The sequence below is a fragment of the Frankia umida genome (genome assembly GCF_023242945.1).
GTDB lineage: Bacteria > Actinomycetota > Actinomycetes > Frankiales > Frankiaceae > Frankia > Frankia umida.
Genome location: NZ_JALKFT010000025.1, coordinates 1 through 57671, shown reverse-complemented (window position 1 = coordinate 57671; position 57671 = coordinate 1). Strand labels below are relative to the sequence as shown.

Annotated in this window: 40 protein-coding genes and 3 pseudogenes (1 of these 43 running past the window's edge); 23 read left to right on the top strand and 20 right to left on the bottom strand. The window is 71.0% G+C overall.

Annotation, left to right across the window (positions count from 1 at the left end; genetic code table 11):
• Window positions 1–13710, top strand: partial view of a type I polyketide synthase gene (locus MXD59_RS20095; protein WP_248826192.1) — the 3' portion only. It extends 6189 nt beyond the left edge of the window; 13710 of the gene's 19899 nt are visible here — the last part of the coding sequence; its start codon lies beyond the left edge, outside the window; its stop codon occupies window positions 13708–13710.
• Between the two features lie 63 nt (window positions 13711–13773).
• Here MXD59_RS20095 and MXD59_RS20090 read toward each other — a convergent pair whose 3' ends face one another.
• From MXD59_RS20090 to MXD59_RS20080, 3 genes and pseudogenes are all read right to left on the bottom strand, one after another.
• Window positions 13774–14439: a TetR/AcrR family transcriptional regulator gene (locus tag MXD59_RS20090; protein WP_248815888.1), complete on the bottom strand. Its 666-nt coding sequence runs from the start codon at window positions 14437–14439 to the stop codon at window positions 13774–13776.
• A gap of 178 nt (window positions 14440–14617) precedes the next feature.
• A pseudogene (locus MXD59_RS27440) lies at window positions 14618–15597 on the bottom strand (alpha/beta hydrolase).
• Between the two features lie 200 nt (window positions 15598–15797).
• On the bottom strand, window positions 15798–16475 hold the full coding sequence (locus tag MXD59_RS20080; protein WP_248815890.1) for a TetR/AcrR family transcriptional regulator: 678 nt from the start codon (window positions 16473–16475) through the stop codon (window positions 15798–15800).
• A gap of 140 nt (window positions 16476–16615) precedes the next feature.
• Here MXD59_RS20080 and MXD59_RS20075 point away from each other — a divergent pair, with 140 nt between their 5' ends.
• Window positions 16616–17725, top strand: a complete 1110-nt coding sequence (locus MXD59_RS20075; RefSeq protein WP_248815891.1) for an MsnO8 family LLM class oxidoreductase — start codon at window positions 16616–16618, stop codon at window positions 17723–17725.
• Window positions 17726–17967: 242 nt separating this feature from the next.
• Here MXD59_RS20075 and MXD59_RS20070 read toward each other — a convergent pair whose 3' ends face one another.
• Entirely contained in the window at window positions 17968–18840 is an 873-nt protein-coding gene (locus MXD59_RS20070; protein ID WP_248815892.1) for a YihY/virulence factor BrkB family protein, read from the bottom strand.
• Window positions 18825–19070: an alpha/beta hydrolase gene (locus MXD59_RS20065; protein WP_248826191.1), complete on the bottom strand. Its 246-nt coding sequence runs from the start codon at window positions 19068–19070 to the stop codon at window positions 18825–18827. Before MXD59_RS20065 ends, MXD59_RS20070 begins: the two co-directional genes overlap by 16 nt.
• Window positions 19071–19083: 13 nt before the next feature.
• Between MXD59_RS20065 and MXD59_RS20060 the strand changes: the two genes are divergently transcribed.
• On the top strand, window positions 19084–20076 hold the full coding sequence (locus tag MXD59_RS20060; protein ID WP_248826190.1) for an LLM class flavin-dependent oxidoreductase: 993 nt from the start codon (window positions 19084–19086) through the stop codon (window positions 20074–20076).
• 12 nt (window positions 20077–20088) lie between these two features.
• Here the strand turns inward: MXD59_RS20060 and MXD59_RS20055 are convergent, their stop codons facing one another.
• The gene (locus tag MXD59_RS20055) at window positions 20089–20808 is read right to left on the bottom strand and encodes a TetR/AcrR family transcriptional regulator (protein WP_248826189.1); all 720 of its coding nucleotides are present in this window, start codon (window positions 20806–20808) and stop codon (window positions 20089–20091) included.
• Between the two features lie 151 nt (window positions 20809–20959).
• Between MXD59_RS20055 and MXD59_RS20050 the strand changes: the two genes are divergently transcribed.
• Both MXD59_RS20050 and MXD59_RS20045 read left to right on the top strand, forming a co-directional pair.
• Entirely contained in the window at window positions 20960–22450 is a 1491-nt protein-coding gene (locus tag MXD59_RS20050) for an MFS transporter (RefSeq protein WP_248826188.1), read from the top strand.
• 44 nt (window positions 22451–22494) lie between these two features.
• Complete coding sequence (locus MXD59_RS20045) at window positions 22495–23109, top strand: TetR/AcrR family transcriptional regulator (RefSeq protein ID WP_248826187.1); 615 nt, start codon at window positions 22495–22497, stop codon at window positions 23107–23109.
• A gap of 29 nt (window positions 23110–23138) precedes the next feature.
• On the opposite strand, the gene MXD59_RS20040 is transcribed toward MXD59_RS20045, so the two are convergent.
• On the bottom strand, window positions 23139–24380 hold the full coding sequence (locus MXD59_RS20040; protein WP_248826186.1) for a GAF domain-containing protein: 1242 nt from the start codon (window positions 24378–24380) through the stop codon (window positions 23139–23141).
• Window positions 24381–24974: 594 nt separating this feature from the next.
• Here MXD59_RS20040 and MXD59_RS20035 point away from each other — a divergent pair.
• On the top strand, window positions 24975–26150 hold the full coding sequence (locus MXD59_RS20035) for an ATP-binding protein (protein ID WP_248826185.1): 1176 nt from the start codon (window positions 24975–24977) through the stop codon (window positions 26148–26150).
• 31 nt (window positions 26151–26181) lie between these two features.
• On the opposite strand, the gene MXD59_RS20030 is transcribed toward MXD59_RS20035, so the two are convergent.
• The gene (locus tag MXD59_RS20030) at window positions 26182–27489 is read right to left on the bottom strand and encodes an MFS transporter (protein ID WP_248826184.1); all 1308 of its coding nucleotides are present in this window, start codon (window positions 27487–27489) and stop codon (window positions 26182–26184) included.
• A gap of 158 nt (window positions 27490–27647) precedes the next feature.
• On the opposite strand from MXD59_RS20030, the gene MXD59_RS20025 reads away from it, so the two are divergent.
• Window positions 27648–29753, top strand: a complete 2106-nt coding sequence (locus MXD59_RS20025) for a prolyl oligopeptidase family serine peptidase (protein WP_248826183.1) — start codon at window positions 27648–27650, stop codon at window positions 29751–29753.
• Window positions 29754–29786: 33 nt separating this feature from the next.
• Here the strand turns inward: MXD59_RS20025 and MXD59_RS20020 are convergent, their stop codons facing one another.
• Complete coding sequence (locus tag MXD59_RS20020) at window positions 29787–30326, bottom strand: PaaI family thioesterase (protein ID WP_248826182.1); 540 nt, start codon at window positions 30324–30326, stop codon at window positions 29787–29789.
• Between the two features lie 202 nt (window positions 30327–30528).
• On the opposite strand from MXD59_RS20020, the gene MXD59_RS20015 reads away from it, so the two are divergent.
• Both MXD59_RS20015 and MXD59_RS26615 read left to right on the top strand, forming a co-directional pair.
• Window positions 30529–30972, top strand: coding sequence for a hypothetical protein (locus MXD59_RS20015; protein ID WP_248826181.1), 444 nt, complete (start codon window positions 30529–30531; stop codon window positions 30970–30972).
• 14 nt (window positions 30973–30986) lie between these two features.
• Entirely contained in the window at window positions 30987–31112 is a 126-nt protein-coding gene (locus MXD59_RS26615) for a hypothetical protein (protein ID WP_283097206.1), read from the top strand.
• 638 nt (window positions 31113–31750) lie between these two features.
• Here MXD59_RS26615 and MXD59_RS20010 read toward each other — a convergent pair.
• Together MXD59_RS20010 and MXD59_RS20005 are read right to left on the bottom strand one after the other, a co-directional pair.
• Window positions 31751–32119 (bottom strand): DUF5615 family PIN-like protein, encoded by a 369-nt coding sequence (locus MXD59_RS20010; RefSeq protein WP_248826180.1) that lies wholly within the window; start codon window positions 32117–32119, stop codon window positions 31751–31753.
• Entirely contained in the window at window positions 32116–32343 is a 228-nt protein-coding gene (locus tag MXD59_RS20005) for a DUF433 domain-containing protein (RefSeq protein ID WP_035953249.1), read from the bottom strand. Before MXD59_RS20005 ends, MXD59_RS20010 begins: the two co-directional genes overlap by 4 nt.
• 123 nt (window positions 32344–32466) lie before the next feature.
• Here MXD59_RS20005 and MXD59_RS27435 point away from each other — a divergent pair.
• The 4 genes and pseudogenes from MXD59_RS27435 to MXD59_RS19985 all read left to right on the top strand — a co-directional run.
• Window positions 32467–32779 (top strand): annotated as a pseudogene (locus MXD59_RS27435) (hypothetical protein); the annotation flags it as partial.
• A 147-nt stretch (window positions 32780–32926) separates the two neighbouring features.
• Window positions 32927–33373: pseudogene (locus tag MXD59_RS19995) on the top strand (transposase); the annotation flags it as partial.
• A gap of 51 nt (window positions 33374–33424) precedes the next feature.
• Window positions 33425–33697: a hypothetical protein gene (locus MXD59_RS19990; RefSeq protein ID WP_248826179.1), complete on the top strand. Its 273-nt coding sequence runs from the start codon at window positions 33425–33427 to the stop codon at window positions 33695–33697.
• Between the two features lie 42 nt (window positions 33698–33739).
• Window positions 33740–34102: an MmcQ/YjbR family DNA-binding protein gene (locus tag MXD59_RS19985; protein WP_248826178.1), complete on the top strand. Its 363-nt coding sequence runs from the start codon at window positions 33740–33742 to the stop codon at window positions 34100–34102.
• A 29-nt stretch (window positions 34103–34131) separates the two neighbouring features.
• Here MXD59_RS19985 and MXD59_RS19980 read toward each other — a convergent pair whose 3' ends face one another.
• Both MXD59_RS19980 and MXD59_RS19975 read right to left on the bottom strand, forming a co-directional pair.
• Window positions 34132–34992, bottom strand: a complete 861-nt coding sequence (locus MXD59_RS19980) for an SHOCT domain-containing protein (RefSeq protein ID WP_248826177.1) — start codon at window positions 34990–34992, stop codon at window positions 34132–34134.
• Between the two features lie 86 nt (window positions 34993–35078).
• The gene (locus MXD59_RS19975) at window positions 35079–35228 is read right to left on the bottom strand and encodes a hypothetical protein (protein ID WP_248826176.1); all 150 of its coding nucleotides are present in this window, start codon (window positions 35226–35228) and stop codon (window positions 35079–35081) included.
• 533 nt (window positions 35229–35761) lie between these two features.
• Between MXD59_RS19975 and ctaD the strand changes: the two genes are divergently transcribed.
• Window positions 35762–37477: an aa3-type cytochrome oxidase subunit I gene (gene ctaD / locus MXD59_RS19970; protein ID WP_248826175.1), complete on the top strand. Its 1716-nt coding sequence runs from the start codon at window positions 35762–35764 to the stop codon at window positions 37475–37477.
• Between the two features lie 268 nt (window positions 37478–37745).
• On the opposite strand, the gene MXD59_RS19965 is transcribed toward ctaD, so the two are convergent.
• Window positions 37746–40010, bottom strand: a complete 2265-nt coding sequence (locus MXD59_RS19965) for an MMPL family transporter (RefSeq protein WP_248826174.1) — start codon at window positions 40008–40010, stop codon at window positions 37746–37748.
• A 1507-nt stretch (window positions 40011–41517) separates the two neighbouring features.
• Here MXD59_RS19965 and MXD59_RS19960 point away from each other — a divergent pair.
• A complete protein-coding gene (locus MXD59_RS19960) occupies window positions 41518–42717 on the top strand; it encodes an ABC transporter substrate-binding protein (RefSeq protein WP_248826173.1) in 1200 nt (399 codons plus the stop codon).
• 12 nt (window positions 42718–42729) lie between these two features.
• Here the strand turns inward: MXD59_RS19960 and MXD59_RS19955 are convergent, their stop codons facing one another.
• Both MXD59_RS19955 and MXD59_RS19950 read right to left on the bottom strand, forming a co-directional pair.
• A complete protein-coding gene (locus MXD59_RS19955; protein ID WP_248815923.1) occupies window positions 42730–43167 on the bottom strand; it encodes a PPOX class F420-dependent oxidoreductase in 438 nt (145 codons plus the stop codon).
• A gap of 47 nt (window positions 43168–43214) precedes the next feature.
• Window positions 43215–44828 carry an MFS transporter gene (locus MXD59_RS19950; RefSeq protein ID WP_248815924.1) on the bottom strand — a complete coding sequence of 538 codons (1614 nt, stop codon included), beginning with the start codon at window positions 44826–44828 and terminating at the stop codon, window positions 43215–43217.
• A 596-nt stretch (window positions 44829–45424) separates the two neighbouring features.
• Here MXD59_RS19950 and MXD59_RS19945 point away from each other — a divergent pair.
• The 8 genes from MXD59_RS19945 (at window position 45425) to MXD59_RS19910 (ending at window position 55420) form a co-directional block, all read left to right on the top strand.
• Entirely contained in the window at window positions 45425–46363 is a 939-nt protein-coding gene (locus MXD59_RS19945; protein WP_308301746.1) for an oxidoreductase, read from the top strand.
• A gap of 160 nt (window positions 46364–46523) precedes the next feature.
• Window positions 46524–47768, top strand: coding sequence for a toxic anion resistance protein (locus MXD59_RS19940; RefSeq protein WP_248815926.1), 1245 nt, complete (start codon window positions 46524–46526; stop codon window positions 47766–47768).
• Between the two features lie 14 nt (window positions 47769–47782).
• On the top strand, window positions 47783–48298 hold the full coding sequence (locus MXD59_RS19935) for a hypothetical protein (protein WP_372512146.1): 516 nt from the start codon (window positions 47783–47785) through the stop codon (window positions 48296–48298).
• Window positions 48298–50145: a TerD family protein gene (locus MXD59_RS19930; RefSeq protein WP_248826171.1), complete on the top strand. Its 1848-nt coding sequence runs from the start codon at window positions 48298–48300 to the stop codon at window positions 50143–50145. The genes MXD59_RS19935 and MXD59_RS19930 overlap by 1 nt, the downstream gene beginning before the upstream one ends.
• A gap of 129 nt (window positions 50146–50274) precedes the next feature.
• A complete protein-coding gene (locus MXD59_RS19925; protein ID WP_504858361.1) occupies window positions 50275–51459 on the top strand; it encodes a YihY/virulence factor BrkB family protein in 1185 nt (394 codons plus the stop codon).
• Window positions 51460–51785: 326 nt separating this feature from the next.
• A complete protein-coding gene (locus MXD59_RS19920) occupies window positions 51786–52925 on the top strand; it encodes a transporter substrate-binding domain-containing protein (protein WP_248826170.1) in 1140 nt (379 codons plus the stop codon).
• Window positions 52926–53088: 163 nt separating this feature from the next.
• Window positions 53089–54294 carry a cytochrome P450 gene (locus MXD59_RS19915; protein WP_248826169.1) on the top strand — a complete coding sequence of 402 codons (1206 nt, stop codon included), beginning with the start codon at window positions 53089–53091 and terminating at the stop codon, window positions 54292–54294.
• A gap of 112 nt (window positions 54295–54406) precedes the next feature.
• Window positions 54407–55420, top strand: a complete 1014-nt coding sequence (locus MXD59_RS19910; RefSeq protein ID WP_248826168.1) for an amidohydrolase family protein — start codon at window positions 54407–54409, stop codon at window positions 55418–55420.
• Here MXD59_RS19910 and MXD59_RS19905 read toward each other — a convergent pair.
• The 4 genes from MXD59_RS19905 to MXD59_RS19890 form a co-directional block, all read right to left on the bottom strand.
• Window positions 55381–55851, bottom strand: a complete 471-nt coding sequence (locus tag MXD59_RS19905; protein ID WP_248826167.1) for a glycosyltransferase — start codon at window positions 55849–55851, stop codon at window positions 55381–55383. The two genes, MXD59_RS19910 and MXD59_RS19905, sit on opposite strands and share 40 nt — an antisense overlap.
• Entirely contained in the window at window positions 55848–56111 is a 264-nt protein-coding gene (locus tag MXD59_RS19900; protein WP_248826166.1) for a glycosyltransferase, read from the bottom strand. The genes MXD59_RS19905 and MXD59_RS19900 overlap by 4 nt, the downstream gene beginning before the upstream one ends.
• A gap of 128 nt (window positions 56112–56239) precedes the next feature.
• Entirely contained in the window at window positions 56240–56686 is a 447-nt protein-coding gene (locus tag MXD59_RS19895) for a VOC family protein (RefSeq protein ID WP_248811173.1), read from the bottom strand.
• Window positions 56687–56696: 10 nt separating this feature from the next.
• A complete protein-coding gene (locus MXD59_RS19890; RefSeq protein WP_248826165.1) occupies window positions 56697–57302 on the bottom strand; it encodes a TetR/AcrR family transcriptional regulator in 606 nt (201 codons plus the stop codon).
• Window positions 57303–57671 lie beyond the last annotated feature (369 nt).

Genomic DNA, 57671 nt, shown 5'->3' with positions numbered 1-57671 from the left:
CTGGAACTGGCGGTCACTGCTGGTAGCCAGGTCGGCACGCCACATCTCGCGGAACTGACACTCACGTCTGCGCTGTCCGTGCCCCGAACGGGCTCGGTACAGATACAGGTCGTCGTGGGTGGCCCGGACGAGTCCGGGCAGCGGGCGCTGACCGTTCATGCCCGAGCGGACGACCCGGGTTCAGGCGACGCGGCGACCGACGGCGCGGCCCCAGGCTGGACGAAACACGCCTCGGGCACCCTGGCCGCCGACCCGTTCGATGCTGCCACGCGTCCGGCCGGCCCGGATCCGGCGGAGTGGCCGCCGCGTGGCGCCGAACCGGTCGAGCTCACCGACGCCTACCGGCAGCTCGCCGCACTCGGTTACGAGTACGGGCCAGCCCTGCACGGCCTGTACCGGCTCTGGCACGACGAAGACCGACTGCACATCGAGACCCGCCTGCCCGACCTGCCGACGCTGAGCTCCGGCGGGTTCGCCCTGCATCCGGCTCTGCTGGACGCCGTGCTGCATCCACTGGTCCAGGCCGTCGCCCCGGCGGCGGTGGCAGCGCACCGGATCAGCCTGCCCTTCATGTGGACCGGGGTGTCGCTGCGCCCGACGGGCTCCAGCCCGGCCACGGCGCACCCCACCGCGCCGACGACTCTGCGCGTGACCGCCACCCGGGTGGGACCGGACACCTTCGCGCTGCTGCTGGCCGACGAGGACGGTGCGTGGCTCGGCTCGATCGACTCGCTCGTCCTGCGACCGGTCGACAGACGCAGAATCGGCCACCTCGGCGACGTCACCGCGGCGCTGCACACCCTGGCCTGGGCCCCAGCGGGGACGCAGCAGGCGCGGGCGGCCACACCACGTGTCGCTGTCCTGACCGAACACCTGCCCGTCGACGGTTTGCCGTCCACGGTCACCGAGGCCGACGTGGTCGTCGTCCCACCGTTGTCCGAGCCGGCCCCGCTGGCACCCGGTCCGGACGCGTCGGCGGACCTGCCGGGCCAGACCAGGCGCGCCGCGCGACGGGCCCTGCGACTGGTGCAGGACTGGCTCGCCGCCAACCTGGGCACCGATCGCCGGCTGGTCTTCCTGACCCGCGGTGCGGTGGCCGCCCGCCCCGGCGAGGGCGTGCTCGACCTGGTGAACGCGCCGGTGTGGGGCCTGGTCCGGGTCGCGCAGTCCGAACATCCCGGCCAGTTCGTCCTCGTCGACGTGGGCGAGGCCGACATCGCTACCTCCCACCCGGACGAGTCAGCGCAGACCGCAGAGCTGGCAGGGCTGGCAGGGCTGGCAGGGCTGGCAGGGCTGGCAGGGCGTGCGCTCGGCGACGAGCCCCAGCTCGCGCTGCGGGACGGCCAGTGGCTGGTGCCGCGTCTGGTCCGGGCGGACCCGGCGTCGGGGGCGTCCCGGCCACCGACCGGCTGGGATCCGGACGGCACGGTCCTGATCACCGGGGGGACCAGCGGTCTCGGCGCGCTGCTCGCCCGGCATGTGGTCGCCACCCGCGGTGTCCGCCGGCTGCTGTTGGCCAGCCGGCGCGGGCCGCACACCCCGGGCGTGGACGATCTGGTCGCCGAGCTCGCCGGGCAGGGTGCGCAGATCACCGTCGCCGCCGTCGACGCGGCCGACCGCCAGCAGCTCGCAGCCCTGCTCGCCACGGTTCCCGCGGACCGTCCGCTCACCGCGGTGATCCATGCCGCCGGGGTTCTCGACGACGCCACCCTCACCGCGCTGCGTCCCGCCCAGCTTGACGCCGTGCTGCGCCCCAAGCTTGACGCCGCCTGGAACCTGCACGAACTCACCCGTGGGTATCCGCTCGCCGACCTCGTCCTGTTCTCCTCGATCTCGGGGCTCATCGGGACCGCCGGCCAGGCGAACTACGCCGCGGCCAACACCTTCCTGGACGCACTCGCGGCCCATCGGCGCGCGGCGGCGCAACCCGCGGTCGCGCTGGCCTGGGGCCTGTGGGACAGCGCCGCCGGGGGCATGGCCACCGGTCTCACCGCCGCCGACGTGGCGCGGTGGCGACGGGCTGGCGTCGCACCGATCCCGGGCGAACTGGGCACCGAGCTGTTCGACGCGGCGCTGGCGCACGGCGACGCGCTGGTCGTGCCAGCCCGGCTCACACCAGGGGTGATCGACGGCGAACCGGCCGCCGTCCTGCGCGGCCTCGTGACGGCCGCCGCTCCCCGTCCCCGGGCGACACACACCACGGACACCCCCACGGCCGGCCTCGCCGGCATTCTCGCCCGACCCGCGCACGAACGAACCCGGGCCTTCCTGGATCTTGTCATCACCACCGCGGCCGTGGTGCTGGGGCATGCGCCGGATGCCGCGCTCGATCCCGACGCGTCCTTCCGCGATCTCGGGTTCGACTCTCTCGCCGGCGTCGAGCTGCGCAACCGCCTGGCCCGGGTGACCGGTCTGCCGGTACCGGCGACCGCGGTGTTCGACCACCCGTCCGCCAGCACCCTGGCCGACTATCTGCACACCCTGCTCCCGAACGCGGCCGGGGCAACCCGCCAGCGGGCACCGGGTGGCGCGCGCACCGCCCGAGCGCGGACCGGGGCGGACGACCCGATCGCGATCGTCGCGCTGGCCTGCCGGTACCCGGGTGACGTCCGCTCCCCCGATGACCTGTGGCGCCTGGTCGCCACGGGTACCGATGCCGTCAGCGGCTTTCCGACCAACCGGGGCTGGGATCTGGCGGCCCTCTACCATCCCGATCCCGACCATCCCGGCACCAGCTACACCCGGTACGGCGGCTTCCTGCACGACGCCGACCAGTTCGACCGCGAGTTCTTCGGCATCTCGCCGCGGGAGGCGCTGGCCACCGATCCGCAGCAGCGGCTGCTGCTGGAAGTGGCCTGGGAGGCGTTCGAACGGGCCGGTATCGACCCCGCGGACCTGCGTGGCTCCCGCACCGGTGTCTTCGCCGGCGTCATGTACGACGACTACGCCGCCCGGCTGCCAGCAGTTCCGGACGACGTCCAGGGCTTCCTGCTCACCGGCAACACCTCCAGTGTGGTCTCCGGCCGTCTGGCCTACACCTACGGTCTGGAGGGACCGGCGGTCACCGTCGACACCGCCTGCTCGTCCTCCCTGGTGGCGCTGCACCTGGCAGCGGCGGCGCTGCGTAACGGCGAGTGCGATCTGGCACTGGCCGGCGGGGTCACCGTGATGGCCGGACCGTCGACCTTCGTCGAGTTCAGCCGCCAGCGTGGCCTGTCCGCGGACGGCCGCTGCCGATCGTTCGCGACCGCGGCCGACGGCACCGGATGGAGCGAGGGTGTCGGGCTGCTGCTCGTCGAGCGCCTTTCGGACGCCCGGCGCAACGGCCATCCCGTGCTCGCGCTGCTGCGCGGCTCGGCCGTCAACTCGGACGGCGCCAGCAACGGGCTGACCGCACCGAACGGTCCCGCCCAGGAACGCGTCATCCGGGCCGCGCTGGAGGGCGCGGGTCTGACTCCGGCCGACGTCGACGCGGTCGAGGGACATGGCACCGGGACGTCGCTCGGGGACCCGATCGAGGCCCAGGCCCTGCTCGCCACCTACGGACGGGACCGGCCGGCACAAAGCCCCTGCTGGCTGGGTTCGCTGAAGTCCAACATCGGGCACACCCAGGCCGCGGCCGGCGTCGGCGGCATCATCAAGATGATCGAGGCGATGCGGCACGGCGAGCTGCCCCGCACGTTGCACGTTGACACGCCGAACGAGCACGTCGACTGGGCCTTGGGCGGCGTACGGCTGCTCACCGAGCCTGTTGCCTGGTCGCACCCGGGCGGACGGCCACGACGGGCGGCGGTGTCGTCCTTCGGCATCAGCGGCACCAACGCGCACGTGATCCTCGAACAGGCGCCGCCGGAGCGGACCGACCCTGACCCGGCCGGTTCGGACGCCGGCGGGAAGGCGGCGACCACGACGCCCGCGACCACCCCGGCTGTGTGGGTCGTCTCGGCCCGCGACGACGTCACGCTCAGCGCCCAGGCCCGCCAGCTACGCCAGCACGTCAGCGAGCAGCCCGATCTGGACCCACGCGACATCGCCGTCTCCCTCGCGACGACCCGCGCCCGACTCGACCGCACCGCGGTCGTTCTCGGCCCGGACATCCCTGCTCTGCTCACCGGCCTGACCGCCCTGGAGCGCGGTGAACAGCACCCCCAGGTGACGATCGAGACCACGGTCCGCCATGCCCGGACCGCGGTGTTGTTCTCCGGGCAGGGTTCGCAGCGGGCCGGCGCTGGTCAGGAGCTCTACCGCGACGAACCGGTCTTTCGCGCGGCGCTGCGGGAGGCCGTCGCACAGCTCGACCCCCTGCTCGCCGCGTCGCCGGCCGACGCGAACCTGGTCGGACGATCGCTGCTCGACGTGCTGTTCGCCTCACCCGGCAGCCCGACCGCGGCGCTGCTGGACCAGACCGAGGTGACGCAGCCGGCGCTGTTCGCTCTGCAGATCGCGCTGTTCCGGCTGGCCGAGCACCGCGGGTTCGTCCCCGACTTCGTTGCCGGCCACTCGATCGGCGAACTGACCGCCGCGCACGCGGTCGGCGTGCTGTCCCTGGCGGACGCCGCCACGTTGGTCGTCCACCGTGGGCGGCTCATGCAGGCCGCCGGCGCCGGCGGAGCGATGATCGCCCTGGCGGCCACCGAGAAGGAGGTGATCGACTCGCTCGCCGGCCAGCAGGCAACGGTCTCGATCGCGGCGGTGAACGGCCCGACAGCCGTGGTGATCTCCGGGGATGCTGCCGCGACGGTCGCGGTCGCCGAGGGCTGGCGGGCCCGCGGCCGACACGTGCGCCGGCTGCGGGTCAGCCATGCCTTCCACTCCCCGCACCTGGACGTGGTTCTCGACGAGCTGCGTGCCGTGGCGTCCTCGTTGACGTTCCACCCGCCGCGCATTCCACTGGTGTCCACCGCGACCGGGCGCGTGGCCGACGCCGAGCTGCTGCGCTCACCGGACTACTGGACGGGCCAGGCCCGCGGCACCGTCCGTTTCCTCGACGCCGTCCGGTACCTGGAATCCCAGGGTGTTTCCGGGTTCCTGGAGGTCGGCCCGGGCGCGGTGCTCACCGCCATGGTGGACGACTTCGGAGGTTCCCCGGTCCGCGTCCCTGTCCCAATGCTGCGGGCGGGGCGCCCGGAGACCGAGACCGCGCTGGCCGCCCTGGCCCGCCTGTACGCCCACGGCGGCACGCTCGACTGGGCGCGGACCCTGCCCACCGCCCGCCGCCTGGCGCTGCCGACCTACCCGTTCCAACGCGGCCGCTACTGGCTCGAGGCCGCCCCGGCCAGGACACAGGCGGGTCTGCTCGGCCTGCGCGCCACCCGGCACCCGCTGCTCGGCGCGGTCGTGGAGCTACCGGACGACGCGGGAGTGGTGCTCACCGGGGTGCTCTCCCGCACCGCCCTGCCCTGGCTGGGCGACCATGCCGTGGACGGCCGACCGGTGCTGCCCGGTGCCGCGCTGGTCGACCTGGCCCTGCGAGCCGCCAAGCACGTCGGCGCGGACACGCTCCGGGAGCTCACCCTGGACCGTCCATTGCCGCTCCCCGACCAGGCGGAGATCCACATCCAGGTGACGGTCGGTGTCCTGGACTCGGACGGCAGCCGTCCGGTCGCCATCCACTCCAGCCTGCCCGCGGACGAACGGCCGACCTGGACCCGGCACGCGGTCGGAGCACTCGTCGCGTCCGGCAGCGACGGCGACGGCGACGGCGGGTCGAACGTGGAGGGTCTCGCCGCGTGGCCGCCGGCCACCGCCACGGAGATCCCCCTTGACGCTGCCTACGACCTGATGGCCGCACATGGCTATGACTACGGCCCGGCCTTTCAGGGCCTGCGGCGGCTGTGGCGCGACGGTGCCACCAGCCACTGCCTGGTGGCACCGTCCCCGCCCGAGACGGACTTCGGCATTCACCCAGCGCTGCTCGACGCGGCGCTGCATCCTCTCGCGCTCCAGACCGCCACGACACACCGGGACGCCGCAGCCCACAGCGAGGACGCGACCGGCCCCCACGTCCCCGGCACGCCCGTTTCCGACAGGTCCGTCCCCGATACGTCCAACGCCGCTGACACGCTGCGGGTGCCATGGCGCTGGGAGGGGGTGCGGCTGCGTACCGGTGCCAGGACCGGCACGCGGGTACGGATCGTGCCCACCGCACCGGACACGGTGGCGTTGACCATCAGCGACGACCACGGGACACCGGTCATGACGGTGGACGCCCTCACCCTCGCCACCGTCAGCCGCAGCCGGTTCGCGGCCACCGCGGACACCGACTCACTGTTCGTCCTGGACTGGACGCCGGTTCCGGGCGTCCCGGTGGGCATCCCGGCGAACTGGACAGTGCTCGATCTCGGCCTCGAGAGCACCGACACCACCGACGCCGCGACGGCGGCACGGCACCGCACGCACACCGCTCTGCGCGCTGTCCAGGACTGGCTGAGCGCGCAGCCGAGCGCCGACGACCGGCTGGTGGTGGTGACACACGGCGCCGTGGCTGTGACGGCCAACGACGGCGCGCCTCGGCCGGACGCGGCGGCGGTCTGGGGGCTCGTCCGCAGCGCGCAGACCGAGCACCCCGACCGGCTCATCCTCGTCGACGTCGAGGCCGACGCCGACCCGCCCACGGCGCTGCCAGCCGGCGAGTCGCAGCTCGCGCTGCGTGCGGCGGGCGGGTTCACACCCAGGCTGGTCCGGACGGCAGCGCGGCCGGGCGCCGGCATCGACACCGCGGCCGGCGAGCCGGCCGGCAGCACGACACCGGTGGGTACCGGGACGGTTCTCGTCACCGGTGCGACCGGCCTGATCGGCGGGCTCGTCGCCCGGCGGCTGGTGACCGCGCACGGCGCCCGCCGGCTGCTGCTGGTCAGCCGACGCGGGCCGGCCGCCGCCGGTGCGCCGGAACTGGCCGCCGAGCTGCGCGCGCTCGGGGCCGAAGTCGACCTCGCCGCCTGTGACGTGGCCGACCGCGACGCGCTGCGGGCGCTGCTCGCCAGTCTGCCGCCGCAGCACCCGCTGACCGCCATCGTGCACGCGGCGGGTGTACTTGACGACGGGATCGTCACCTCGCTCACCCCGGAACGTCTGGACGCCGTACTGGCGCCCAAGTCGGACGCGGCCTGGAACCTGCACGAGCTCACCGCCGACCTGGATCTCGCTTCCTTTGTGCTGTTTTCCTCGGTGACCGGGACGCTCGGCACGGCCGGGCAGGCGAACTACGCTGCCGCGAACGCCTTCCTCGACGCCCTGGCCCAGCACCGCCATGCCCGCGGGCTGCCCGCGGTCTCCCTGGCCTGGGGACTGTGGGGTGGCACAACCGGCCTGGGTGCCGAGCTGGCGCGCGCCGATCTCGCCCGCATGGCCCGCATGGGCATCGTCCCCATGGACGACGAGGAGGGCCTGCGTCTGTTCGACGCGGCAGTCAGCGGAGACCACCCGGTCGTCGTCGCAGCCCGTATCGAGCTTGCCGGTCGGCCGGCCGAGTCGGTTCCACCGCCGCTGCGTGACCTGGCCAGCGGCCCGCGACGCACCGGTAGCGCCGGCTCCCGTCCGCGCGAACAGGCCGGTGGCCTGGCCCAGCAGCTCGCCGGTCTGACGAACGACGTAGAACGACGCGACGCCGTCGCCGACCTCGTCCAGCGAACCGTCGCCACGGTGCTCGGCTACCAGGCCGGCGAAACGCTCGACACCGCTCGTGCGTTCACCGAGCTCGGTTTCGACTCGCTCACCGCGGTCGAACTGCGTAACCGGCTGATCGCGGCCACCGGACTCCCGCTGCCGAGCACTTTGGTCTTCGACCATCCGACCCCGACCGCCCTCGCCGACCATCTGTTCACCGATCACTTCGCCACGCTCGTCGCGCTCGCCACGGATGGGGCCGGCGCCAGTGATGCGGGCAGGCCCGGCGGCTCCGGCCCGGTTCCCGCGGCCGGAGGACCGTCCGGCCGGGGCATCGCCGCGGACACGCAGGGGACATCCGACGACGACCAGATCGTGATCGTCGGCATGTCCTGCCGCCTTCCCGGCGGCGTGCACAGTCCGGACGACCTGTGGCGGCTGCTGCTCGACGGCACGGACGCCGTGACCGGTTTCCCCACCGACCGCGGCTGGGACCTGGACCGCCTCTACCATCCGGAGCCGGACCATCCCGGGACCAGCTACACCCGGCATGGCGGCTTCCTGCACGACGCCGGCGACTTCGACCCCGAGTTCTTCGGGATCTCCCCCCGGGAGGCGCTGGCCATCGACCCCCAACAGCGCATTCTGCTCGAGGCGGCGTGGGAGGCGCTCGAAGCGGCCGGGATCGACCCCACCAGCCTCGCCGGCACCTCCACCGGTGTCTTCGCCGGTGTCATGTACGACGACTACGGGGCCCGGCTGCACCAGTCGGCGACCGCGCCAGCGGGGTTCGAGGGTTATCTGGTCAGCGGGAGCGCGGGCAGCGTCGCCTCGGGCCGGATCGCCTACACCCTCGGGCTGGAGGGGCCCGCCGTGACCGTTGACACCGCCTGCTCCTCCTCGCTCGTCGCGCTCCACCTCGCCGCGCAGGCCCTGCGCTCCGGCGAGTGCACGCTCGCACTCGCCGGCGGCGCCACCGTGATGGCGAGCCCGGCGACGTTCGTCGAGTTCAGCCGACAGCGCGGACTGGCGCCCGACGGCCGCTGCAAGCCGTTCTCCGCCGACGCGGATGGAACCGCCTGGGCCGAGGGGGCCGGTGTCCTGCTGTTGGAGCGACTCGCCGACGCCCGCCGCCACGGCCATCGGGTTCTGGCCGTCGTCCGGGGCAGCGCTGTCAACTCCGACGGGGCGTCCAACGGGCTGACCGCGCCCAACGGCCCCGCCCAGCAGCGCGTCATCCGGGCGGCCCTGGCCAGCGCGGGGCTTACCTCCGCCGACGTGGACGTCGTCGAGGCCCATGGCACCGGCACCACCCTCGGTGACCCCATCGAGGCCCACGCGTTGCTGGCGACCTACGGCCAGGCACGCCGGTATCCCCTCCAGCTCGGGTCGTTGAAGTCCAACATCGGGCACACCCAGGCCGCCGCCGGTGCCGCCGGAATCATCAAGATGATTCTCGCGCTTCGCACCGGCGTTCTGCCGGCGACCCTGCATGCGGCCACCCCGACGCCGCATGTCGACTGGAGCCCGGGCACCGTCACCCTGACGACAGAGACGACCGCCTGGCCCGCCACCGGCCGCCCCCGCCGTGCCGCCGTCTCCTCCTTCGGGATCAGCGGGACCAACGCCCACGTCATCCTCGAGCAGCCCCCGGCCGCCGGCCCCGGCCCGAGAACCGGCGCTGCCCACGCCGTCCCGACCGACGAAGCGAGCCCGGTTCCGGTGCCGTGGGTGCTCTCCGGCGCGACGGCGCCAGCGGTCCGCGCCCAGGCCGACCAGCTCACCGCCTTCCTGACCCAGCACCCCGACGCCGGCCTGCACGACGTGGGTCTGGCGCTGGCAACCGGCCGGGCGAGACTCACCCACCGGGCGGTTGTCGTCGCCGCCGACCGGGCCGAGGCGCTCACCGCACTCGCCGCGCTTGCCGCCGATCAGCCCCATCCAGGTGTCGTCCGCGCGGTCGCCGCAGCACCGGGACGCACGGCTTTCCTCTTCTCCGGACAGGGCAGCCAGCGTCTCGGCATGGGCCGCCAGCTACACCGCCACCACCCGGTCTTCGCCGCCGCCTGGGACGAGACCGCCGACCTGCTCAGTGCGCATCTCGGCCGGCATCTGACCGACGCCGTGTTCGCCCCCGGCGACAGCGGGCCGACGGACCAGGCCGCCGCGGCGCTGGACGACACCGCGTTCGCCCAGCCGGCCCTGTTCGCCTTCGAAGTGGCGCTACACCGGCTGCTGAGCTCCTTCGGCCTGACACCGGACCAGCTCGCCGGCCACTCGGTGGGGGAGATCGCCGCGGCCCATGTCGCCGGTGTCCTCACGCTCGCCGACGCCTGCGCCCTGGTGGCCGCACGCGGCCAGCTGATGAGCCGGCTCGCCCCGGGGGGCACGATGCTGGCCCTTGAGGCGTCCGAGGAGCAGGTACTGGACGTGCTCGCCGGTCTCGACGGGGTCAGCGAGCACGTCGGGATCGCCGCGGTCAACGGCCCGACCGCCACGGTCGTCTCCGGCGCCCGCCCGGCGGTCGAGGCCGTGACCGCGGTCTTCGCGGCACGTGGCGTGCGGACGCGGCGGCTGCGCGTGAGCCACGCCTTCCACTCGCCTCTGATGGAGCCGATGCTGGCCGAGTTCGGCCGGATCGCGGCCGGGCTCACCTACCACGAGCCGCGGATCCCGGTCGTCTCCACCGTCACCGGAGCGTCCGCTACCGGAACCGATCTGCGCTCGCCCGAGTACTGGGTTCGGCACGCGCGCCACGCCGTCCGATTCGCCGACGCGGTTCGCGCGTTGCGAGCCCGGGGCGTCATGCGCTTTCTGGAGCTGGGTCCAGACGCCGTGCTCACCCCGATGGCGGACGCCGTCCTTACCGCGGACGACCCGGCCCGGGCCAACGGAGAGTCCGGGGTCAGCACCGCGGCGGGTGTCGGGCCTGGTTCGGCCACGGCTCCCGCGCTCATCGCGGTGCAGCGGCGCGACCGCTCGGAGCCACGCGCGCTGGCCACCGCCATCGCCGAGTCGTACGCATACGGCGCCTCCGTCAACTGGCCCGCGGTGTTCACCGCCGCCCACGCGCAACGGCCAGCGCTACCGACCTATCCGTTCCAGCGACGCCGATACTGGCTGGACCCGGTCCGTCCGCTGACCGACGTCGACGCCGCTGGCCAGCGGGCGGCCGCACATCCACTGCTGTCCGCCGAGATCGACCTGCCCGACAGCGGCGGGGTGGTCTTCACCGGCACGCTGTCCCCCCAGGAGCAGGGCTGGCTGGCGGACCACACCCTGGCCGGTGTGGTCGTACTACCCGGCACCGCCCTGGTGGAACTCGTCCTGTACACCGGCAGTCGCACCGGCCTCGACCACCTTGAGGAGCTGGTACTGGCGGAACCGGTGGTCCTGGCCGGGGAGGCACCCGTTCCGTTGCGGGTCGCGGTCAGCGCCGACGACGGCACCGGCCGCCGGACTGTCACCGTGCACACCCACGACGGCGGTGTGGCGGAAGGCTCCTGGCGACTGCATGCCACCGGGGTCCTCGGGTCCAGGCCGACCGGCGACGAAACGTCCGGGGTCAGCCCCGTCCCGTCCGCTGTCGACCTGCCCGCGGACGCGGAGCCGCTCGACCTTGCCGGCCTCTATCCGGACCTCGCGGCCCGGGGGCACGGTTACGGACCGACTTTCCAGGGCCTCACCGCCGCCTGGCGTTCCGGGCCGGACCGGTTCGTCGAGATCTCCCTCGACCCGACCACCGTGCATCCGGACGGTTTCGCCGTCCACCCCGCGCTGCTCGACGCCGTGCTACACGTGCTGCTGGCCGACGTCCGGTCTCGACCCGGGCACCTGCGACTGCCGTTCGCCTGGAACGGAGTGACGCTGGCGCCGACCACGGCCACGACGTTGCGAGCCAGGCTCACCACCCTGGCCTCCGACAACGGAGCAGCCATCAGCAACGGCGGCGGCGACACCCTGCGGATCGTGGTCACCGACCCGACCGGCGCGTTGGTGGCCGAGGTGAGTTCACTGCGCGTCCGGGAGACGACGGCCGACCAGCTCGACGCCGGTGGCCCGCCGCTCTACACGCTTCGCTGGGACCCGCTGCCGGTCGCCTCGGTCGAACCACCCGTGCGGTGGACGGTGCTGGGCGCCGCCCCTCTCGACCTGCCTGGAGCCGACTATCACTGCGATCTGGACACCGTGGGTGAACCCGCAGGTGTCGCCGGCCAGCCAACCGCGCTGGTCGTCCTCGCCAACCTGGCCGGTACAGGCGGCCCGGCGCCCGGGGTCGGCGAACCCGCCGCGGTGGACGTACCGGTCGTGGCGGTCGCACATGCGCAGGCCCGCCGCGCGTTGGATCTCGTCCAACGGTGGCTGGTCGAGGAACGCTTCGACGGTGCGCGGCTCGTTCTCGCCACCCGGGGGGCGGTCGCGGTGACCGGACCGGACGACGTCCGTGATCCGTCCGCGAGCACGGTGTGGGGGCTGGTGCGGACCGCACAGGCGGAGCATCCCGGCCGCTTCGTCCTGCTGGATCTGGACGATCACGGCGCACCGCCCGCGCCGGCCGTGCTCGCCGCGAGGCTGGCCGGCGCGCTGGCCCTGGACGAGCCGCAGCTCGCCCTGCGGGACGGGACTGTCCTGGTGCCACGGCTGGCCCGCGACCGCCCGCCAGCACAGCCGCACGCCGTCACCCCCGGGGCGATCACCACCGGGACCGTCCTGGTCACCGGGGCCACCGGGGCGCTCGGTGGCCCGGTGGCCCGCCATCTGGTGACCGAGCACGGCGTCCGCCACCTGTTGTTGGTCAGCCGGCGGGGCGAGCAGGCCGCGGGAGCCGAGGCGCTGCGAACGGACCTCGCCGACCGCGGCGCCGAGGTCACCTTCGCGGCACTCGACGTGGCGGATGACAACGCCCTCGCCGCGTTGGTGGACGGACTGCCCGCGGACCGTCCACTCACCGGCGTCGTGCACGTCGCGGGTGTCCTCGACGACGGGATGGTCACGGCCCTGTCCCCCGAACGGCTCGACGCGGTGCTGCGACCCAAGGTGGATGCGGCGTGGGCGCTGCACACCGTGACCGCCGACCGCGACCTGTCTCTGTTCGCGGTGTTCTCGTCGATCGCAGGTGTCCTCGGGAATCCGGGGCAGGCGAACTACGCGGCGGCCAACACCTTCCTGGACGCCCTTGCGGCCCACCGGCGCAGCCGGGGCCTCCCGGCGGTCTCGCTGGCCTGGGGTCTGTGGGCGGACAGCGCCGGAATGGCCGGTGGCCTCGACGACGCCCAGCTGCACCGGCTGGCACGTTCCGGTGTTCTGCCGCTGGCCACCGAGGACGCGCTGGGACTGCTCGACGCCGCGCTGGGCGCCGGCGAGTCGCTGGTCATCCCGGCCCGCCTGGACCTGCGGGCGCTGGCGGGCCGGCCCGGCGCGCAGACGCTGGTCCGCGCCTGGGCACCGGCCGCCGTACGCACCGGTCCGGTCGCGCGGCCCGGCACCGGCCGCACGGCCAGCGCGCCCCCGCTGTCCGGCGTGCCCGGACAGCGGGGGGCGGCCGAGCGGATTGCCGCCCTGGCCGAGCCGGCACGCACGAACGCCGTCCGCGAGCTCGTTCGCGGCGAGGTGGCGGCCGTGCTCGGCCACGACTCCCTGTCTGTCGCGGACGACGGGCGCGGACTGCTCGACCTGGGCATCGACTCACTCACCGCAATCGAGCTGCGCAACCGGCTCGCCAACGGGACCGGCCTGCGGCTGACGAGCACGCTGGTCTTCGATCACCCGACCATCGAGGCGCTCGCCGGGCACGTCCGCGACCAGCTGGTGACCGACGCCGCCGCGGACCCGGAGCTTGCCCTGACCCGGTTGGCGGAGATCTCGGCGATTCTGCCGTCGCTCGCAGCCGACCAGCAGCGGCGCACCGCGCTCACGCAGCACCTGCGCTCTCTGCTCGACGCCCTGAACGCCGTTGACGGGAACGGTTCTCCGCCGGACGGTCCCGCGGTTGCGGGTGCGACTGGCGTGGGAGCCGCGGGCGAAGCGGGCGGCGTGGCACCGGCCGCTGATGCCTCGGACGACGAGTTCTTCGACTTCATCGACAACGCGCTCGGAACCGCATGAACCCATCCTCGACGCCGTCGCGGGCCACGGCAGCACTGCCGCCGGTCCGCGCCCGGACCGTGGTCAGCCGACGGTCGGCAGATCAGCGGGCGCGGTGGCGAAGGCCCGCAGAAAAGTGGTGGCCGCCGCCTCCGCCACCCGCCGCACCTGGGTGGCGTCCAACGGTCTGGTCCCCAGCGCGGAGCGGGTCGCCACCGGACCGGTGATCAGCGCAAGGAACTGCTCGGCTGCCTCCACCGGATCCGTCAGTGTGAGCCGCCCGGCCAGGGCGAACCGGGCGAGCCGGTCCGCGAAAGCCTCCTCCACCTGGTCGGGTCCGCTCGCACCGATGGCGTCGAACAACTTCGGAAACCGGACGATCTCGGCGTTCAGGAGACGCCGCAGCGCCCAGGACTCCGCCGAGCAGTAGCAGCCCAACAATCCCTCGCCGACGTCAGCCAACGCGGTGTGCAGATCCGCCGCGTCCACAGCCAGCCGGGTGACCACCGCACGGCTACGCGCGGTGGCCTTCTCCGCCGTGGCGGTCATGGCTCGCACGAACAGGTTTTCCTTGCTGTCGAGATGGTTGTAGATCGTGGGCTTCGCCACACCCGCCTCGGCCGCGATCGCATCCACGCTCGCCTGCGCGTAACCTTCACGCGCGAAAACCAGGAAGGCGGCATCCAGAATCGCCTGCCGTTTGTCGATTCTGCCCCGTGTGCCAGGACTTCCGGCCGCCGCCCGTCGCACGCCATCACTTTACCTTCCAGGAGCTGGTGACGACATCGCCGCCCTGAGGGGCCGCATCGCCGCACTGACCTGCCAGACGGCCTGACTCCGCGACCCGCCCGCCAGCTCGGCGCGCCTCCAGCTCCTGGGCATGTTCGTGGCGCTCCAGGTCCGAGACTCTCGCGGGATGGCGGGCAGGTCAGGCGGCACCCAGACCGCGGCGCAGGACCACGAGCTGCTCGTCACGGGCCCGCCGCAAGGTCGGCGTGTCCAGGCCGGCGAACCCGTGGCCGGCGTCGGCGAAGGTGTGCAGCTCGACCGGGACGCCGGCCTGCATGAGCCGCAGCGCGAACAGGATCCCCTCGTCGCGCAGCGGGTCCCGGCCCCCCACGGCCAGGTAGGTCGGCGGCAGCCCGGTGAGGTCGACCGCCCGGGCGGGAGCCGCGTACGGACTGACCTCGGTCGCCTCGTCACCGAGGTAGAGGCGCCAGCTCTGGACTGCCAGCGGCCGGTTCCATACCGGGGTGTCCACAGCAGCCACCATGGACGGCGTCCGCAGTCGACGTCGAGGGCGGGCATGGTCAGGCTCAGGAACCGTGGTGACGGACCACCGGTGTCGCGGGTGCGTAGCGCCACCCCCAGCGCCAGGGTCGCGCCGGCGCTGACCCCGACCAGCCCGATCCGGTCCGGATCGGCGCCGAGGTCGCTGGCCGGGGCCGCGGCCCAGGCCAGGGTGCTGACGCAGTCGTCCAGGCCGGCGGGGAAGGGATGTTCGGGGGCCAGCCGGTAGCCGACCGACATCACCACCGCCTCGGCGCCGAGGGCGAGCGCGGCGACGTTGTCGTGCACCCGGTCGAGACTGCCGAGCACGAACGCACCGCCGTGCAGATAGACCGCCAGCGGGAGCGGGGAGCCGCTGTGCGGGCGATAGACCCGGGCCCGGATCCGCACGTCCTCGCCGATTCCCCGCAGGACGTGGTCGGTGATGGTGAGCCCCGGCGCCGGGGGCGGCGTGTCGATGTGCGACGCCGCCTGCTCGGCACGGTCCCTGCGGATCGCCGCGGCGAGATCAGTGATCGTTTTTACTCCCGGCGTCGCGGCCCGACCCGGCACGACGCTGCCCTCCTGCACCCGGTCCGCAGGCAGTCGAGCCGCGTCGATGACCTCCCATCCACCCATAAGCGCATGCTAGCCTTCGGACCATTAAATTGAAACGATCGGTTCAGTTTTTCTTGATTTTCGTTTCACTGGGGGGATCATGGCGTACCTGGTCACGGCCGCGGTCGGCTTCGTAGGGCCTGATCGTCGTCTGCCGGCCCCGGCCGCGGTGATGTCTCTCGGCGGTCCGCGAAGGCGCGGTCCGCGGTGAGCTGCTCTCGCTACGCCGAGGCGTCCGTCGGGGCCGCGGTGAACGCGCGGAGAAACGTGCTGGTCGCAGCCTCCGCGGTGCGTCGCCGCTGGGTCTGGTCGAACGGGCGGGTGCCGAGCGCCGACCGACCCGCGACCGGCCCGGTGAGCAGAGCGAGGAACTGTTCCGCGGCCTCGACGGGGTCGGTCAGCTGCAGCCGGCCGGCCAGCGCGAGCCGGGCGAGCCGATCCGCGAACAGCTCGCCCACCTGCTCGGGGCCACTGGCACCAAGCAGGTCGTACAGGTCCGGAAAGCGGGTGATTTCGGCGTGCAGCAGGCGACGCAGCGCCCACGAGTCGTCGGCACAGTAGCACTCCAGCAGCGCGCAGCCGACGTCCACGAACGCGACGCGTACGTCGGCCACGTCAGCGGAAAGCCGGCTGACCGCGGCGATCGTCTTGACCGAGGCCCGGTCGGCAGTCGCCGTCATCGCGTGGCGGAACAGGCTCTCCTTGTTCTCGAAATGGTTGTAGATCGTGGGCTTGGCCACGCCGGCCTCGCCCGCGATCAGGTCGATGCTCGCCTGCGGATAGCCCTCACGCGCGAACACGGCGAAGGCCGCGTCCAGGATCGCCTGCCGCTTGTCGATCCGCCCCCGCGCCCCGACCGCACCGGCCGTACCGGCCGCGGCAGTGCCTGTTCTCCGCATCCTCCTACGTTACCGGGGGTTCAACGGGAGGTGGCTACTGCGCTCCGGAGCGAAAGTTTCACATTTTCCGCAATTCCGGCTGACTGCACGGGTGTTTTTTCGCATTCTGTCGGCTCATCGTTTCACAGAGAGGTCGATCCATGTCTGGTCCGGACTCCGAAAACCACCCCTCCCCCACCGCCGACGTGCCCCTCGGCGTGCTCGACCTGGTTCCCGTCAGCGCCGGGGAGAGCATCGCCGACGCACTGGGCAACACCACCGCGCTCGCCCGCCGCGCCGACCAGCTCGGCTACCGGCGCTACTGGATCACCGAACACCATCTCAACGCCAGCACAGCCGGACTGTCAGCGACCTTGCTGACGGCTCTGGTGGCCGCGGCGACATCGCACATCCGGGTAGGTTCGGCCACGTTGCAGCTGGGCCACCGCACCGGACTGTCGGTGGCGGAGGAATGGGGTCTGCTCGACGCGCTCTATCCCGGCCGGCTCGACCTGGGCCTGGGCCGCGCCGGCTGGCACCCGCCCGAGCCCGCTCCCACCGATGACGCCGTCCAGGCTCCCGCGTCGCAGCGGCGCCTGCGCGGCTCGAACCTGTTCGCCCTGCACCGGCAGTTGCTACCCCGCCACAACGCCACCAGCCCCGACTACCACAACCAGGTGGCCGAGGTCGCGGGCCTGCTGGCAGGAACGCACCGTGTCGGCGACCTGCTGGTTGCGGCTGTCCCCGCGCACCGGGCCCAGGTGCAGCTCTGGGTGCTGGGGCGTACCGCCAGCGAGAGCGCCCAGGTCGCCGGCGCGCTCGGCCTGCCCTTCGCGACGAACCACCACGCGAGCCCGGCCACGACCATGGAGGCGATCGACGCCTACCGGGCCGCCTTCCGCCCCTCGCCCACGCTGTCGCGCCCATACGTGGTCATCACCGCGGACGTGGTCGTAGGCCCCGACGAGCAGTCCGCGCGGCGCGCAGCGGTCGGCCACGACGTGTGGACCCTGGCCAACCGTACCGGTGCGCCGACCGTCTTCCCGACCCCGCAGCAGGCCGAGGCGCACACCTGGACGGCGCCGGACCGGGAGCTCGTCGCCGATCTGGGACAGGCCCGGCTGATCGGTTCCGCTCGGCAGGTCGCCGACGGGCTCCGCGGGCTACGGGACCGCTTCGACGCGGACGAACTGCTGGCGGTCACCACGACCTTCGCCCACGCCGACCGCCTGCGCTCCTACGAGCTGCTCGCCGAGCAGTGGCAGTTCTGAATCCAGGTCAACGCCCGGGCTTCCTTCGAAACCTGGCGGACCGCCACCGGAGGTCCAGTCCCCATACATGTGAGCGTGTTCGCCGCCTCCGGCGAGACGCTGCGGATCTCCGGCATCCTCGCCGACACAGACGAGTCCGGAAGTACAACTCGGTGCGGGCCAGCGCTCCTGCGCCAGCGAGGACGTCCACGCGACGAGCCGGCTCGGCGCCACCCCGACGTGGTCGTCGGCAGCGTGCACGCTCACCGAGAACGGCGAAGGCCGCGGTGCGTCGGTGCGGGGCACACCGACGCACCGCGGTTCTCACTGAGGCGCAGTGTGAGTCCGTACCCGACCAGGACGATGAGGTGGATCAGGAAAAGCCAGAAGCCGACCGCGACGGCCGCGCCCACCGCGGAGAAACCACCGAACGGCAGTCCGAGATCCAGGGTGAAAGACAGGAAGAGCACGAATCCCTGCACGAACCCCGCGACGAAGGATCCGGTCGCTCCCGCCGCGCACAGCGTCGCGGTCCAGGCTGGCCGGCCTGGACCGACCACCCGATAGACGAAGGTCAGGGTCACGGTCAGGACCAGCCAGTCGACGGTGAACGCGACGACCACGCCGAGAGCCGCCGACAGGCCGCTGTCGGCGAACAGGCGGGCCAGGATCGGCGTCACGAGCAGTACCGGGAGCAGCAGCACCGGCGCGGCGGCGAGCAGCGGCAGCACGCTGAGCCGGCCCCGCCATCCGACCAGGTTCTCGCGCTGTCCGGCGAGGCGGACGAACGCCCGGCGCAGCCCTTCGCCGTAGAACGTGGCCGGCACCGCCGCGCCTGCCACGACCAGTGGCGACATCGTCGCGGCAGCCTGGAACGCCGTGTGGACGACCGCGGGCGCGCCCAGACCGCCGGGCAGGGCCTCGGCCAGCGAGCGGCCGAACTCGCGGGTGCGTGCCTCGCCGAGTAACAGGTCGATCAGGCTGATCGCGACCAGCACGCCTGGGACGATCGCGATCGCGGCATAGTAGGTGACCCCGGCGGCTATCAGCGCAAGATCGTGGCCGCGCAGGCCGTCGACGACATCCCGGCGCAACGCCGCGACCTGGCAGACCACTCTTGTCAGGGCGCCTTCCATGCCGACAGCATCCCTGGTCGACCAGCCCGGTCCGGCGCGCCACCCTCGCCGCCGCGGGCGAGTGCCCGCAGGCGTTCCTCGGCCGCCCGCCGGGACACCGCCGCCAGCGGCGCGAAGATCTCGCTGCCGTGGAAGGCGCCCGGATAGGAGTGCAGCTCGACGCTGACCCCCGCGGCCAGCAGGCGCACCGCGAACGCGATGCCCTCGTCCCGGGCGGGGTCGAGCTCCATGGTGGCCAGATAGGTGCTGGGCAGTCCGGCGAGATCCGTCGACCACATCAGCCGCGGCCGGGCCGGCGTCAACATCGTCACCTCGGCGCCCACCGGCACCGCACTCAACTTCAACCGCGCCGAGGCCGAGCATCCCGAACACGACGAGCGTTACCGGATCGCGGCCGAACACCTCGACGTGCTGCGTGGGCTGTGGGACTCCTGGGAGCAGGGCGCCCTCGTCCGCGACCGGGAGTCCGGGGTCTTCTTCGACGACGCCCGGCTGCACACCCTCGACCACCACGGCGAGCATTTCGCCGCCCGTGAGGCCGACGGCGTCTTCCTCGGGCCGAAGTCGCACCCGGCCGCACTCGCCTGTGCCCAGGACATCGCCCGGCGCGCGGCGGCCTTCGGCCGCACCGGCGATGCCGCACCGGTGCTGTTCACCGCCATCACCCCGTTCGTCGGCTCGACCGAGCAGGAGGCCAGGCGCATCCACCGGGAGATCGCCGACCTGGTCAACGTCGACGAGGCGCTGCGGTACCTGTCCCTGAACTTCGGTGGGCACGACTTCACCGGCTATGACCTCGACGCACCGTTCCCGGAGCTCGGCGAGACCGGCCAGGACGCCTTCCAGGCCACCAGTACCCGGATCAAGGGAGAGGCCAGGCGCAGCGGCGCGACACTGCGCCAGATCGCACTGGACGCGGTGACGCCGCGCGGCGAGTTCCTCGGCACCCCCGAACAGATCGCCGACCGGCTGGCGCACTGGTTCGAGACCGGCGCGACGGACGGCTTCATGCTGCTCGAGGCGATGCCCCAGGGGCTGCGCACCTTCGTCGACCACGTGGTGCCGATCCTGCGGGAGCGGGGGCTTGTGCAGCGGGAGTACCCGCAGGGAACCCTTCGCGCCTCGCTCGGTCTGCCCGTTCCCCCCAACCGCTTCGCCACGATCGAGGAGGCGGGCCCGTCGGCGACGGCGGCTCAGGCCACCCCTCGTGGATCCTCCTCCTCGACGACGGCCTAGCTCGCGGTCCGCTCAACCGACGGTGGACGGGCGTGTGGCGGTGGCCGGCGGGCGGACCTGGGCCGCCCGGGACCGGCGCCGCGGCGCGAAGGCGCGCAGGAACGTGCGTACCCCGGCGTCGACCGCCGCGACGAGGGCGGGCCGGCCGATGGGGCGGGTACCCAGCGCGCTCATCGCGGGCAGGTCACCGGCGATGAGCGCCATGAACTGGGAGGCGGCGATGTCCGGGTCCTCGATCTCGAGCAGCCCGCGGTTGGCCAGCCGGGCGAGCCAGCCAGCGAGCGCGTTGCGCACCGGCACCCCGCCGAGCCCGACGACCTCGTCGTACAGGTCGGGCATCCGGGCCGCCTCGGCGTACAGCAGCCGTTGCAGGGTCCAGCCCTCATCGCTGAGCTGACAGTCGAGCACCAGGAGCGCGACCTCGGCGAGCTGCGCGGCGATATCGGCCCGGCCACCCGGATCGTCGGCCGCCCCGGACAGGGTGTCGAACGCACTGATGATCTTGGTGGCGGAGAGTCGGGCGCCGTCGCGCATCACCGTGCGAAACAGCGACTCCTTGTCGTCGAAGTGGTTGTAGACCGTCGGCTTCGAGACTCCGGCGAGGGTCGCGATCCGGTCGATTCCGGCGGCCGGGTAGCCGTCCTCGACGAACACCCGCATCGCGGCGTCGAGGATCGCCTCCCGCTTGGCGACCCGCCCCCGCGAGATCGGGCGGTGCTCGGTGCCGGCCATGCCGCCGATCGTACAACGCTCCCTGGTGATCGAATAAAAGAAAACTACACCAGATGGTTTAGTTTTCAGTGAATCACGGTGTAGATTTTGCCGGACGAGCCCGGCCGGCAGTGGCCGGCCCCTCACGACGTCACACGGCAAGGAGACCCGGATGACCACCGATGCCGACGCGCCCACCGCGGGTGCGCGCAGCACCGCCCCGCCCCCCGCGGCCGGCGCACCGCCCCGGACCGCCGCCCTCGGGCCTGTGCTCGCGGCCATCGTGGGGGCCGAGTTCGTCCTGCAGCTCGACGGCACGATCATGGCCGTCGCGCTGCCCGACGTGCAGAACGCGCTGGGGCTGTCCACCGGCTCGCTGTCCTGGGTGGTCAACGGTTTTCTGCTGGCCTTCGGCGGCCTGCTGCTGCTCGGCGGTCGCCTCGGTGACGTGCTCGGCTACCGCACCACGTTCCTCGCCGGTCTGGCCCTGCTGTGCGGCGGCTCGCTGCTGGCCGGGTTCGCCACGGACTTCGGCGTGCTGCTGGCCGGCCGGGTCGTGCAGGGCTCCGGCGCGGCACTGGCGGGGCCGGCCGGTCTGGCGCTGCTGGCGACCACCTTCACCGGCGCCCGCCAGCAGCGGGCGTTCGCGACCTACTCCACGGTGACGGGCCTGGCCGCGTCCGCCGGCATGATCCTCGGTGGGCTGCTCACCGACCTGGCCAGTTGGCGTTGGACGCTGCTCGTCAACGCGCCGATCAGCCTGCTCATCGGCCTGCTCGCGCTGCGCGTGCTGCCCGTGGTCCCCCGCGGCGGGCAGCGCCGGCCGCTCGACCTGCCCGGGGCGGCGCTGTCCGTCGTGGGCATGACCGCGCTGGTGTTCGGCTTCGTCCGGGCCGCCGACGCCGGGTGGGGCGACCCCGGCGCGCTCGTGGGTCTGGCCGGGGGCGCCGTCGTCCTGGCCGGTTTCGTCCTACGGGAGTCGCGGGCGGCGTCGCCGCTGCTGCCACTGCGGGTTCTCACGCACCGCAACCGCGCCGGCGCGTTCGTCGACCTGCTGCTGATGGCCTTCACCCTGACCAGTTTCCTGTTCTTCCTCACCCAGTTCCTGCAGCGCGTTCTGGACCTCACGCCGCTGGTCACGGGGCTCGCGTTCCTGCCGTTCGGTGTGGCACTGCTGATCACCGCCCGGTTCGTCCCGCGGATTCTCACCCGGGTGAACCCGAAGACGCTCGCCATCATCGGTTTCGTCGTCATGGGCCTGGCGATGCTCTGGCTCACCCGGCTCGACGACACCAGCGGCTACGCCACCGACATCCTCGTGCCGATCACCCTGCTCGGGGCCAGTGCCGGTGCCGCGGTCGTGCCGTTGAACCTGATCGTGCTCGGCGAGACGGCACCCGAGGAGATCGGCGTCACCTCGGCGGTGCTCCAGTCGGCGCTGTCGGTCGGCGGTTCGCTGGGCCTCGCGGTCCTGCTGACCCTGTTCACCCGGGGAGATGACGTGGCCGAGGGCGTCACCTACGCTTTCCGGGGCGGCGTGGGCATCGCGACCGCGGCCGCGGTCATCGGCATCCTGGTGTGGTACATCCCGCTCGGGAAGTCCCGCACCACCGCCACCACTGCTACCACTGCTATCGCCACCGGCACGCACGCCGACGCCTGACCGGCCCGGCCCGGCCGTGGGCGCCGGGATCAGGGAGGTTTCGCATGGTCGAGCTGGCGGAGACCGCGCCACGGCAGCTGCGTGCGCACGCCCGCCGCAACCGCGACCGCATCCTCGCGGTGGCCAGGGACGCGTTCGCCAACCGCAACGGCGACATCTCCCTCAACGAGGTGGCCCGCCGGGCCGGCGTGGGCACCGGCACGCTGTTTCGCCACTTCCCCAACCGGGACGCGCTGCTCGAGGCCCTCATGCACGACCGCACCGAGGCGCTGTGTACCGAGGCCGAACGGCTGCTCGGGGTGCCCGCCGACGACGCGGGCAGCGCTTTGTTCGAGTGGCTGACCGACCTTGTCGACCACGTCGCCGCCTACCAGGGCGTCTCGGCGGTGCTGCTCGCCGAACAGGACGCGGACTCGGCCCTGCACGCCGCCTGCCACGCCGTCGACCAGGCGGCCACGTCCCTGCTGCGGCGGGCCCAGCAGACCGGCGCGGTCCGCGCGGACCTCGCCCCGGACGAGCTGATCTCGCTGATCGGCGCGATCTCCTGGGTGAAGGAACAGGCTCCCGACCGCGACGCCCACGTGCGCGCCCTGCTCACGGTCATGATCGACGGCCTGCGCACCTCACCGCCGCGAACCCGCAGCGCATCCGCGCGGTGAAAGGGCCAGACGACCCGACCCGCGGTGGGTCAGCGGTTGAGGTAGGCGGCGAGGCCGCCGAGGTCCTCGTCGGCGATGAACGCTGAGCGCACGTTGAGGATGGCTTCCTCGGCGTGGGCGAGGCAGCCCCACGCCGAGTCGCCCCAGGGGTCGGCGACCTTGAGCTCGGCGGGTGCGGTGCATCCGTGGCTGCCGCCGAGCTGGCAGTGCTTCGGGTGTGGGGCGCTGGCGTGGGTGGCCGCGGCGGCGCGCATCTGGGCGGCGAGTGCGGTGGCGGCGGTGGCGCGCAGCTCCGCCTCGGCGCGCAGCCGCTGTTCCGCGCGCACCGCCCTGGCCAGCTCGGCCCGGGCCGCTTCGGCGTGCGCTTCGGCGCTTTGTCGGGCCTGTTCGCTGTGGTGGCGTTCGATGGCCAGGGCCGCGGTGCCGGCGAAGACCCGGGTGAGGGCGAGGTCGCTGTCCTGCGGGACGCGGGGGATGCGGTGGTACATGGCGAACGTGCCCAGCAGGCTGCCGTCGCGGGCCAGGATGGGCGTGGACCAGCAGGCGCCGAGACCGGACCGCCCGGCCAACTCCCGGAAGTCGTCCCACAACGGGTCGGTGGCGATGTCGGTGACGATGACCGGTTCGCGCCGGTGGGCGGCGGTGCCGCAGGAACCGATGCCCTCCCCGGTGGCGATCCCGTCGATGGCCTGGTTGTAGAAGTCGGGCAGGCTGGGTGCGGCGCCGTGGCGCAGCCGCGTGCCGTCCGAATCGGCGAGCAGAACGGAGACGAGCACCTCCTGCGGGGCGAGGTTCTCGATGCAGCGGGCCATCCCGTCGAGCACCTCGCCCAGCGGCGCCTGGCGGGCGATCTGTTCCAGCAGGGCACGATGTTCGGCCATCAGCTGTTGCGCGTGCCTGACCTGGGTCGTCTCCACGCCGATGATCAGAATCCCGGTCACGTCGCCGTTGGCGTCGCGGCGCGGCTCGTAGGTGACGTCGAAGAACGTCTCCTGCTCGTGCGCGCCGACACCTCGCACGACCCGCACGTCCCGCTCGATGTGGGACTCGGCGCTGCGGTGGACCCGGTCGAGCGGGGCGAGGAGACTCCGCCCGGCCAGGTCGGGCCCCAGCTCGGCGAGCGGTGTGCCGATGCCCGCCCGTTCGTCGCCGATCACGGCGAAGAAGGCCGGGGTCGCCGCCTCGACCACGTGGGCCGGGCCGGCCAGCGACGCGAACACGGCGACGGACTGCCCGAACAGATCCCGCAGATCTCCCCGCGTGCTCCGCATGCTCTGCGTGATGCTCTGCGTGCCCTGCCTGACAGCCGCCGGATCCGCTGCGACGGATTGCAGCCCTGGGATCTCCGTCATGGCGTTGCTGCCTCTTTCTGGGGCTGCGAGGGATGCGTCGAGGGTGTGCCCGCCGGTGACGGATGGCCAGCGTACGGGGAAAGGGAACGATACTGCCGGGAAAGCCCGCCGGCGTGACGAGGAGCCATGCCGGATCGGCGATCTCATGGTCACCGACGGCGGGTGGGCGAAGGCGGCGGGCGGGCCGGGAAGTCGCTGATCCGCGGCTCTCCGCAAGGGGCCGACCCCTGTGCCGCGAAACACCGATTGGCGCAGATCAGGACCCCTGTTGCATACCGGAATACCACGCCGGTATGCTCCTGTTCCACAGCGGGCCAGCGGGCGGGGAGGGCAGTACGGTGGGTGACGTTCTATTGTGAGCGCCGCCTGTCCCGACCCCTTCACCACCGCACCCTGAGCTTTCCTCCTCGCGCGCTGCGCCCAGCGCGAGACACACCTCTTCTCTGATCCTCAGAGACATCCTCCCGGAACTGGTCGACATCGACGTCGGCACAGGCATGCCCACGGCCGCTGGTGCTCTTCTTCGACGAGATCGATGCGCTGCAGGGGCAGAGCCTGCTGAGTGTTCTCAGCCAGTTGCGCAACGGTTTCCGTGGTCGCCCCAGCCATTTCCCCGCCTCGGTCGCGCTGTGCGGCCTGCGCGATGTCCGCGACTACGGGTCCGCCGCGGGTGAAAAATCATCGCGGCTCGGCACGTCCAGCCCTTTCAACATCAAACTGGAGTCGCTGCGGCTCGGGGACTTCACCGTGGACGAGGTGACAGAGCTCTACGCTCAGCACACGGCGGACACCGGGCAGGAGATCACCCCGGCCGCGGTGGCGAGAACCTTCGAGCTGACCGCCGGCCAGCCGTGGCTGGTGAACGCGCTCGCCCACGAGGTCGTCGTGAAGCTCGCGGTACCGGCCTCGGCACCGATCACCGTCGACCATCTGGAGCAGGCGAAGGAACGACTGATCCTCACCCGGGCAACCCATCTGGACTCGCTCGCGGCCCGCCTCGCCGAGCCCCGGGTCCGCCGCATCGTGCAACCGTTGCTGGCCGGTGATCTCGTTCAGCTCGATCCCTACGACGATGACCTCGCCTACGCTCGCGACCTCGGCCTCATCGCCACGAAGAATCCGGTGCGTATCGCCAACCCGATCTACCGGGAAGTCGTGGTCCGGGTCCTGACCGCCCAGGTCGAGGCCAACATCGTGGCGGATCCGCGCAGCTTCGTCCGGGCAGACGGCCGGTTCGACCTGCCGCTGCTGCTGCGGGAGTTCGCCGATTTCTGGGTCGAACACGGCGAGGTCCTCACCTCGACCGAGCACTACCACGAGGTCGCCCCGCAGCTTGTCCTGATGGGCTTTCTGCAGCGCGTCGTCAACGGCGGCGGCTTCGTGGAACGTGAGTACGGTGTCGGCGCCGGGCGGATCGATCTGCTGGTGCGCTGGCCGTACCCGGATCAGGAGGGCGGACGCCGCTGGCAGCGCGAGGCCCTCGAACTCAGGGTCTGGCACCCCGGCCGGGCGAACCCGCTGCCGCAGGGCCTGACCCAGCTCGACCGCTACCTCGACCGCCGCGGCCTCGACACCGGAACTCTCATCGTGTTCGACCGCCGGCCCTCCGCCCCCGACATCACCGAACGCACCGAACTGGACGCCACCACCACCCCGTCCGGCCGCCTGGTGACCCTCCTACGAGCCTGACCCGTCGCCACCGGACCGTTTGAGCAACGGTTCACGCGCCCGTGGCTCGCGGCTGTGCGCTGCTGCGTTGGCCGTCCCCGACGGCCAACGTCGGAGCCAGAATTACGATCATGAAAAGCAGCAGTGGGACGGCGAGCATCGCGGTGTGCAGGCCGAGCAGGGCGGACAGGGCGCCGACCAGGACGGGGCCGGTCAGCCAACCGAGGTAGCCGAAGGTCGCGTAGGCCGCCACGGACGTCCCGGCGCCCTGACCGACCCGGGCCATCGCCGACATGCCGGACGGGTAGACGCAGGCCGCGCCCGTGCCCACCGCGGCGAACCCGAGGATGCCGGTGACGGTTCCCGCGCCGGTGGCGCCGGTCGCCAGTGCCAGCCCGAACAGGACGGCCGCGGCGCCGGCCAGCGTGCGCACGAGCCGGCCCGGCCCGAACCGGACAGCCGCACGGTCACCGATGGTCCGGGTCGCCAGCATGCAGCCACTGAACGCCGTGTAGCCGAGGCCGGACACACCGGCGGCGGCCCCGGTCACCTCCTCGAGGTACAGCGCGCTCCAGTCGGCGGCGACGCCCTCGCACAGCAGCGACCCGAACGCCATCGCGCACAGCGCCACCGATGTTCGGGGCATCCTCCCGACTCGGGACCGCACGCCCATCCGCCCCGGCGAGCGCTCCGGCGCCGAGCGGCCGGGCCTGCGTGCACGCGAGGCGTCCGGCGAGGGCGCGACGGCGGGTGGCGGTGAGCCGTCCGGCCTGGGCGGGCCGTTCAGCGGAGGCGGGACGGCCGGGATCGGGCCGGCGGTGGGAATCGGGTCGACGGTGGGAATCGGGTCGGTGGGGAGCATGGCCAGGGTGGCGGGCAGGATCGTGGCCAGGGAGAACGCGCCGACGCCGACGATCTGGGCGGCGAGGGGGATGTCCAGGCCGGCGCAGGCCGAACCGACGCCGGCGCCGAGCAGCGCGCCGCCGGCCCAGGCGGCATGGGCCGAGGTCATGATCGGACGGCCGTAGTGCCGCTCGACCTGGGCGATCTGGGTGTTCAGGGCGACGTCCAGGGCGCTGCTGGCCGCACCCCACAGCGCGATGGCCACGAACAGTTCACCGATGTTGCCGGCGATCGGGACCAGATTCCAGACCACGCAGGTCAGCACGAGCGTGGCGCGCACGACCACGCGGCTGGCGAACCGGCCGAGCAGCCGTCCGGTGAGCCAGATCGTCGCGACCGCGCCGAACGGCGCGCCGAGCAGCGCCGCCCCGAGGGCACCGTCGGACAGACCCAGGTCCGCGCGGACATCGGGAATCCGCGGCGCCCAGCAGCCCGCCAGCAAACCGAACGCCACCATGGCGATCATGCAGGCGACCCGGGCCCGCCGCGGTGGCACGTCCGCCGGCACTGTGGTCCTCGCCCTCCTCCGGATCGGCAACGTGACGTTTCCCGCGTCCGGGGACCTGGTGACCCAGGTACGGGCGTGTGGGCTCGCGGCTCGGGCAGACTTGGACGGTGGCTGACGACGACGCGTACCAGTTGCCTGACGATCCGTACCAGTGGCTCGAGGACGTTCTCGGCGATGAGGCGCTGACCTGGGTGCGGGAACGCAACGCCGAGACGTCCGCCGAGCTCGCCGAATCCGACCGGTTCACCGCGCTTCGGGGCGAGATCCGCGAGGTGCTGGACGCCGACGACCGTATCCCCTACCCGGTGCGCCGCGGCGAGCATCTGTACAACTTCTGGCGGGACGCGGCGCATCCTCGTGGTCTGTGGCGGCGCACGACGCTCGCCTCCTACCGCACCGCCGAGCCCGCGTGGGAGATCGTGCTCGACGTGGACGCGCTCGGCGCCGCCGAGGACGAGAACTGGGTGTGGCACGGCGCGCAGGTGCTGCGGCCCGGTTACCGGCGGGCGCTGGTCAGCCTGTCCCGCGGCGGCGCGGACGCCAGCGTGATCCGCGAGTTCGACCTGGTCGACAAGGCCTTCGTGGCCGACGGTTTCACCCTGCCGGAAGCCAAGAGCTCGGTGGGATGGATCGACCTGGACCGGATCTACGTCGGCACCGATGTCGGCGAGGGCACCCTCACCGCGTCCGGATATCCGCGGCTGGTGCAGGAATGGCGGCGCGGCACGCCCCTTTCCGAAGCCGTCACCGTGTTCGAGGGAAAACACGAGGACGTCTCGGTCAACGCCTACCATGATCCGACCGAGGGCCACGAACACGACATCATCCACCGCAGCATCGACTTCTACCGGGACGAGACCTACCTGCGCACTCCGTCCGGGCTGGTCCAACTCGACGTCCCCGACGACGCGCACAGTTCGATCCACCGCACCTGGCTGCTCGTCACCACCCGCTCGCAGTGGTCCGTGGACGGGAATGTCTATCCGTCGGGCGCGCTGCTCGCCCTTGACCTGTCCGCCTTCCTGACCGGACGGCGCGATTTCGACGTCCTGTTCGCCCCGGACGAGCACACCTCACTCGAATACCACACGTGGACGCGCCACCATCTGATCATCGGCACCCTGCGGGACGTCCGCACCGAGCTGACGGTGCGCACCCCCGGGCCGGACGGCTGGACGAGCACTGTCCTGACCGGTCTCCCGGACACCGGCGCGGTCTACATCAGCGACACCAATCCGGACGACGATGACGAGTACCTGCTCACCGCCAGCGGCTATCTGCAGCCCGCCACCCTCTACCGCGCCGAACTCACCCCCGCGTCCGGCGGGCAGCCGGAGATCCTGAAGCAGGCGCCGGCGTTCTTTCCCACCGACGGGCAGAGCGTCCACCAGTATTTCGCGGTGTCCGACGACGGCACCCGCGTCCCCTACACCGTCGTCGGCCCGAGCCGCACGCACACCCCGACCGGCGACGTCCCGTCGGACGAGCCCGGGAACGCCGCGGCTGGCGGACCGACACTGCTGTACGGGTACGGCGGTTTCGAGGTCTCGCTGACCCCGGGATACAGCGGAACGATCGGTCGTACCTGGCTCGCCCGCGGCGGCACCTATGTGGTCGCGAACATTCGCGGCGGCGGGGAGTACGGCCCCGACTGGCATCAGGCGGCGCTGCGGGAGAACCGCCTGCGCGCCTACGAGGATTTCGCCGCCGTCGCCCGGGATCTCGTCGCCCGCGGCATCACGACACCGCGTCAGCTCGGCATCGAGGGCGGTTCCAACGGTGGACTGCTGATGGGTGTGATGCTCACCCGGTATCCGGAGCTTTTCGGCGCCGTCGTCTGCTCGGTGCCGCTGCTGGACATGCGCCGCTATCATCTGCTGCTGGCCGGCGCCTCGTGGGTGGCCGAATACGGCGATCCGGACGATCCCGACGACTGGGCGTTCATCAGCGAGTACTCGCCCTACCAGAACGCGCGCCCCGAGCACCGTTATCCGGCCGCGCTGTTCACGACGTCCACCCGCGACGACCGGGTCCACCCCGGGCATGCCCGTAAAATGGTGGCCCGGTTGCGGGAACACGGCCAGAACGTCCGCTACTACGAGAACATCGAGGGCGGCCACGGCGGTGCCGCCGACAACGAGCAGCTGGCACACGTCTCGGCGTTGACGTACGAGTTCCTCTGGCGCACCCTCGCCGCGACCGAGACGCACTGAGCGTTTCCTGCGGCTCAGCCCGCCAACCCCTGGCTACTCCGGGCGGATCACCAGACAGCTGCTGGTCGCGGTGGCGTACAGCTTGCCGGCGGCGTCGGTGATCCGTCCTTCGGCGAGGGCGGTGCGCCGGCCGAGATGGGTGACGCTCGCCTGCGCGGTGACCGGTCCGGTCCGCGTCGTCACCGGCCGCAGGAACTTCAACGCCAGGTCAAGGCTCGTGTAGAACACTCCGGCCGGCAGAAGGGTGTGCACGGCGCAGCCGCAGGCCGAATCGAGCAGGGTCGCGAGGACACCGCCGTGCACCGTCCCCAACGGGTTGTAATGAAACTCCTGCGGTGTCAGTTGGAACGTGGCGGTGCCCTCCGCGAAGGAGACCCCGTCGAAGTCCAGCGTCTTCGTGATCGGCGGCGGCGGGATCACGCCGTCGCGCATCGCCGTGAAGATCTCCACCCCGCTGAGGTCCGCGCCGGCGGCGAGGATCGCACCCGGATCCTCCCAGGTGAACGTGCGCTGCCGGGGCCGGTCGCCGCCCGGTGTCGGCGCCGAACCAGCCATGTCGGACGCTGTCGTCATACCGCCCACGCTAGCCGAGCGGCCCGGCGCGGGACGTGGGGCGCGGGACCCAGCGCGGGCGACGGGGTGCGGGCGACGGGGTGCGGGGTCGGGGTCCGCTCGGCGGGCGGCCAGTAACCCGGCGCGCTATCTACCGGTGAGGAACCCGCACCCAGGCGGGTCCGAGCCAGGCCCCCCGGCCGGGGGGCGGAACGGTGTGCGGATGAGACTCGAGCGCAGTCCTGCCGTGGCAGATCAGGTGGGCCGACTGGCGGCCGCCGCGCTGCTGGCCATCAGCGGCTACATCCACTTCGACCTCTATCGGGACGGGTACCGGGTCATTCCCAGAATCGGCACGATGTTCCTGATCCAGGAAAGCGGCTCGTTCGCGGTGGCCTTCCTGCTCATCATCAGCGGATCGTTCGTCCTGCGCCTGGCCGCGGCCGGGCTCGCGGGCGGCGCGCTGGTCGGCTTTGTCCTGTCGCGAACAGTGGGCGTCTTCGGCTTCACCGAGCGCGGCCTGAACCCAGCACCCGACGCCCTGAACAGCGTTCTCGCCGAGATTGGCGTCCTCGTGATCCTCACCGCCCTGCTCGTGCCCGCCGCCCTGCGCTGGCGCCGCCACCGCATCGCGACCGCCGCTGCCAGCCTTCCCACCCTGGCCTGACTGCCACGTCGCTTTTGATCTTCGTCGTCTTTGATCTTCGCGGAGCAGACCGGGAGGCCGTCAACATCGTTGATTATCTTGGTGGCGACAGCCGGATCGTCACCAAGCAGGACCTGATCGCGCCAGGTGGTGACGAGTGAGGTCCGCAGCCCAGATGCCGAGGGTCGTTCGGCCTCACGCCGAGGGTTGTTCGGAAAATTCGGCCTTCTATTCCCGAAGAAGCCTCGGCATGCCGGCCAAGGACGACGTTCGCCGCCTCTCCCCCGGGTGATCGTCCCCTCTCCCCCGGGTGATCGACGGACGCCGCGCGATCAGGCCCGGCCAGATACCGGACCGTCCAGTCGGCGCCCACCTCGGTCACTCGCAGCGTCCATACGCCCGCCGCGGCGCACTCCCCCGTCGCACCACGAACGAGCAGCCGGCCGCGCGTGGAGGCCGACCCATGAGAGCCGGCGAGGGGACTCGAACCCCTAACCCCTCGATTACAAGACGAGCCACCGTGTATCCGGGCATACCGGAACGTGTTGCATCGTGCCGCAAAATCCGAGGTCAGGGGGATCTACGTGCCGGAACGTGCCGGCGCGTGCCGCGTCGTGCCGGGACATCCGCGCACACAATGCGCACACACGCCGCCCAGGTGCGGCGCACGACACACCGGCATGGCAGACATGTATAGCTTCCTGGCACACAAAGCCCGCCCCGACTACGGTACGTAGTTGATTGCGGCCTAGTGTGGGATCTGCGCGGAGACCGCGGGCCGGATCGGGGGGCGCAGTACTCAGCGGAGCGGGAGTCGACGGACCCGTACGTGGGTGGTGCTGAGCGATACGACGACGCCCTGTTCGAGGTCGGCTTCCAGCGCAGGCAGATTGGCCAGCAGCAGGGCGGCCTGTGCGTCGGGCTTGAGCTGGTCGCCGGATCGGAGCAGGACCAGCGAGGGAGCGGTGCCCCGGCTGAGTGCGAGCAGAGTCGTGAAGTCGCTGTCGGCCGAGATGATCGAACGTCTCTCGGCGACGGCGAACGCGCTGACCTCGGTATCCGGGGAACCGCCAAGCCCGTGCTCGAGGACGTGTGTTGTGTCGATGCCCTTGTCGCGCAGCAGTTCGGCGACCCGCGGTGAGAGGTTCTCGTCGACGAGAAACCTCATGCGGCGATGAACGGACGCTCTTGCGGCATTGTCTCCGCCGCGAACGCGAGAGCGGCGAGCACGTCGTCGCGGGTGAGCGACGGATAGTCGGCGAGCAGCTCCTCGACCGTCGAGCCGGCCGCGAGCTGGCCCAGCACCGCGGACACGGTGATCCGGGTACCGCGAATCGCCGGCGCGCCCGCCATGATCGCGGGATCGGCGGTGATGCGGCTGACGACGGCCATAGCCACGAGTCTACCGTCGGAAGGGCTCTGTTGCATGAGCGAGGTCTGGCGGTCTGGCGGTCCGGGTGCCTGACGAGTCATGATCGGATGGTGCCTCGACGTGCTGCCCGTCCGCCGGTTCCGATGTCCGAGTTCACCGGGTTCCGGTTCCCACCCGAAGTGATCGTGCTGGCAGTGCGCTGGTACTTGCGGTACGCGCTGTCGTACCGGGACGTCGAGGAGCTGCTCGCCGAACGGGGCATCGACGTCGACCACGTCACGGTCCACCGGTGGGTGCAGCGCTTCACGCCCCTGCTCGTCGACGCCGCGCGGCCTTGCCCGCACCGTCCTGGGGACAGGTGGTTCGTCGATGAGGTGCGCCACGAGGCGCTGTGGATTCCTGTGGAGGTGAGAGACCGTGCGCCACGAGGCGCTGTGATCCGTGTGCGGGTGTGAGACCCGCGTCGCCGTTCCGTCGCAGCGGAGCGGCAGAAGCTGGGGGCAGCCGGGTCTGGTGAGACGACGGGACCGGGTGGGGAGCGGCGAGCGGTCTGGAGAAACGGACTGGCGGCAACGTCAGCACCGCGCTCCAGGCCGACTCAACACCTACGTCAAGGTCGCCGGCCGGTGGACCTATCTGTACAGGGCGGTTGACCAGTACGGGCAGGTCATCGACGTCCTGGCCAGCACCCGCCGCGACCAGGCTGCCGCACGCCGGTTCTTGATCGCGGCACTGTCCCACGGCAGCCGGCCGGTCGAAGTCACCACTGACAAGGCACCCGTCTACCCGCGGATCCTCGACGAGCTGCTCCCCGAGGCCTGTCACAGGGATGCCGCCCGGGAGAACAACCGAATCGAAGCCGATCATGGTCGGCTCAAGGCCCGGCTACGGCCCATGCGCGGACTGAAGCGCCTCCGCTCGGTCCAGACCGTCAGCGCCGGGCATGCTCTGGTCCAGAACATCCGCCGCGGCTACTACGAACTCGCCGTCGACACCCACCCGCAGCTGCGGCTGTCCGCCGCATTCACCAAGCTCGCCGCAGCCGTCTGAAGCACCGGGCCGGCCGGGGCCCGGCATGCGCTGCCTTCCCGCAACGCAACAGTGCCCGACGAACTCACCGACGCCGCCTGCCACCGCGCTGGCACCGTCACGTTCCAGATCTTCGCCGGCCTGCTGCCGCTCATCGCCGTGGCGGCACCCGAGAACCGCCCGGACCTGGTCCGCGAGCTCAAGGCCGCCCTCGCCGGCTACTGGGACATCCTGCGGCGAGAACCCGGCGTCAGCGGGCCCGCCGACGCCGTTCCCGCTCCCGCCGCGAGTCCCGGCTCCGTCCTCGATGCGGTTTCCGGCCATCCGAGCGGGCTCAGGCCGTAGCCTCGTCGCACAGCAGGTGGTTCACGCGGGGAGGGACGTGCGGTGGCTGACGCCGACGATGTGTGCCGGCTGGCGCTGGCGTTGCCGGGGGTCGAGGAAGTCCACAGTGAGGGCTTCGACTTCCGGGTGGGCGGCAAGGGGTTCGTCTGGTCGTATCCGGAGCGCCGGCCGGGGCAGCCGCGGCGGATTCGCACCGACGTCGCCGTGCTCTACGTCGGTGACGAGGCCGAGAAGCAGGCCCTGCTGCGCGGCGAACCCGAGCTGTTCTTCACCGCACCCGGCTACGACGGCTTCCCGCTGGTGATGTGCCGGCTGGCCGCGGTGGGCGTCGACCGGCTGACCGAACTCGTCACCGACGCCTGGCGGATGCGCGCCCCGGCCGAGCTCACCACCGAGACCGCATAGCGGCCACGGCCCCTTCCGTTTCCCTCATGTCATAGCCGGGCGAGCAGCTCGGCCTTCTTCGCGGCGAACTCGGCGTCCGTGAGCACACCGCGTTGGTGCAGCTCGCCCAGCCGGTCAAGGGTCGCCAGGATCGCCTCCGCGTCCGCCCCTGCGGCGGCAGGTTCGGACGCCGGGATGGGCTCGGGTGAGGCGGCGGGTTCGGGTGAGGCGGCGGGCTCGGACGGTGCGGTGGGCCCGGGTGTCACGAGTGGCGTGGGGGCTGCCGGGGAGAGGCTGTCCACGGTGAAGGTGCCGTGCTGGCTGGTGAACGACAGTGTTCCTGGCCGGCCACACTGCTGCTGTTGGACGCCGCCGACCCGATGGTCACCGGTGTCGTACACGCTGACCGGTCCGTCATCCCGCTGGACGGCGAGCCGTCGCATGGCGGGGAAGACCGCGTACCGCGCGCCGTTCTGGCTGCCGCTGGCGCTGGGCCGCCCCAGCTCACCGGGCCACCAGCCATCCCCCGTCGAGGACGGGAACGAAGACGGGAACGGGGCTGGGGAAGGAAACGAGGACGGAGCCCACGCGGATGAGGTCCGGGATGCGGGCGGGGTCGGAGTCGTGGTGTGGGGCGCGAACAGGTCCGGGCTGGCCAGCAGGGCCGCGAGGTCGGTGGCGAGGCCGCTGACCCTGGCCTGTAGGGCGGTGTTGAACATGTCACCGACCATGGTCATGCCGCCGGCCATCCACTGCCCGCGTCCGCCGAGGTCGGGGTGGGTGAACTGGGCCTGCGTGCCGTTGCCGGCCAGCACCGCGGCCAGCAGCGTGCGCACCGCCTCGACGCTGACGTCGTAGCGGTGCGCGAGGTCCGCGACGGCCCGCTGGCCCTGGCTCGTCAGCTCACGCATGGCACGTCCCCTCGGGCGGTCGGGTTCCCCGCCGCAGGCTAACCCGACGATCGGACGGGCGGCAGGCGTTTGCGGACGAGACCAGCTCAGGCGCGTAGGAGGCCGAGATCACGGACATAGGTCAGCTCGTCGTAGCCGTCCATGTTGACGATGGTGCCGGCGAGGACGGGTTCCGGTACGCGGTCGAACCGGGGGTTCGGCCAACCGGGCGGTGAGCGGGTCCAGGTGGGTGGCACGGGCGAGGATCGGCCGGGGCGGGCGCTTCGGGACCCGGGACGCGCAGATGCCATGCCAGGCTGGCCGGGATCGCCGGGTCGGGCCGCGGCGAGGCCCATCCGGGCGGCGTGACCCACCCGACGTCAGCCGAGCGCACCCGTCCTCGCCCGCCCCTGGTCGGCGACGCCCACGGCGCACGGTCGCCGGCAGCCCACCGGACGGGGAAACAGCAGGTCACCAACCCGGAGAACAACCTGCCCGGTGGGGTTTCCAGAAGCCGGCCGGAACGAAACGAATACCGGTGTGGCGACAGGCACAGACCAGCGGAGGGCCAGAAAGTGCGGGACCCGATGGTGGGGGCGCCGGGGCGGGACCTTCTACGCTGAATCGGTGTGCCGGATTTCCTTCGGGCGTGGGACGTCCGACAAGGCCGAGAAAACGGGCCCGTGGATAGCGTGACGTGCGCCGGCAGGTTTCTCGGCCGGTGCGCCGAGCCTGCAGCCGGGGCCGCGCACGCCAATGCCGGCAGCGGCATCACCATCGGGAGCGGAATGTGACACTAGTGCACGACACGCCGGCCGGGCACGCGGACCCGCCGGCAGATGACGCGCCCCCCAAGGCCCTGGGGTCGCTGCTGCACTACCTGCGGACGACGTCGCACAAGGACATCGCGGTGATGTACACCCTGACGTCCCTTGTCTACTTCGCGTTCGCCGGCGTGCTGGCCATGATAATCCGGGCTGAACTGGCCAAGCCCGGGCTGCAGTACGTATCCAACGAGCAGTACAACCAGATCTTCACCATGCACGGCACGCTGATGCTGCTGATGTTCGCGACGCCGATCGCCTTCGCGTTCGCGAACTATCTGATCCCGCTGCAGATCGGCGCGCCGGACGTGGCTTTCCCGCGGCTCAACGCACTGTCGTTCTGGTTCTTCTTCTTTGGCAGCCTGACGGTCATTGCGGGCTTTCTCACGCCGAACGGCGCCGCGTCGTTCGGCTGGTTCGCCTACACGCCGCTGTCGGGCGAGGCCTACTCGCCGGGGCTCGGCAGCGACCTGTGGCTGGTGGGTCTGACCGTCTCGGGTCTGGGCACCATCCTCGGCGCGGTCAACTTCATCACGACGATCCTGTGCCTGCGGGCGCCGGGTATGACCATGTTCCGGCTGCCGATCTTCACCTGGAACGTGCTGGTCACGTCCATCCTGGTGCTGATCGCCTTCCCGGTGCTGGCCGCGGCGCTCATCGCGTTGGAGTGCGACCGAAGGTTCGGCTCGCACATCTTCGACGCGGCCAACGGCGGGTCCATCCTGTGGCAGCATCTGTTCTGGTTCTTCGGGCATCCCGAGGTCTACATCATCGCCCTGCCGTTCTTCGGGATCATCACCGAGATCCTGCCGGTGTTCTCCCGCAAGCCGCTGTTCGGCTACAAGGGTCTGGTGTACGCGACCATCGGCATCGGCGGCCTGTCGATCGCCGTGTGGGCGCACCACATGTACGTGACCGGGGCCGCGCTGCTGCCGTTCTTCTCCATCCTGACGTTCCTGATCGCGGTGCCGACCGGGGTCAAGTTCTTCAACTGGATCGGCACGATGTGGCGGGGTCAGCTCACCTTCGAACCGCCGATGATGTTCGCTGTCGGCTTCCTGGTGACGTTCCTGTTCGGTGGTCTCACCGGTGTGCTGCTGTCCAGCCCGCCGGTCGACTTCCATGTCAGTGACAGCTACTTCGTCGTCGGCCACTTCCACTACGTGGTCGCCGGTCTGCTGTTCGCCGGGTTCGCCGGAATCTACTTCTGGTTCCCGAAGGTCACCGGCCGGATGATGAACACCAAGCTCGCCAAGGTGCACTACTGGACGATGCTGGTCGGCTTCCACTCCACGTTCCTGGTCGACCACTGGCTCGGCGTGAAGGGTATGCCCCGCCGGTACGCCGACTACAGCGCGCAGGACGGGTTCACCACGCTGAACACCATCTCGTCGCTGGGCAGTGTGATTCTGGCGCTGTCCACCCTGCCGTTCCTGCTGAACCTCTACCTGTCGTACCGCAAGGGCCCCATCGTCACGGTGGACGACCCGTGGGGCTTCGGGAACTCGCTGGAATGGGCGACGTCCTGCCCGCCGCCGCGGCACAACTTCACCACTCTGCCGCGTATCCGCTCCGAGCGGCCGGCGTTCGACCTGCACTATCCGGAGCTCGCCGGCGACGTGGACTTCCACGCCACCCCCGAGTTCACACCGGCACCGAACAAGCGCGGGCTGAGTTCCTGACCAGCAGCGCCACAGTCACAGCAGCGCCACAGTCACAGCAGCGCCACAGTCGCAGAACCGCCCCGGTCGCCAGATGGGACCGGGGCGGTTCCGCGTCCGGGCGGGGACGGGCGCTGGCCCGGCTGGAACGGCGCCTGACAGACGGATCGGCCCCGGAGAAACGGTGTTCTCCGGGGCCGATCCGACAGTGCCGATATGCGCTTGTCCGCGCTCAGGGTGCGCCCGTCATCGCCGGGAGCGTCCCCGTCGTGCGTCGGGATGCCGACCGTCAGACCCTGACGTTCGAGTCGTGCGGCGGCGGCGTCTGGGGCGGGGTGGGGGGAACGTTACCGGTGACCGGGGCCACCGGCTCCTCGGGCGGTTCGACGGACAGGTGCGGGGTGACCCGGTCCAGCCAGCGCGGGAAGTACCAGTTCCGCTTCCCGATCAGGTGCATGAGCGAGGGCACCAGCATGGTCCGCAGGACGAACGCGTCCAGGAACACCGCGGACGCCAGACCCAGACCGAAGATCTTGATCTGCCGGCCCGGGGAGACCACGAACCCGAAGAACACCGCGATCATGATGATGGCCGCGGCGGTGATGATGCCGCCGGTCTCGGCCTGGCCGATGGTGATGGCCCGGCGGTTGTCGCGGGTGTGAATCCACTCCTCGTGCATCCGGCTGACGAGGAACACCTGATAGTCCATCGACAGGCCGAACAGGATGGCGAAGAGCATCACCGGAATCCAGGCGTCGATCGGCCCACCGGGCCCGCCGCCCAAAGCCTCCGATCCCCAGCCGTACTGGAAGATCCCCACGATCAGACCGAACGATCCGGCCGCGGCGAGCAGGTTCATCACCGCCGCCGTCAGCGGAACGACCAGACTGCGGAAGGCCAGCAGCAGCAGGAGGAACGACAGGCCGACCACGACGCCGATGAACAGCGGCAGCTTGCGGGACAGCACCTTGGCGAAGTCGACGTTGATCGCCGTCTCACCGTAGGTGTAGATGTGGTTCTGGGTGCCCTCGTACAGGGGTGGCAGGACATCCGAACGCAGATGACGAACCAGCGTGTAGGTCTTCTCCGACTGCGGTGACGTGGTCGTCTTGAACGAGACGAACGCGATCCCGCGGGCCAGCGGGAGCGTCGTGACACTGCCCGCGTCGATACCGGCCTGGCCGGACAGCGCCTTGGAGACCCGCTCCAGGTAGGCGTCGTCGGTGGCACCGGGCCCGCTCACCACCGCTTCGAGCCCGGAGTTGTAGCCGACCCCGAACTCGTCGGCGATCAGGTCGTAACCCGTGCGGGTCGTGGAGCTCTTCGGGTCGCTGCCCTGGTCGCTGGCGCCGAGCTGCAGGGAGAAGAACGGCACTGCCAGCGCCACCATGATCGCGCCGGAGACCACGGCGACGAGGATCCGGTTCTTGCCGACGAACTCCGACCAGCGCGCCCAGAAACCGACCTGGGTGTCGCCGATGTACTCCCCGGCGCGCACGGCCGCCCGGTGCTTACGGGTGAGCACCTTCAGACCGAACAGGCTGAGCATGGCGGGCAGCAGGGTCAGCGAGGCGATCATGGTGAAGCCGACGGCGAGTGCCGTGGCGACCGCCATGCCGTTGAAGAAGCTGACTCCGAGCGCGATCAGACCGAGGATCGCGATGCACACCGTGGTCCCGGCGAACAGCACCGCCCGGCCCGAGGTGTTGATCGCTGACACGATCGACTCGTTCACCGGCATGCCGCGACGCAGGTTGCGTCGATGCCTGGTCACGATGAACAGCGCGTAGTCGACGCCGACACCGATCACCATCAGCTCCGCCAGGTACGGCGTGATGTTGGAGACGTTGATCGCGTGGCTCAGGATGTAGATCAGACCCAGGCCGCTGACCAGGGCGGCGATGGCGCTGGCCAGCGGCAGCACGGTCGCCGCCACCGTCCGGAACACGATGGCCAGGATGATGAGCGCGGCGGCGAAACCGATGAACACCGATCCGCCCGAGCCCTGGCTCTGGCCGATACCGGCGAACGCGTTACCGGTGAACTCCACCTGTAGCGCGTCGCTGTCCAGCGTCTTCAGGTCGTCGTAGACGGCCTTGAAGTTCTCCGGCTCGAAGTGGCCGTTCTCCCAGGTGACCGACACCAGCGCGGTGGTCGACCCGTGCGCGGTGTTCAGCAGCTGGCGGCTACCGGCCGACGTGGCTCCGTTGTCGGCACAGTTGATCGACTGCCACGGGGTGGCCAGCAGTGCCACGTGGTCACCGGAGGTGCACAGCTTCGCCAGGGCCGGCTGCAGCTTCGCCGGCGGGCTGGTGAAGGCACCGCTGTTGTTCTTCAGGACGATGGTGCCCACCGCGCCGCTCTGGTTGTCCAGACCCGCGTCCTTGAGCAGATCGGCGACGGTCGCGGTCTCGGTGTGCGGGAGGCTGAACGTGTCCTTGTACGCCGCCCCTCCCATCGCCGCGGCGATACCCTGGCTCGCGACGATGATCGCGAGCCAGCCCACGATGACAAGCCATCGCAGGCGGATGGCGAACTCGGCAATGGTCTTCATCAGTTCTCCTGCTCAGGGCCGTACGGTGCGCGGCGTCTGGGAGGTTCGGATGGACAGGCGGCGGACGCTCCGCGCCGATATGCTGATATTCCTGCGGGCACCCGGCAGGTGACCGCCTCGGTTACTGTCGGACGAACGGCGGGCACCGGGATGCCAGCCACCCGACCAACCGGGCATGGACCGCCGGGCGGCGGCCGGTCAGGCGTGTGATACCAGACCGGGCACCTCCGCGAGCAGGGACGTCAGCGTTCGACCGAGCCCCGACTCCGGCCAATGCGAACATAGCCTGCCGCATGGAGACCCGTGTGCCCGGCCACGACACAGTCATACCGCGAAACTGTCGGCTTGCCGACGCAATATCGGCCGGTCGGACCGGCGGTTCCGGCCAGGTCACCAGCCGGCGAGCGGCCGAAACCCGACGTTCACCGGGGGACCCCCGGTGAACGCGGCGCAACCGCCGCCTTCACGCTCCTCGCGCGCCGATCGCCGACATCACCTGCGCCGTCGGCTGTCCACTGTGCGCTGTCGACCCAGGCCGCGGACGATGATCTGTGACTGGTGTCACGATATATGTCCGATCCTCGCCCCGTCGCCGGCGACCATTGCCCCATCGCCGGTGACCATTGCCGCATCGCCGGTGACCATTGCCGCGGACCATGACCGACACCCGGGCCGCCCGGACCAACCGGCGACGCCACGATTCCACGGCGCGCCGTCGCCAGCCGGGCAGCCGCCGCCCGGACAACGGCCGTAGGAATATCTGACATACCACCCGCCCAACAGCGATCCGCCCACCATTGACCTCGCGCGCGGGCAAGGCCACACGCCATCCTTTCGGGACCCTGGCGGGGCGATGTGCCAGCCGCAAGAATGACCACACCGGGGGATCAGCGTGCCCCGGTGCGGCTTCGGACGTGTCCTTCAGGCCACCCGGACATCACTTTTCCCGCACCGTTGGACTGGCGCCCGCGCCACCCTGTTGATCGGTATCACGCATCGTGGGCGAGCTTTCCGATCGGGTGGCACGCAATCGGTAGCCGAGGCCCGGCACCCGCCACCACGACGGGATTCGACCCGCGACGCCACCCCGCCTCGACCCGCCGGCCTGGCCGCCTCGGCACGGATCGCATTCCGCCGTCCGCTCCCGGCCTTTCGCGCGACACCTTCCCCGGTGCCATCATCCTTCGCCACCGCCCTGACCATGAGCGCCGAAGGTGACTGGTCAGAGGACGTCCGCACCGGGCCGTCCGTCGACGACATGCGGACGAGTCGACACACGGAACGGACCCAGCGGGCGAAGTCAACCATACCCGAGGATCAGCAATCCCAAATCGTCCTAAATCTCCATTTCACTCATTCGGAAACGGCATTATCCAGAGCCTCGATGAGCATATTGTGATCAAATAGTCAAATAATTGCGTGATGGCGGATAACGTTGCCTCCACTCAAGATCCGAACTTGGAAGGTCCCGGCCATGACAGTCCGCTCACTGTCGGCAGCATCTGCCGTGTTACTCTGCCTGGCCTCGCTGGCCGCCTGCAGCAGCAGTCCGGCCACCTCCGCGGCCACCGGATGCAACGATCCCGGCGTATCGAAGAACGAGGTACGGGTAGGCCTCATCTACCCGGACACCGGAGCACTCGCCACCACGTTCCTACCGGTACGCTCGGGTCTGAACGCCCGGCTGGGCGCCATCAACGAATCCGGCGGAGTGAACGGTCGGCAGATTCACTACTCCTGGTCGGATGACCGAGGGCGAGTCGACACCAACGCCGTCGCCAGCCGTGACCGGGTGGAGAACGAGAAGGACTTCGCCGTCATCGAGGCGACCCCGGTATCCAGCGGCGGCGCCGACTACCTCGCCACCAACAACGTCCCGGTGGTCGGTATCGCGGTGGAACCCGCCTGGTCGAAGTACCGCAACATGTTCACCTACTCGCTTTCCCGCAACGCCAGCACCTCCTCGGAGGCAGTCACCACCTTCGGCAGGTACGCTCAGGAAAAGGGTGGCACCCGCGCCCTCGTGGTCGGCGACCCCGCCGGCCTCAGCATCAGCGACGGCATCGCGCAACAGATGCGGTCCAGCCTCCAGTCGGTCGGCATCCCGACTCTTTCCACGAGCGCGGACGAATCACCCACCGACGCCCAGATCCGTGAGATCATCCGACTGATATCCACCAACAACGTGGATATCCTCGCCAGTCCTCTGACGATCGAGACCTTCTCCCGCATCGTCGCCACCGTCCGGCAGGCCGGCGTACAGCCCAAGGTCGTTCTCAGCGGCGGCCAGCCGCCGGGTGCCGACCTGCTGGCCACCTACGGCCCACTGCTGGCCGGTCTGACCACCTATGCCGTCCAGCCGCCGGATTCGAGCGCACCGGGTGCCGCCGCCTACCGTGCCGCGATGATCCGCTTCGCACCCGAGCTTCAGGACAGGGGCCAGTCGGTGGCCGTGATCGGCTACATCCTCGGCGACATGATCATCGAAGGGCTGAAGGCCGCCGGCCCCTGCCCCACCCGGGCCCGCTTCATCTCGGGCCTGCGCGCGGTGAAGAACTACACCGCCGGCGGCCTCATCCCCAGCGTCGACTTCGAACACGACTTCGGCAAGGTCTCCCTCTGCTACCCGTTCAGCGCGGTGAACGCGACCGGCACCGGTGAGACCACCATCGATCCCAACTTCTGTGGTGAGCGCATCGCCGGCTGACCACAGCCCCGGTCAGGTTCCGGCGAGGGACTGCCCGTAGACCCGTTCGACGGCCACGGTGATCAGAACACGCTGGTCGGCGACCATCACCGCCCGGTACTCCTCCCAGTCGGGATGTTCACCGGAGGCCCTGCGGTAGTAGTCCACGAGCATCTCGACCTCGGGGCCGAGCGGATCGTCGCCCGGCCCCGAGAGCGTCACCGCCCCTTCGGCCGTCGCCCACGACCGGCCGTCGGGGCTGGTGACCTCCACCGCGGCCCACGGTTCGCGCCGCAGGTTCGCGGTCTTGGCCAGCCCCTGACGTGAGGACACGAGAATCACCCCGGCCGTCCGGTCGTAGAAGGGCAGCACCGGCGACAGCTGCGGCCGACCGTCCGCCCTGATCGTGGCAAGGACACCGAGTCGGCTCGCGGCAAGCAGCGCATGTGGATCAAACGACGATTCCGCCATGGCCTCATCCTCACCCCTGACGGCCTCGAAAGGCGTGGGGCCCGGCGTCACACGTCCGCGCCGTCCTGCTCGGCGTCGTGGCGATCGGATGACCCGCCCACAGGCGCGGGGACCACCGCGGCGGCGGGATCCGGGACGACGGCGGCGACCGGACCCGGGCCGACAGCGGAACCAGCGGTGGCGAGGGATGACGCGGTGTCGGGGCGTGCGCCGCCGGGGACGACGTAGGCGACGATGCCCGCGGTGAGCCACACACCGGCACCGGTGAGGGCCGCGATGTCGTAGCCGCCCACGCGGGGCAGTCCGAGACCGCCGTGGGTGAAGGCGGACAGGATGGTGGCGCTCAGGGCGCTGCCGATGGAGAAGCCGATGAACCGCATCACCTGGTTGACACCGAGCGCGCTGCTGCTCTGCGCCGCCGGGACCGAGCGCAGGATCAGCCGCGGCATCGCGGCGAACACACATCCCGATCCCAGGCCCGCGATGCCCATGACCAGGCAGACCTCCCACAGCGAGCCACGGGCGAACCGGAACGCGAGCATCGCGGTGACGAAGACGATGCAGCCGATCGGGATCACCGGACGGAAACCCAGCCAGTCCTCGATGCGGGCCGCGACCCGGCTCGACACGACACTGAGCACCGAGAACGGGATCAGCACGAACCCGGCGACCAGGACCGTCTCCCCCAGCCCGTAGCCGCTGGAACGCGGGGTCTGCACGAACCGGACGACCAGCGACAGCAGCAGGTACATCCCGATGCCGGCCAGCACCGCGGTGAGGTTACCGGCCAGCACCGCCCGGTCACCCATGATCCGCAGATCGACGACCGGATGGGCCGTCCGGCGTTCCTGCCACACCCAACCGGTCAGGAGTACCAGCGCGGCCGCGAACAGGCCCAGGACCCGAACCGAAGCCCATCCCCACGCGACGCCCTCGCTCAGCGCCAGCATGAACGCGCCGAATCCGACGACGAGCAGCACCGCACCGCGTGGGTCGATGCGTCGCCGGGGGCGATCGGAGTCGGACGGGACGACGACGGCGGCCAGGGCGGCCGCGAGGGCGGCGAACCCGGCCACCATGATGTAGCCGATGTGGAAGCTGAGGTACTTGGCGATCAGTCCGGTAACCGGGTAGCCAAGACCCACGCCGGCCGCCGCCGTCACCGACAGGACCGCGACCGCGCGCCGGGCCCGTTCGGCGGGCAGATGGTCGCGCACGATGGACATGGCGATGGGCAGCAGGCCGTTCGCCGCACCCTGCAGCGCCCGGCCGACGACGAGCAGCGCGAAGCTGCCCGGGATCGCCGCCAGCGCCCCGCCGACCACCGCGGCCATCAGGCCGGCGAACAGCACCGCGCGCCGATGGGGGCCGTCACCGAGCCGGGTCAGCAGCGGTGTGCTGACCGCACCGCTCATCAACGTGATGGTCAACGACCACTGCGCCGTGCTCTCGGAGATGTGGTACGACCGCGCCAGTGTCGGGACCAGCGGCGCCCCGACACTGCCGATCAGCGAGATCAACAGTCCGACCAGGGTCAGAACGGGTAGCAGCAGCCGTTCCTGCCGGGGTGACAGACCGGTCTCGACACCGCTGTCGGTCGTCCCCGCACGGGCCGTCCGTTCACGACCCTCCCGCTGCTGGGCGGCCGGGTGCTGCGTCATGGCTGTCCTCTCGCCGCATGCGTCGACCGGGACCGGGCCGGGCCGGGCATCCGGGCTCACCGGACGGCAGGCCCGCCCGGCTTCGCCGACGGCACCCCGCAGGCAGCGATCCGACCGTCTACATGCACTTATAAGCCACCTCGCCGAGATCGTGCCGCGGTCGCGCCAAGATCCGTGCCGGGGATCACGTCGCACCACCAGCCCCACCCCGGCCGCGGCGTCGACGGCGAGCTCGTCCAGCAGGATCAGTCGATCCTCCCCGGACAGCGGCAGGTCGAGCCGGACGGCCGAGGCTGACCCGGCCGAGCAGGCCGCCGTCGAACGGCGCATACACGTGCACGACCAGTTCGGGCGACTGCGGACCCGCCGGGCCGTCCAGCCCGTCGGTGTGGGTATGGGTGTGGGTGCGGGGAGTGTGGCGAACCGACCGCACGACGCGACCACGATCTGGGCGATGCGGGCGCCGTGTTCCGATCACACGCCTCTGCGCGGCGTTGACCGTACTATCACCTACGTCACATCGAGCACCTACGTCACATCAAGCACTTTGTGGTGATCGGGGCCTCGCCCCCGTCCGGAAACCTGGAGGTCCAACAGTGGCAGCTACTTCTGGGCAGCGGCGACGGTGGTCGGCGGCGGAGGTGCCCACGCTCAGGGGCCGGACCGCCGTCGTCACCGGGGCGAACACGGGGATCGGCTTCGAGGCCGCGCGGGTGCTGGCCGCGCGCGGCGCCACCACCATCCTGGCCTGCCGCAATCCGGTGAAGGCGCAGGAGGCCCGCGATCGCGTCCTGGCCGAGTCGCCGGACGCCGACATCCATCTCCTCGAGCTGGACCTGAACTCCCTGACCAGCGTCCGCAAGGCCGCCGAGACCCTGCTCGTCGAGCGCCCCACCATCGACATCCTGATCAACAACGCCGGCGTGATCATGCTGCCGCACGGTCGGACCGAGGACGGTTTCGAGCAGCACTTCGGGGTCAACCACCTGGCGCACTTCGCGTTCACCGGGCTCGTCCTGCCGGCGGTGCTCGCCGCCGACGCGGGGCGGATCGTCACGGTCGGCAGCAACGGCCACCGCATGGGAAAGATCGACTTCGAGGACATCCCCTTCGAGCGGGGTTACAAGCCGCTGCGTGGTTACGGGCGCTCGAAGCTCGCGAACCTGCTGTTCTCCTACGAGCTGCACCGGCGGCTGGCCGCGGCGAACGCGCCGGCGATCTCCCTGGCCGCGCACCCGGGCGGTGCGACGACCAACGCCGGCGGCGTGGGCGGCAGCCAGAAGCTGCGCAGCCGCCTGCTCAACAGCGTTCCGAACCCGATCGCCCATTCGCCGCACATGGGTGCGCTGCCGATGCTGCGTGCCGCCGTCGACCCGCAGGCCGTCGGCGGCCAGTACTACGGTCCGCGCGGGCTGCTGACCATGACCGGGCCTCCGGTCATCGTCAGGTCCAACGCCCGCTCCCAGGACACCGAGATCGCCGCACGCCTGTGGACGCTGTCCACCGAGCTCACCGGCATCACCTACCCGCTCTGACCCGGGCGGCCCCCGAACGCCACGGTCGGCAGGACGACGGGCGGTGTTCCGGTTGGCGCGGTGATCCGGCGGGCATCTCGCGTAGGGTCAAATCGACCTGGTGAGCCTCGGGTGACGCGCCGCCCGCGGGCCGGGGCAGGGCGAGGTGGGGAGGACGTCCATGTCGGAGCTGGACCTGGGTAAGCCGTTGGCGCCACCCACGGTCGCCCCCGCGGCGACGGGCACGGGTGGGGCGTTGCGGCTCGCCCCACCGGAGCCGGTGCCGGTGATCCCCGACGACCAGGTCGACAGCATGGTGCCGATCGACGAGGCCACCCGGGCGCAGCTGCGTGCCCGGGCGGCCGGTTTCGCCGACGAACTCACCGCGCAGGACCCGCGCAGCCCCGCGTTCCAGGCGAAGATCAACGACATCACGTCGATGGGCCAGCGGGAGATCGTCGCGAGCGCCCGGGTGTCCAACCGGATGCTCGAGCGACCGGCGGCGGCCCTGGCCAGCAGTCGCGGTCGGGGGGGCACCGGCGCGGGTGCCTCCGGCGGCGACGCGCAGACCCGGGTCGCCCGCACGCTCGTCGAACTGCGCGAGACGGTCACCGATCTCGACCCGGGCAGGGCCGATCTCAGGGGCCCCCGCAAACTGCTCGGGATCGTCCCGTTCGGCAGCCGGATCTCCGCCTACTTCCAGCGCTACCAGTCGGCGCAGAAGCAGCTCGACGGCATCATCCGCGCGCTGGACTCCGGCCAGGACGAGCTGCGCAAGGACAACGCCGCCATCGAGCAGGAGAAGGCGAACCTGTGGGCGGCGATGGGCAAGCTCACCGAGTACGCCACCCTCGCCAAGGCCCTCGACGGCGCGGTGTCGACGAAGATCGACCAGCTGCGCCCGGCGAACCCCGGCGCCGCCGACGCGCTCACCTCGGACGCGCTGTTCCCCATCCGCCAGCGCCAGCAGGATCTGATCACGCAGCTCGCGGTGAGCGTGCAGGGCTATCTCGCCCTCGACCTGGTCCGCAGGAACAACCTCGAGCTGATCAAGGGCGTCGACCGGGCGCAGTCGACGACGGTCGCGGCCCTGCGCACCGCGGTCATCGTCGCCCAGGCGCTGGCGAACCAGAAGCTCGTGCTCGACCAGATCAACGCGCTGAACGCCACCACCAACAGTATGATCACCTCCACCAGCGAGATGCTGCGCCAGCAGACCGGTCAGCTCCACGAGCAGGCGGCGTCCAGCGGGGTCAGTGTCGAGGCGCTGCAGACCGCCTTCGACAACATCTTCGCCACCATGGACGCCATCGACGGGTACAAGGCCAAGGCGGTCGAGAGCATGGCGACGACGGTCGCCGCCCTCGAGACCCAGGTCGGCCGCTCCCGCGCGTATCTGGAACGGGCCCGCGCGGACGAACGCTGAGCAGAGGGGGCAGGGTGATCTTCCGTCGGCGTCCGGCCACCACCGAGGACGGCGAGGCAGCCCACGGTGACGCCCGCCGGGCCGCAGCGGCACCACGCGGGGAGGTCGCCACCCAGATCGGGCAGCTGCGCGCGGAGCTCGCCGCCCTGGTCACCCGGGTCAACGCCGACGGCGGACGGCTACCGCCCGGGGCCGTACCCACCGTGCGCGATCTCGATGACATCCTGCGGCCCCTGCTGGGGTATGTCGAACGTCAGTCGGCCAGCGACGAGGAGATGCGGGGGCTGACCGCGATCATCCACGAGTACCTGCCGCAGGCCCTCGACGACTTCACCGCGTTGCCGCCGCAGTACGCCGAGCGTGCCGGGGTCACCGGTACCACGCCGGCCGACGACCTCGTCCGCCAACTTCAGCTGCTCGACGAGGGGGCGAACGACCTGCAGGATCTCGTCTACACCGGCGACGCCGCGCAGCTCGCGATCCAGGCCCGCTTCCTGGACGCCAAGTTCCGACGGTCCGACCTCGACTGATGGCCGCCCGCAGCCTGCCCAAGGGCGGCAACATCGCGATCGCCGACCTCGTCCCGCACGGCGCTGGTGGCCTGGCGGGCGCCGGTGGCCCGGGTGGGGCGCTGACCGTGGCACTGGGCTGGGACGACCGCCCGGAACTGGCCGACCTCGAACTCGACGCCGTCATCATCCTCACCAGGTCCGACCCGTCGGACGGCGGACACGAGCTGCTGCTGGCCCAGCAGGTACCCAATCCGCACGAGCGGCCCACCGCGACCCCGCCGCCGCGGCCCCTGACCGGCGACGCCGAACGTCTGCTGGTGCGACTGGACGCCGTGCCGGCCAGCATCGACCGGCTGCACTTCGGTGCCGCGGTGTACGACGCGCCCACCCGACCGCCGTCGTTCCGCTCGGTACACGGCGCCTACCTTCGGCTGCTCGCGGCGGATGGCACCGAACTCGTCCGCTGCGAGGTCGCGGCCGAGACCGGTCTGGAGACCACGATGGTCTTCGGTGAGCTCTACCGCCATGCCCGCGGATGGAAGCTTCGCTGCGTCGCGCAGGGCTACACCGGCGGCCTCACCCGCCTGACCGCCAGCACCACCGCCGCCCATCCCGTGGACGTCACCGCCTTCCTGACCAGGACCTCCCCCGCCCGCAGCCGCCGCACCCTCGCCGTCCACCTCCACCCGAACCTTCCGCCCCGCCCTGCCCCCCAGCCCCGCCCGAACGCCCAGCCCCACCCGAACAGCCAGCCTCACCCGAACAGCCAGCCTCCGGTGCGGCCCGCGTCGCAGTCCTCCCCGGCGACACCCAGGTCGGCATCGCAGCCCGCGACACCGAGATCGAAACCAGCCGCCGCCCCACCACCGGCACCGGCGGCACCGGCGGCACCGGCACCGGCACCACCGCCTCGGCCGTCGCCGGCAGCGCCGGTACCGCCGCGGCCACCCACGCCCGCGCGGCGAAGCACGCTCGATCTGGGCGACGACGAGGCGCCACCGTCCGTCCGGCAGGGGTCAGCGCACCCGGGGGCGGGGCGCTCCGCGCTCGATCTGGGGGGACCCACGGCGACGCGTGACGGCGGGAGCCCATCGTCGAACGGGCAGGGGCCGTCCGGACGTCAGGGGGGCGACGGGCTCGGGCGCGGTTGCGCGGAACCGGGCCCGGCGGGTGGGGACTCCGGGGCAGGCGAGCCGTTCTCACCCACGGCCCGGGTCGGGGCGCACTCGTCGCGCCACCGTCAGCGCGTCGAGCGGGTCGCCGCGCTGGACGACGACCATCCGGCCACCATCTGGACCGCGGCGAACCGGGGCACCGGTGCCATGACCATCACACTGCGCTGGTCGGCGCTGACCACCCGCACCGGACTGCCCCGGCCCAGCAACCTCCACCTGGGATGTCTGTGGCAGGCCGGGTCCGGTGCGGCGGGCGGGGCGTCCGGTGTGCTGCAGGAACTCGACGGGCTGGTCAGCGCGCCCGGGCGGGGAGCGCGCCGGCAGGTGCTGCGGCTGGGGCGACGTGACGAACGGGACGGGCAGACGCTGTTCGTCGATCTGGCCTCGCTGCCCACGTTCCACCGGTTCTTCGTGTACGCCTACGGTCTGCGCGGGGTGCCGCCGTGGGCGCAGCTACGGGCCGAACTGGACGTCCGCGCCGCGTCCGGCGAGCGGTTGACGGTGCGTCTGGGCGCGGCACCCGACGATGCGCCGCTGTGCGTGGTCGCGTCCTTCCACATCGTCGAGGACGATCTGGTCATCCGGCGGGAGAACGACTTCGATCCGCGCACCCAGGCCGAGGCCGCGGCCCGCTACGGCTGGGACCTCGAGTGGGGACCGACCGGCACGACCCTGGTCACCACCGGCTGAACCGCCCCAGCGGCTGAGCCCGCCCCACCGGCCGGGCCGGCTCCGGTGGAGACGACCGTCACCCGTGCGGCAGTCGTCCGTGGGGGGCGCGACGTTTCACCACGGGTCGCCATGGTCAAGGATTCCCTCATGCCCGCGACCTGGCGACAGCGCCGACGCACGCGTAGCTCCATCACGGCCACCGAGACCATCCCCGCCCAGCAGATCGCGCCGACGTCGGCATCGGCCCCCACGGCCGGAGCCGACCCCAGCGTCAGCGGTGTCGACGTCAGCGGCCAGGCGGGTGGCGCCACGTCCGGGCCAGGGGCGTCCGGTGACGCGACGATGCCGCAGCGGCCCTCGCAGCTGCGGTTCCGGTCGTGGTTCGCGGTGCTGCGGCGGACCGTACGGGAGTTCCGCCATGACGAACTACCCGACCGCGCCGCCGCCCTCACCTACTACGGCGTGCTGGCGATCTTCCCGGCGCTGCTGGTGCTGGTGTCGATGGTCGGGCTGGTCGGTGACGACGAGGCCGACCGGATTCTGACCAACGTGCAACAGCTCGCGCCGGGTTCGGCCCGTGACGTCCTGCGCGACGCCGTCACCAACCTGCGCGACAGCCCCGGCACCGGCAGTGTGCTCGCCATCGTCGGTCTGGTCGGGGCGCTGTGGTCGGCGTCCAGTTACATCGCGGCGTTCATCCGGGCGGCGAACGTGGTCTACGACATGACCGAGGGACGTCCCGTCTGGAAGGTCGTGCCGCTGCGGCTGGCCGTGACCATCGCACTCGTCGTTCTGCTCGGGGCGAGTGCGGCCATCGTCGTGCTCTCCGGCGGGGCCGCCGAACGGATCGGGGCGATCCTCGGGGTGGACGTCGGCTCCCTGCACGCCTGGTCGTATGCGAAGTGGCCGGTGCTCGTGGTGCTGATGGGCATCACGATCGCGCTGCTGTACTGGTCGACGCCGAACGTACGGGTGCCGGGCTTTCGCTGGCTGACCCCGGGCAGCGTCCTCGCCGTGGTGCTCTGGCTCGCCGCGTCCGCCGGTTTCGCCGTATACGTGGCGAACTTCGGCTCGTACAACAAGACCTACGGCACCCTGGCCGGCGTCATCGTCTTCCTGGTCTGGCTGTGGCTGTCGAACCTGTCGATCCTGCTCGGCCTCGAGTTCGACGCGGAGATCGCCCGGGAACGCGCCCTGCTCGGCGGCCTGCCCTCGGACGCCGAACCCTACGCCGAGCCCCGCGACACCCGCGCCTGGAAGCGCCGCCGCCCCCGCACCACCGCGCCGTACCCGGTAGCCGGCGCTCACCCCACCGACGGCGGGTCGGCCTAGGGCCCTGTCCATGAACGTTTCCGGTTGTGGCCGGGTGCTGGTGGGATGGCTGCGGCACGCTCGGCAGGTAACTCTCCCGCCAATAAGTGCGCGAGAGGTGCAAATATACCGACAACAGTACCAAACCCTCACCTGTGCGCATCGTCAAACACTCGTATTGACAGGTGAATTGGCCATCCCGCACACTTGCCACATGCCCGGCGACCCGCCAGACTCCGGCCTGCCCCTTGCCTCTCACCCGATCATCGACAAAGGCCTTTCGAAGCTCTTTCCCTCGGCTTTCCTCGGAGCGGTTTCCCGCACACGCCATGCAACGTGACATTTCCATGTCAGCCCAGGCGGTGATAGCGGGCCCTCGGCGAGGACTCCTTGGACTGCTGTTTCTCGCCGCACTTCTCACAGCGACGTTGCCCACGGTTCCCGCCCAGGCCGCCGTGGCGCCTGCCACACAACGCCCCCTGGCCACCGGAGTTCCCGGCAGCACCATCACGGTGGGCATCAAGCCGCTCGATCCGTTTGTCGGCCGCGCGGGCACCGGCGCGTACACCGGTTTCAGTATCGACCTGTGGAACGACATCGCGCGGCGCAACGACTGGCAAGCGAAATACGTCTGGTATCCGGATATCCAGACCCTCGTCAACGCAGCCAGGGACAACACCGTCGACGTCGCGATCTCGGGAATCTCCATTACCGCCGACCGGGAGGAGAACGTCGACTTCTCCTATCCGATGTTCGACGCCGGCCTGCAGATCCTCACCGTCGACACCCCGGCCGGCCTGGATCTTTCCCACCAGCTGCGGAACCTTGTCTCCCCCTCCACCGGGCGCTATCTGCTGGTGCTGCTGCTCATGCTCGTCCTCGCCGGGGCGATCACCTCGGCGGTGACCCATGTCGGCAGCGAGCACCGGTGGCACCGGCGGATGAGTGACGGCATGTTCCGGGCCGCCGCCGTCGGCCTCGCCGGTGATCTGGGCGACCCACAGAAGCCGCTGACCAAGGTCATGACATTCGCCTGGCTCATCGTCGGTCTGGTGTTCGTGTCCCTGTTCACCGCGTCGGTCACGACCCAGCTGACAGTCCGGTCCATCCGGACCGGGATCATCGGGGTCGCCGACCTCCCCGGAAAACGGGTGGTCACGGTCCGCGGATCCACGACCGAAACCTACCTGCGCCACCACGACATCACCCCGCGCACCGTGGCGTCCATCGACGACGCCTACCCCCTGCTGCACCAGGGCGACGTGGATGCCATCGTCTACGACTCACCCGTCCTGCAGCACCACATCGATGTCGCGCACGATCGCAAGGAGGCGCTCGCCGGCCCGGTCTTCGAACCCGAGGCGTACGGCATCGCCTTCCCCACCGGCAGCGCCCTGCGCAAGAAGGTCAACGCCGCTCTGCTCCAGATGCACGCCGACGGCACCTACGACGAGCTACGCGGGCGCTATTTCGACGCTTCTTCCTGATCTTCTCCTGATCCGCGTCGGCGGTCGCGCGGCGGTCGGCACGCCTGGTCCGGCCGGACCAGGCCGCCCTTCAGTTGACACCAAATCGACCGCATCGATATTTTGTGTACCCAATGCGGTCTGATCGCCATGGACCGTCACCGGGTCCCGTAGGAGGCTGACCGTGAACGTCGAAGAGGCGGGACGCGTTTTCACCACACCCCAGGCCTACGCCGACGAGAAGTGGCTGCACTCTGCGACCGCACTGCTTCGCAGGGAATCGCCGGTGCACTGGGTCGAGGCCGAGGGGTTCGAGCCTTTCTGGGCCATCACGAGACATGCGGACGTGGCGCGCATCAGCCGCGCCACGGACATCTGGCTCAACGCGCCCCGACCCGCACTCGCCCGCCACTCGAGCAGCGCGGAGGTACCGGTCCGCACGCTGGTACAGATGGACGCGCCGGATCACGGGGTCTATCGGCATCTCAGTGCCGACTGGTTCAAGCCCAGTGGGGTGCGCCGGCTCACCGAAAGAGTCCAGCAGCTCGCCCGGCGCTATGTCGACCGCATGGCCGACCTCGACGGCGAATGCGACTTCGCCGCAGATGTCGCCATCCACTTCCCGCTGTATGTCATTCTGTCGCTGCTCGGCCTGCCGGAGAACGATTTCCCGCGGATGCTGAAACTCACCCAGGACATGTTCGGCGCCGAGGACGTCGACATGACCGACAAGAATCTGCTGGAAACCCTGGCAGATTTCTTTCAGTATTTCCAGGGCATCGTTTCCAGCCGCCGCGAGAACCCGTCCGACGATCTCGGCTCGGCCATTGCCAACGCCACGATCGACGGCCAGCTGATCGGCGAACTGGAGGCGATCGGCTACTACGTGCTCATCGCCACCGCCGGGCACGACACGACCAGTGCCGCGATTTCCGGCGGCCTGCACGCTCTGGTGGAGCACCCCGACCAGTGGCGGCGGCTGTCGGACAACCTCGACCTCGTCCCGACCGCGGTCGACGAGATGTTCCGCTGGGTGTCGCCGGTCAAGCAGTTCATGCGCACCGCCGCCGAGGACACCGAGCTCCACGGCGTCCGGATCGCCAAGGGCGAGGCGGTGCTGTTGTCCTATCCGTCCGCGAACCGGGATGAGGACGTCTTCGACGAACCCTCCCGCTTCGATATCGGCCGCACCCCGAACAAGCACCTCGCCTTCGGCATCGGCGCGCACTTCTGCCTCGGCACCCACCTGGCACGTCTCGAGGCGCGCGCCCTGTTCGCCGAGCTCGTGCCACGGGTGCGCTCGATCGAGCTCGCCGGCACCCCGCAGTACATGGACACGCTGTTCGTCGGCGGACCCAAGCGCCTGCCGATCCGCTACACCATGACCTGAACACCGCGACCTGACCACCGCGACCTGACCACGAGAACCTGATCGATGGCGTCGAGGACCCGCTCGGACGGCTCGTCCGCGGCGGACAGCGCACACATGGGGAGCACCGCCGATGAAGCTCGACGAGACCGCGACGGAGCCAGCGCCACGCGAGGACGTGATCGACCCGGAGCTGCCCATCGTCGACCCCCACCATCACCTGTGGCCGTCCGGCTACTGGATTCCCTACGACCAGCATGCCTACCTGCGTGACATCGAGCGGGGCCACCGGATCACCGCGACCGTGTTCGTGGAATGCCGGGCCGCGTACCGCCCCGACGGCGACGAGGCGCTGCGCCCCGTCGGGGAGACCGAGCTGGTCACCGCCGTCTGTCCGGCCGGTGCCACGCCGGCGCTCGCGGCCGGTCTCGTCGCCTGGGCGGATCTCACCCGTCCCGCCGACGCCGCGCGCACGATCGACGGACACCTCGAGGCGGCCAGTGGCCGGCTGCGCGGCATCCGGCACAACGTGATCTGGCACCGCAGGCCGATCGTCAAGGGTCAGGACTCCCCGCCACACCTTCTGCTCGACGACCAGTTCCAGGCCGGTATCCGTGCGGTCGGCCGCCGTGGTCTCAGCTATGACGTGTGGCTGTTCCACGAGCAGCTTCCCGAGCTCGCCGCCGCCGCCGACGCCCTGCCCGACCAGCTGTTCGTCCTTGACCATCTCGGCGGGCCCGTCCCCGACGAGCCGAACCCGCAGGCCCGGTCCGAGATCTTCGCGCGCTGGAGCTCCCTGCTGCGCGACGTCGCCCGCCGGCCGAACATCGTGGTCAAACTCGGCGGCCTGGGCATGCCCCTGCACGGCCTCGGCCACGAGGAGCTGGCGACCCGGCCCTCGTCGACGGACCTCGCCGCCGCCTGGGCGCCCTACATCGAAACAGCCATCGACGCCTTCGGCCCGGACCGGAGCATGTTCGAGAGCAACTTCCCGGTCGACAAGCAGAGCGGCAGCTACGACGCCCTCTGGAACGCCTTCAAGATCATAACTGCTTCGATGTCCGCGCCGGAACGCAGCGCCCTGTTCGCCGGAACAGCCCGGCGGGTCTACCGCCTCGACGCCGATCCCACCGGCACAGCACGATGACCGCCCGCGTGGCCTGCCGGCGGCGCGGCGTCGGCGAGGTCCTCGAGAAGGTCGGCGGCACGCTGCTCACGGCCGGCGACGACGATCTCGTCGCGTAGCCGGCCGGCGGCGACGATCGGGACGCCGTGGGCGAGCGCCAGCTGCACTCCCCCGTAGCCGCCGCTGGTGACGATCACGTCGACGTGCGCCAGCAGCCGGTCGAACGGCAGGAACGGCTCGATCCGGGTGTTCGCCGGCGCCGCGGCGAACACCCTCGCCGGGTCGGCGCCGCCGGTCACGGCCACGACCAGCAGGTTCTCCTGGGCGCCGAGCGCCGCGATCGCGGGCCGCAGCAACTGGTCGGCGTCGGTGGCGAGCGCGAAGTCGTAGACGGACGCCTCCGTCGGCCCCAGACCGACAAGCTGCCGGGCCCGGTTCACCTCGACCGTCATCGGCCGGTAGATCGCCCTGCGGATGGCCAGGTCGAGCACCCGGTTGCGGGCCCGGCCGAGCCGGCTGCGGGTTCGCTGTAGTCGAACCGCGCATCGGTGATCGGGTGGAAATCGGCTCCGGTCGCGCGGATACGGTCGGCGAACGCGACGCCGCCGTACCAGCGCACCCGGTGGCCACGCTCGACCAGGGTCCGGGCGATGGGAATCGCGGGCAGCGTGTGGCCGACCGCGGGCATGGTGGCAAACAGAAAACGAGCCATCGTGGTGTCCTCGAATCATTCGGACCCATGTCATCAGCGCCATCCTGCCTGCGGCGCCACACGATCGGCAAGATCGCCTGCTGTCGGCCAGACGTCATATCCCAAGGGCGACCAGACACGGTGCGATGTCAGCCGGTGGAAAGCGGAACCGGCGCATGAATACCCTGGAGGTTCTCGTCGGTGATGAGGACGAGTTCACCCCGCATGCCGTCGGGATCGGTGAACCAGATGCTGCGAAAGGCGCCGAGATCCTCGATCTTTCCGTCGCTGGCACCGCACTCGACAAGACGGTTCCGGGCTGCCCGAAACGCCTCCGCGGAAGCCGCTGTGAGGGCAAGATGGTCGAGGTGACCACGGGTGAACATGTCCGGTACGGCCACACCGTGCGGATTTCCGGTAATTTCGGCCGGATGTAGCCAGGAATGTGGTCCGGTGCGCAGGATCGCGTGCCGGAACGCCGGCGCCTGCTCGGCGAAGACGGTCTCCAGCTCGAATATCCCGGCGTAGAAGTCGGTGAATCTGTCAAGATCCTCGGTGAGCATCGCAACATGGTTCACGCCGTGTACGAGCGTCATGGGAACTCCTTCACCTCGGTTCGTTCGCTTTCGGCTTCTGGGCCGCGACCCGGGCGCGGGCACCGTCAAGGATCAGCTCGAGGGCCAGCGCCGCGGTCTCGCCGGCCTCCGCGCCGTCCAGATCCCAGTAGTCGCGCAGGGTCTGCCAGGTGGCGGCGGCGGTCAGCGCCTGGAGGGCGGCGGCGACCCGCCGGGCGCTGGTCTCGTCCAGGCCCGGCACCTCCTGAGCGACGACGGTCCGGGCCGTCCGGCGGCGACGGTCGTTGTCGGACAGGCGCGCGAGCAGACCCTCGGGCGCCAGCAGCAGCTCACGCACGATCGGCGCGATGTCGTCGAACCCGGTGAACACCTGCCGGACCATTGCCGCCAGCTGCGCCGCGTCCGCCGGGGCGGGGCCATCGAAGCCGATGCGCCGGTTCGCCCAGCCGAACACGGCCGTCAGCAGCGCCTCCCGGGACGGAAAGTGCCGGTAGACGGTGCGCTCGGGCACGCCGGCCGCCTTCGCGACCTTCGCAAAGGTCAGATCCTCCCCGCCGGCCAGCAGGCCGGCCACCGCCTCGACGACCCGGTCCCGGACGAGCGCCGCCCGCGCATCTGACAGTGATACTGACGCCATGACAGCCATACTGCAATCATGACAGTATCACTGTCAAGATTGGCCGTTGTCGGCCGGACGTCAGGCGACCGCGGCCGGACCGCGCCGGGCCACCCATCACCCGACCACAACACCAAGCCAGAACCAAGATCTCGCCACATCCCCCTGATCACTCCTCTGGAGGAGCTGATACCGCGACCGCACGGAGCCTGGACCGCGGCAAGATGGGCACGCGGCAACGTGGACTCGCTGCCTCATCGGACCCCTGTGCCGCGGCACGCGGCCCAGACGGCTTTTCGTGGATCAAGGAGCGTTGACATCCTCCCCGGCCTGAAGACCGGGGATTCCCACCCTCGCGGGCAGGTTTTCCTGTTTCACTGACAGACGCCT

What these genes read in the sequence shown, in the direction of transcription:
- MXD59_RS20080 (WP_248815890.1), bottom strand. Translation starts at nt 16,475, where the DNA reads ATGCGGAGAACAGGCACTGCCGCGGCCGGTACGGCCGGTGCGGTCGGG.
- MXD59_RS20075 (WP_248815891.1), top strand. Translation starts at nt 16,616, where the DNA reads ATGTCTGGTCCGGACTCCGAAAACCACCCCTCCCCCACCGCCGACGTG.
- MXD59_RS20070 (WP_248815892.1), bottom strand. Translation starts at nt 18,840, where the DNA reads ATGGAAGGCGCCCTGACAAGAGTGGTCTGCCAGGTCGCGGCGTTGCGC.
- MXD59_RS20065 (WP_248826191.1), bottom strand. Translation starts at nt 19,070, where the DNA reads ATGGAGCTCGACCCCGCCCGGGACGAGGGCATCGCGTTCGCGGTGCGC.
- MXD59_RS20055 (WP_248826189.1), bottom strand. Translation starts at nt 20,808, where the DNA reads ATGGCCGGCACCGAGCACCGCCCGATCTCGCGGGGGCGGGTCGCCAAG.
- MXD59_RS20050 (WP_248826188.1), top strand. Translation starts at nt 20,960, where the DNA reads ATGACCACCGATGCCGACGCGCCCACCGCGGGTGCGCGCAGCACCGCC.
- MXD59_RS20045 (WP_248826187.1), top strand. Translation starts at nt 22,495, where the DNA reads ATGGTCGAGCTGGCGGAGACCGCGCCACGGCAGCTGCGTGCGCACGCC.
- MXD59_RS20040 (WP_248826186.1), bottom strand. Translation starts at nt 24,380, where the DNA reads ATGCGGAGCACGCGGGGAGATCTGCGGGATCTGTTCGGGCAGTCCGTC.
- MXD59_RS20030 (WP_248826184.1), bottom strand. Translation starts at nt 27,489, where the DNA reads ATGGTGGCGTTCGGTTTGCTGGCGGGCTGCTGGGCGCCGCGGATTCCC.
- MXD59_RS20020 (WP_248826182.1), bottom strand. Translation starts at nt 30,326, where the DNA reads ATGACGACAGCGTCCGACATGGCTGGTTCGGCGCCGACACCGGGCGGC.
- MXD59_RS20015 (WP_248826181.1), top strand. Translation starts at nt 30,529, where the DNA reads ATGAGACTCGAGCGCAGTCCTGCCGTGGCAGATCAGGTGGGCCGACTG.
- MXD59_RS20010 (WP_248826180.1), bottom strand. Translation starts at nt 32,119, where the DNA reads ATGAGGTTTCTCGTCGACGAGAACCTCTCACCGCGGGTCGCCGAACTG.
- MXD59_RS20005 (WP_035953249.1), bottom strand. Translation starts at nt 32,343, where the DNA reads ATGGCCGTCGTCAGCCGCATCACCGCCGATCCCGCGATCATGGCGGGC.
- MXD59_RS19980 (WP_248826177.1), bottom strand. Translation starts at nt 34,992, where the DNA reads ATGCGTGAGCTGACGAGCCAGGGCCAGCGGGCCGTCGCGGACCTCGCG.
- MXD59_RS19965 (WP_248826174.1), bottom strand. Translation starts at nt 40,010, where the DNA reads ATGAAGACCATTGCCGAGTTCGCCATCCGCCTGCGATGGCTTGTCATC.
- MXD59_RS19955 (WP_248815923.1), bottom strand. Translation starts at nt 43,167, where the DNA reads ATGGCGGAATCGTCGTTTGATCCACATGCGCTGCTTGCCGCGAGCCGA.
- MXD59_RS19950 (WP_248815924.1), bottom strand. Translation starts at nt 44,828, where the DNA reads ATGACGCAGCACCCGGCCGCCCAGCAGCGGGAGGGTCGTGAACGGACG.
- MXD59_RS19940 (WP_248815926.1), top strand. Translation starts at nt 46,524, where the DNA reads ATGTCGGAGCTGGACCTGGGTAAGCCGTTGGCGCCACCCACGGTCGCC.
- MXD59_RS19930 (WP_248826171.1), top strand. Translation starts at nt 48,298, where the DNA reads ATGGCCGCCCGCAGCCTGCCCAAGGGCGGCAACATCGCGATCGCCGAC.
- MXD59_RS19925 (WP_504858361.1), top strand. Translation starts at nt 50,275, where the DNA reads ATGCCCGCGACCTGGCGACAGCGCCGACGCACGCGTAGCTCCATCACG.
- MXD59_RS19920 (WP_248826170.1), top strand. Translation starts at nt 51,786, where the DNA reads ATGTCAGCCCAGGCGGTGATAGCGGGCCCTCGGCGAGGACTCCTTGGA.
- MXD59_RS19910 (WP_248826168.1), top strand. Translation starts at nt 54,407, where the DNA reads ATGAAGCTCGACGAGACCGCGACGGAGCCAGCGCCACGCGAGGACGTG.
- MXD59_RS19905 (WP_248826167.1), bottom strand. Translation starts at nt 55,851, where the DNA reads ATGACGGTCGAGGTGAACCGGGCCCGGCAGCTTGTCGGTCTGGGGCCG.
- MXD59_RS19900 (WP_248826166.1), bottom strand. Translation starts at nt 56,111, where the DNA reads ATGGCTCGTTTTCTGTTTGCCACCATGCCCGCGGTCGGCCACACGCTG.
- MXD59_RS19895 (WP_248811173.1), bottom strand. Translation starts at nt 56,686, where the DNA reads ATGACGCTCGTACACGGCGTGAACCATGTTGCGATGCTCACCGAGGAT.
- MXD59_RS19890 (WP_248826165.1), bottom strand. Translation starts at nt 57,302, where the DNA reads ATGGCGTCAGTATCACTGTCAGATGCGCGGGCGGCGCTCGTCCGGGAC.